Origin of the sequence: Actinomyces timonensis DSM 23838, assembly GCF_000295095.1 — a bacterium.
Classification (GTDB): Bacteria; Actinomycetota; Actinomycetes; order Actinomycetales; family Actinomycetaceae; genus Actinomyces; species Actinomyces timonensis.
This window is the reverse complement of record NZ_JH806633.1, coordinates 809,536-866,489: the sequence shown is the minus strand read 5'-3', so window position 1 is coordinate 866,489 and position 56,954 is coordinate 809,536. Positions and strand designations below refer to the sequence as shown.

General features: G+C 69.8%; 49 protein-coding genes, 3 tRNA genes, 1 other RNA gene and 2 pseudogenes (1 of these 55 running past the window's edge). 20 read left to right on the top strand and 35 right to left on the bottom strand.

All coding sequences use genetic code 11. The annotated features are described in order from the left end of the window. Positions 1-208, top strand: the final stretch of a protein-coding gene (locus tag A1QA_RS0110050) for a peptide deformylase (protein WP_017178779.1). 284 nt of this gene lie to the left of the window's left edge; only the last 208 of its 492 coding nucleotides appear in the window; its start codon lies off the left edge, out of view; its stop codon occupies positions 206-208. A 173-nt stretch (positions 209-381) separates the two neighbouring features. Next, the gene (locus tag A1QA_RS0110045) at positions 382-882 is read left to right on the top strand and encodes a DUF3145 domain-containing protein (protein ID WP_026048854.1); all 501 of its coding nucleotides are present in this window, start codon (positions 382-384) and stop codon (positions 880-882) included. Positions 883-907: 25 nt separating this feature from the next. Here the strand turns inward: A1QA_RS0110045 and A1QA_RS0110040 are convergent, their stop codons facing one another. From A1QA_RS0110040 to A1QA_RS0110030, 3 genes are all read right to left on the bottom strand, one after another. Further along, a complete protein-coding gene (locus A1QA_RS0110040; RefSeq protein WP_026048853.1) occupies positions 908-2,155 on the bottom strand; it encodes a beta-ketoacyl-ACP synthase II in 1,248 nt (415 codons plus the stop codon). A 41-nt stretch (positions 2,156-2,196) separates the two neighbouring features. Then, on the bottom strand, positions 2,197-2,454 hold the full coding sequence (locus A1QA_RS0110035) for an acyl carrier protein (RefSeq protein ID WP_017178776.1): 258 nt from the start codon (positions 2,452-2,454) through the stop codon (positions 2,197-2,199). 106 nt (positions 2,455-2,560) lie between these two features. Next, the gene (locus A1QA_RS0110030; protein WP_017178775.1) at positions 2,561-3,772 is read right to left on the bottom strand and encodes a PucR family transcriptional regulator; all 1,212 of its coding nucleotides are present in this window, start codon (positions 3,770-3,772) and stop codon (positions 2,561-2,563) included. Between the two features lie 120 nt (positions 3,773-3,892). Here A1QA_RS0110030 and aspA point away from each other — a divergent pair, with 120 nt between their 5' ends. Continuing rightward, positions 3,893-5,362: an aspartate ammonia-lyase gene (gene aspA, locus A1QA_RS0110025; RefSeq protein WP_026048852.1), complete on the top strand. Its 1,470-nt coding sequence runs from the start codon at positions 3,893-3,895 to the stop codon at positions 5,360-5,362. 64 nt (positions 5,363-5,426) lie between these two features. Here aspA and A1QA_RS16560 read toward each other — a convergent pair whose 3' ends face one another. From A1QA_RS16560 to A1QA_RS0110015, 3 genes and pseudogenes are all read right to left on the bottom strand, one after another. Next, the gene (locus A1QA_RS16560) at positions 5,427-5,723 is read right to left on the bottom strand and encodes a ferredoxin family protein (protein WP_425265736.1); all 297 of its coding nucleotides are present in this window, start codon (positions 5,721-5,723) and stop codon (positions 5,427-5,429) included. Positions 5,724-5,867: 144 nt separating this feature from the next. After that, positions 5,868-6,335: pseudogene (locus tag A1QA_RS16555) on the bottom strand (FAD-dependent oxidoreductase); the annotation flags it as partial. Beyond that, positions 6,332-7,228, bottom strand: a complete 897-nt coding sequence (locus A1QA_RS0110015; protein ID WP_017178772.1) for an FAD-binding protein — start codon at positions 7,226-7,228, stop codon at positions 6,332-6,334. The pseudogene A1QA_RS16555 and the gene A1QA_RS0110015, both read right to left, overlap by 4 nt. 255 nt (positions 7,229-7,483) lie before the next feature. On the opposite strand from A1QA_RS0110015, the gene A1QA_RS0110010 reads away from it, so the two are divergent. Beyond that, positions 7,484-8,323 (top strand): NAD(P)-binding protein, encoded by an 840-nt coding sequence (locus tag A1QA_RS0110010; RefSeq protein WP_154652350.1) that lies wholly within the window; start codon positions 7,484-7,486, stop codon positions 8,321-8,323. A 63-nt stretch (positions 8,324-8,386) separates the two neighbouring features. After that, a complete protein-coding gene (locus A1QA_RS14325) occupies positions 8,387-9,130 on the top strand; it encodes a TetR/AcrR family transcriptional regulator (protein ID WP_167320655.1) in 744 nt (247 codons plus the stop codon). Here A1QA_RS14325 and A1QA_RS16815 read toward each other — a convergent pair. From A1QA_RS16815 to aceE, 11 genes and pseudogenes are all read right to left on the bottom strand, one after another. Further along, a complete protein-coding gene (locus A1QA_RS16815) occupies positions 9,042-9,362 on the bottom strand; it encodes an AMP-binding enzyme (RefSeq protein WP_082181203.1) in 321 nt (106 codons plus the stop codon). The two genes, A1QA_RS14325 and A1QA_RS16815, sit on opposite strands and share 89 nt — an antisense overlap. Next, entirely contained in the window at positions 9,265-9,804 is a 540-nt protein-coding gene (locus tag A1QA_RS16710; RefSeq protein ID WP_279625149.1) for an AMP-binding protein, read from the bottom strand. Before A1QA_RS16710 ends, A1QA_RS16815 begins: the two co-directional genes overlap by 98 nt. 25 nt (positions 9,805-9,829) lie before the next feature. Beyond that, positions 9,830-10,432: pseudogene (locus tag A1QA_RS16810) on the bottom strand (AMP-binding protein); the annotation flags it as partial. 188 nt (positions 10,433-10,620) lie between these two features. Continuing rightward, on the bottom strand, positions 10,621-11,046 hold the full coding sequence (locus A1QA_RS16325; RefSeq protein WP_244266126.1) for an acyl-CoA dehydrogenase family protein: 426 nt from the start codon (positions 11,044-11,046) through the stop codon (positions 10,621-10,623). Continuing rightward, entirely contained in the window at positions 11,022-11,774 is a 753-nt protein-coding gene (locus tag A1QA_RS14315) for an acyl-CoA dehydrogenase family protein (protein WP_208853911.1), read from the bottom strand. Before A1QA_RS14315 ends, A1QA_RS16325 begins: the two co-directional genes overlap by 25 nt. Next, complete coding sequence (locus A1QA_RS0109985; RefSeq protein ID WP_017178767.1) at positions 11,771-12,472, bottom strand: MFS transporter; 702 nt, start codon at positions 12,470-12,472, stop codon at positions 11,771-11,773. Before A1QA_RS0109985 ends, A1QA_RS14315 begins: the two co-directional genes overlap by 4 nt. Continuing rightward, the gene (locus A1QA_RS14310; RefSeq protein ID WP_051000585.1) at positions 12,354-13,709 is read right to left on the bottom strand and encodes an MFS transporter; all 1,356 of its coding nucleotides are present in this window, start codon (positions 13,707-13,709) and stop codon (positions 12,354-12,356) included. The genes A1QA_RS0109985 and A1QA_RS14310 overlap by 119 nt, the downstream gene beginning before the upstream one ends. 66 nt (positions 13,710-13,775) lie before the next feature. After that, positions 13,776-13,949, bottom strand: coding sequence for a hypothetical protein (locus tag A1QA_RS16320; RefSeq protein WP_017178766.1), 174 nt, complete (start codon positions 13,947-13,949; stop codon positions 13,776-13,778). 66 nt (positions 13,950-14,015) lie between these two features. Further along, positions 14,016-14,999: a CaiB/BaiF CoA transferase family protein gene (locus A1QA_RS14305; protein WP_017178765.1), complete on the bottom strand. Its 984-nt coding sequence runs from the start codon at positions 14,997-14,999 to the stop codon at positions 14,016-14,018. 139 nt (positions 15,000-15,138) lie between these two features. Beyond that, on the bottom strand, positions 15,139-16,320 hold the full coding sequence (locus tag A1QA_RS0109970; RefSeq protein ID WP_017178764.1) for an acyl-CoA dehydrogenase family protein: 1,182 nt from the start codon (positions 16,318-16,320) through the stop codon (positions 15,139-15,141). A 349-nt stretch (positions 16,321-16,669) separates the two neighbouring features. Further along, positions 16,670-19,429: a pyruvate dehydrogenase (acetyl-transferring), homodimeric type gene (gene aceE / locus A1QA_RS0109965; RefSeq protein ID WP_017178763.1), complete on the bottom strand. Its 2,760-nt coding sequence runs from the start codon at positions 19,427-19,429 to the stop codon at positions 16,670-16,672. Positions 19,430-19,780: 351 nt separating this feature from the next. On the opposite strand from aceE, the gene A1QA_RS0109960 reads away from it, so the two are divergent. The 3 genes from A1QA_RS0109960 (at position 19,781) to A1QA_RS15065 (ending at position 21,036) form a co-directional block, all read left to right on the top strand. Beyond that, the gene (locus A1QA_RS0109960; protein ID WP_017178762.1) at positions 19,781-20,185 is read left to right on the top strand and encodes a DUF3052 domain-containing protein; all 405 of its coding nucleotides are present in this window, start codon (positions 19,781-19,783) and stop codon (positions 20,183-20,185) included. Between the two features lie 39 nt (positions 20,186-20,224). Continuing rightward, positions 20,225-20,297: transfer RNA gene (locus A1QA_RS0109955), tRNA-Val, on the top strand. Between the two features lie 172 nt (positions 20,298-20,469). Further along, the gene (locus tag A1QA_RS15065; RefSeq protein ID WP_017178761.1) at positions 20,470-21,036 is read left to right on the top strand and encodes an ElyC/SanA/YdcF family protein; all 567 of its coding nucleotides are present in this window, start codon (positions 20,470-20,472) and stop codon (positions 21,034-21,036) included. A gap of 44 nt (positions 21,037-21,080) precedes the next feature. On the opposite strand, the gene A1QA_RS0109945 is transcribed toward A1QA_RS15065, so the two are convergent. Then, positions 21,081-22,373: an MFS transporter gene (locus A1QA_RS0109945; protein ID WP_017178760.1), complete on the bottom strand. Its 1,293-nt coding sequence runs from the start codon at positions 22,371-22,373 to the stop codon at positions 21,081-21,083. 88 nt (positions 22,374-22,461) lie between these two features. On the opposite strand from A1QA_RS0109945, the gene A1QA_RS15505 reads away from it, so the two are divergent. Further along, entirely contained in the window at positions 22,462-23,202 is a 741-nt protein-coding gene (locus A1QA_RS15505) for a TetR/AcrR family transcriptional regulator (RefSeq protein WP_082181201.1), read from the top strand. Positions 23,203-23,211: 9 nt separating this feature from the next. Continuing rightward, entirely contained in the window at positions 23,212-24,114 is a 903-nt protein-coding gene (locus A1QA_RS0109935) for a Sir2 family NAD-dependent protein deacetylase (RefSeq protein ID WP_017178758.1), read from the top strand. Positions 24,115-24,174: 60 nt separating this feature from the next. Here the strand turns inward: A1QA_RS0109935 and A1QA_RS0109930 are convergent, their stop codons facing one another. Continuing rightward, positions 24,175-25,350, bottom strand: coding sequence for an aminotransferase class I/II-fold pyridoxal phosphate-dependent enzyme (locus tag A1QA_RS0109930; RefSeq protein WP_017178757.1), 1,176 nt, complete (start codon positions 25,348-25,350; stop codon positions 24,175-24,177). 175 nt (positions 25,351-25,525) lie between these two features. On the opposite strand from A1QA_RS0109930, the gene A1QA_RS0109925 reads away from it, so the two are divergent. Both A1QA_RS0109925 and A1QA_RS0109920 read left to right on the top strand, forming a co-directional pair. Further along, positions 25,526-25,616: transfer RNA gene (locus A1QA_RS0109925), tRNA-Ile, on the top strand. A 36-nt stretch (positions 25,617-25,652) separates the two neighbouring features. Next, positions 25,653-25,734: transfer RNA gene (locus A1QA_RS0109920), tRNA-Leu, on the top strand. Between the two features lie 338 nt (positions 25,735-26,072). Here A1QA_RS0109920 and A1QA_RS16010 read toward each other — a convergent pair. The 4 genes from A1QA_RS16010 to A1QA_RS0109890 all read right to left on the bottom strand — a co-directional run bounded on the left by A1QA_RS16010 (position 26,073) and on the right by A1QA_RS0109890 (position 33,885). Further along, on the bottom strand, positions 26,073-29,948 hold the full coding sequence (locus A1QA_RS16010) for a YobI family P-loop NTPase (protein WP_154652348.1): 3,876 nt from the start codon (positions 29,946-29,948) through the stop codon (positions 26,073-26,075). A gap of 240 nt (positions 29,949-30,188) precedes the next feature. Continuing rightward, positions 30,189-30,440 carry a hypothetical protein gene (locus A1QA_RS15055; protein WP_017178753.1) on the bottom strand — a complete coding sequence of 84 codons (252 nt, stop codon included), beginning with the start codon at positions 30,438-30,440 and terminating at the stop codon, positions 30,189-30,191. Between the two features lie 920 nt (positions 30,441-31,360). Next, positions 31,361-31,990: a DM13 domain-containing protein gene (locus A1QA_RS0109895; RefSeq protein WP_017178752.1), complete on the bottom strand. Its 630-nt coding sequence runs from the start codon at positions 31,988-31,990 to the stop codon at positions 31,361-31,363. A 167-nt stretch (positions 31,991-32,157) separates the two neighbouring features. Then, positions 32,158-33,885: a CTP synthase gene (locus A1QA_RS0109890; RefSeq protein WP_017178751.1), complete on the bottom strand. Its 1,728-nt coding sequence runs from the start codon at positions 33,883-33,885 to the stop codon at positions 32,158-32,160. Between the two features lie 121 nt (positions 33,886-34,006). On the opposite strand from A1QA_RS0109890, the gene A1QA_RS0109885 reads away from it, so the two are divergent. Both A1QA_RS0109885 and A1QA_RS0109880 read left to right on the top strand, forming a co-directional pair. Then, the gene (locus tag A1QA_RS0109885) at positions 34,007-34,906 is read left to right on the top strand and encodes a Nif3-like dinuclear metal center hexameric protein (RefSeq protein WP_017178750.1); all 900 of its coding nucleotides are present in this window, start codon (positions 34,007-34,009) and stop codon (positions 34,904-34,906) included. Positions 34,907-34,951: 45 nt separating this feature from the next. After that, on the top strand, positions 34,952-35,686 hold the full coding sequence (locus A1QA_RS0109880; protein WP_017178749.1) for a zinc ribbon domain-containing protein: 735 nt from the start codon (positions 34,952-34,954) through the stop codon (positions 35,684-35,686). 92 nt (positions 35,687-35,778) lie between these two features. On the opposite strand, the gene A1QA_RS0109875 is transcribed toward A1QA_RS0109880, so the two are convergent. Then, positions 35,779-36,570, bottom strand: coding sequence for a peroxide stress protein YaaA (locus tag A1QA_RS0109875; protein WP_017178748.1), 792 nt, complete (start codon positions 36,568-36,570; stop codon positions 35,779-35,781). A gap of 65 nt (positions 36,571-36,635) precedes the next feature. Between A1QA_RS0109875 and rnpB the strand changes: the two genes are divergently transcribed. Continuing rightward, positions 36,636-37,019, top strand: an RNA gene (gene rnpB / locus A1QA_RS15075) — RNase P RNA component class A. A 133-nt stretch (positions 37,020-37,152) separates the two neighbouring features. On the opposite strand, the gene A1QA_RS0109870 is transcribed toward rnpB, so the two are convergent. Further along, a complete protein-coding gene (locus A1QA_RS0109870; protein ID WP_017178747.1) occupies positions 37,153-38,313 on the bottom strand; it encodes a hypothetical protein in 1,161 nt (386 codons plus the stop codon). A gap of 246 nt (positions 38,314-38,559) precedes the next feature. After that, positions 38,560-39,468 carry a type I methionyl aminopeptidase gene (gene map, locus A1QA_RS0109865; protein WP_043508545.1) on the bottom strand — a complete coding sequence of 303 codons (909 nt, stop codon included), beginning with the start codon at positions 39,466-39,468 and terminating at the stop codon, positions 38,560-38,562. Positions 39,469-39,630: 162 nt separating this feature from the next. On the opposite strand from map, the gene A1QA_RS0109860 reads away from it, so the two are divergent. Then, entirely contained in the window at positions 39,631-40,356 is a 726-nt protein-coding gene (locus A1QA_RS0109860) for a histidine phosphatase family protein (protein WP_017178745.1), read from the top strand. Positions 40,357-40,444: 88 nt separating this feature from the next. Here A1QA_RS0109860 and panB read toward each other — a convergent pair whose 3' ends face one another. Beyond that, on the bottom strand, positions 40,445-41,293 hold the full coding sequence (gene panB / locus A1QA_RS0109855) for a 3-methyl-2-oxobutanoate hydroxymethyltransferase (RefSeq protein ID WP_017178744.1): 849 nt from the start codon (positions 41,291-41,293) through the stop codon (positions 40,445-40,447). Between the two features lie 202 nt (positions 41,294-41,495). Between panB and glnA (A1QA_RS0109850) the strand changes: the two genes are divergently transcribed. The 3 genes from glnA (A1QA_RS0109850) to A1QA_RS0109840 are packed head-to-tail and all read left to right on the top strand — an operon-like array spanning position 41,496 to position 47,030. After that, complete coding sequence (gene glnA / locus A1QA_RS0109850) at positions 41,496-42,827, top strand: type I glutamate--ammonia ligase (protein ID WP_017178743.1); 1,332 nt, start codon at positions 41,496-41,498, stop codon at positions 42,825-42,827. Positions 42,828-42,875: 48 nt separating this feature from the next. After that, positions 42,876-46,316, top strand: coding sequence for a bifunctional [glutamine synthetase] adenylyltransferase/[glutamine synthetase]-adenylyl-L-tyrosine phosphorylase (locus tag A1QA_RS0109845; protein WP_017178742.1), 3,441 nt, complete (start codon positions 42,876-42,878; stop codon positions 46,314-46,316). Between the two features lie 30 nt (positions 46,317-46,346). Continuing rightward, entirely contained in the window at positions 46,347-47,030 is a 684-nt protein-coding gene (locus A1QA_RS0109840) for a histidine phosphatase family protein (protein WP_017178741.1), read from the top strand. Between the two features lie 55 nt (positions 47,031-47,085). Here the strand turns inward: A1QA_RS0109840 and A1QA_RS0109835 are convergent, their stop codons facing one another. The 7 genes from A1QA_RS0109835 to lipB all read right to left on the bottom strand — a co-directional run bounded on the left by A1QA_RS0109835 (position 47,086) and on the right by lipB (position 54,167). Then, positions 47,086-47,898 carry an amino acid ABC transporter ATP-binding protein gene (locus A1QA_RS0109835; RefSeq protein ID WP_017178740.1) on the bottom strand — a complete coding sequence of 271 codons (813 nt, stop codon included), beginning with the start codon at positions 47,896-47,898 and terminating at the stop codon, positions 47,086-47,088. Then, entirely contained in the window at positions 47,895-48,878 is a 984-nt protein-coding gene (locus A1QA_RS0109830) for an amino acid ABC transporter permease (protein ID WP_017178739.1), read from the bottom strand. The genes A1QA_RS0109835 and A1QA_RS0109830 overlap by 4 nt, the downstream gene beginning before the upstream one ends. Before the next feature lie 5 nt (positions 48,879-48,883). After that, a complete protein-coding gene (locus A1QA_RS0109825; RefSeq protein WP_017178738.1) occupies positions 48,884-49,813 on the bottom strand; it encodes an ABC transporter substrate-binding protein in 930 nt (309 codons plus the stop codon). A 125-nt stretch (positions 49,814-49,938) separates the two neighbouring features. Continuing rightward, the gene (gene glnA / locus A1QA_RS0109820) at positions 49,939-51,363 is read right to left on the bottom strand and encodes a type I glutamate--ammonia ligase (RefSeq protein WP_017178737.1); all 1,425 of its coding nucleotides are present in this window, start codon (positions 51,361-51,363) and stop codon (positions 49,939-49,941) included. 179 nt (positions 51,364-51,542) lie between these two features. Beyond that, a complete protein-coding gene (locus tag A1QA_RS0109815) occupies positions 51,543-52,265 on the bottom strand; it encodes a DUF4191 domain-containing protein (RefSeq protein ID WP_017178736.1) in 723 nt (240 codons plus the stop codon). Positions 52,266-52,324: 59 nt separating this feature from the next. Then, positions 52,325-53,371 (bottom strand): lipoyl synthase, encoded by a 1,047-nt coding sequence (gene lipA, locus A1QA_RS0109810; protein WP_017178735.1) that lies wholly within the window; start codon positions 53,369-53,371, stop codon positions 52,325-52,327. Between the two features lie 97 nt (positions 53,372-53,468). Further along, a complete protein-coding gene (gene lipB / locus A1QA_RS0109805) occupies positions 53,469-54,167 on the bottom strand; it encodes a lipoyl(octanoyl) transferase LipB (protein WP_017178734.1) in 699 nt (232 codons plus the stop codon). Between the two features lie 178 nt (positions 54,168-54,345). Between lipB and A1QA_RS14285 the strand changes: the two genes are divergently transcribed. Further along, positions 54,346-55,866 (top strand): serine/threonine-protein kinase, encoded by a 1,521-nt coding sequence (locus tag A1QA_RS14285; RefSeq protein WP_017178733.1) that lies wholly within the window; start codon positions 54,346-54,348, stop codon positions 55,864-55,866. 100 nt (positions 55,867-55,966) lie between these two features. Here the strand turns inward: A1QA_RS14285 and sucB are convergent. After that, positions 55,967-56,954: 2-oxoglutarate dehydrogenase, E2 component, dihydrolipoamide succinyltransferase (gene sucB / locus A1QA_RS14280; RefSeq protein WP_244266125.1), on the bottom strand; the 988-nt coding region annotated here is incomplete at its 5' end.

Sequence of the window (56,954 nt, the reverse complement as noted above, 5' to 3'; positions counted from 1 at the left end):
CCTCTGGTTCCCCACCAAGCGCGCGTGGTACGCGCGCGCCACGGGCATCGACCTCGATGGCAAGGAGATCGTCGTCGAGGGGGAGGAGCTCATGGGCCGCTGCCTGCAGCACGAGTGCGACCACCTCGAGGGCCACCTCTACCTGGACCGCCTGGATCGCAAGAACCGCGCCAAGGCGATGAAGGAGCTGCGCGAGCAGGGGCTGTGAGGCCCGCCGCGGCCGCGCCGGCTGCGGCGACCGCGGGCGAGCCGCCTTGAGCGGCGGCCCGCATCCTGGCATGATTCAAGGGCACGCCGCGTGCATCATGATGACCGCCCTGGAGTCACTTGGCGAGATCGTTGGGGAAGACGACCCTCGACCAATCCAGGAGGCTGTTGATCGTGAACGGTGGTTACACCCGCGGTGTACTTTTCGTGCACTCCGCCCCCCGGGCGCTGTGCCCGCATATCGTCTGGGCGGCGCAGAACGCCCTGGGCACCGAGCTCCACCTCGACTGGACCGAGCAGCCTGCCGCTCCCGGCATGATGCGCGCCGAGACCAGTTGGGTGGGGCGGGTCGGCATGGGCGCGGTCCTCGCCTCCGCCCTGCGGGGATGGGCCAACCTGCGCTATGAGGTGACGGAGGAGGCCAGCCCCGGCTGCGATGGCGGGCGCTGGTCGCACACCCCTGACCTTGGGATCTTCCACGCCCAGACCGATGTCCACGGCAACGTCGTCGTCCCCGAGGACCGCATCCGAGCCGCCCTCCAGTACGCCTCCCAGCCCGATGCCATGCGCCGCCACCTCGACCTGGCCCTGGGCCAGGCCTGGGACGACGAGCTCGAGCCCTTCCGCTACGCAGGCTCCGGCGCCCCCGTGCGCTGGCTCCACAGGGTCGGCTGACGGGCCCCGCGGAGCGCGGGCGGGCTCAGGGCCGGCGCAGCACGAGCGCCGCGTTGTGCCCGCCGAATCCGAAGGAGGTCGACGCGGCGCTCGCCAGGCCCGGCGCCTCGCGCCCATCGGGGCCGACGACGTCGAGCCCCAGATCCGCGATCTCCGGGTCGATCCCGCCGGGCAGGAGGGTCGGGGGGAGGAACTCCTCCACGATCGCCATGGCGGCCAGGACCGCCTCCAGGCCACCGGCGCCTCCGAGCAGGTGCCCGGTGGCCGATTTCGTGGCGCTGAGCGCCGCGCCGGGGACAGTCCGCGCGATGGCCCGCGCCTCGACGATGTCGCCGGCGGGCGTGGACGTGGCGTGGGCGTTGATATGGCCGAGCTCGCCCGGGGCGAGGCCGGCCTGGTCGAGGGCCTGGCGCAGGGCGCGCTCCTGCTGGGTCCCCGTGGGATCGGGGCGGGCGACATCCATGGCGTCGGCGGTGATCGCCCAGCCTGCCAGGCGCGCGAGCGGGTGGGCGCCCCGGGCTCGCGCGTGCCCGGCGGACTCCAGGACGACGACGCCGGCCCCCTCGCCCAGGACGAAGCCGTCGCGGTCGGCCGCCAGGGGCCGCGAGGCCCCCGCGGGATCGTCATTGCGCGTGGACAGTGCCCGCATGGCGGCGAAGGCGGCCACGGTCATCGGGTGCAGCGCGGCGTCGGTCCCGCCGGCCAGGACCATGTCCGCGCGCCCCAGGGAGATGAGGTCGGCGCCGTGGGCGATCGCCTCGGCCCCGGAGGCGCAGGCGGCCACGGGGGAGTGGATGCCTGCCCGCGCCCCCAGCTCGATGCCGACGGCGACCGCCGGGGCGTTGGGCATGAGGGCGGGCACCGCAGTGGGCGCCACCCTGCGCGGGCCCCGCTCGCGCAGCGCGTCCCAGGCCTCCATGACGGAGAGCACCGGCCCCATGCCGGGCGCGATGGACACAGCCAGCCTCTCGCCGTCGACCTCCGGGGAGCCGGCCTGGGCCCAGGCCTCGCGTGAGGCGATGAGCGCGAGCTGGCTGGACCTATCGAGCCGCCGCAGCTCCTTGCGGGTGAGGACGTCAGCGGGCTCGACGGCGAGGGGTGCGGCGATGCGCACCGGCAGGCCCATCTCCTCGGCCCACTCCTGGCCGATCGGGCGGACGGCGCACTCGCCGGAGCGCAGCGCCTCCCAGGTGCTCGCCACGTTGCCGCCGAGCGGCGTGGTGGCGCCCAGGCCGGTGATGACGACCTCGCTCTCGGCCTCCTGGTCAGGCAGCTGGCCGGCGCGGCGGCGGGGCTCCTCGCCGGGCACGGGGGTCAGGCCCTGCGGGCCGCGACGAGGTCGGCGAGGGCGCCCACGGTCGGAAGGGTGGGGATGAGGGCGTCCTCGAGGGTGACGCCGAAGCGCTCCTCGACCTGCGTGGCGATGGTGAGCAGCCCGAGGGAGTCGACGTCGAGGTCCTCGGCGAAGCGCGAGTCGGCGGTGATCGACTCGGGCGCCACCCCGGCCTCCTCGGCGGCGAGCTCGATGATGACGTCCAGGACGTCGGTGGTCTCCTCGGCCGTGTCAGCCATGGTGGACTCCTTGGTGGGTCGGGGCGGCGCGCGCCGCCGGATGGGTGTGATTGTCAGGGAGGTCAGGGGGAGGGAGACGGGCCGCGGGCCCGAGCGGGGCCGGGGGCTAGAGGCGCGAGGCCGCGGCGAGCCGGCCGACGAGCACCGCCATGTGGAGCATGAGCCCATCGCGGGGATTCGTCGCGTCCCAGCCCACCTGCTCGCTCACCCGCCCCAGGCGGTAGCGGACGGTGTTCGCGTGGACGAACAGGGCCCTCGCGGTGGCCTCCAGGCTCCCGCCGAGGGCCAGGTAGGTGGCGACGGTCTCCTCGAAGGGGTCGCCCATGGCGTGGAGGGGCTCGTGGACGAGGGCGAGGATCTGCTCATGGGCGAGCTCGTCGCCGGACAGGAGGCGCTCGGGGAGGAGGTCGTCGGCGCGCACGGGGTTGGGGGCCTCGGCCCAGCCCGGCAGTGCCCTCAGGCCCGCCAGCGCCGAGCGCAGGGAGAGTCCCGCGTGATCCACCTCGGCCACCACGGGGCCCACCACGGTGGGGCCGTCGAGGGAGGCGGCGATCTCCAGGGCGATCTCATCGACGCCGCGCTCGGCGCGGCTGTCCCGGCTGGGCTGGCTGTGCTGGCCCGCTGGTCCGCTGGGCGCCTCGGGGGAGGGGCCGCCCAGGATGATGATGACCGAGTCCCCGCGCACCGAGACGAGGCAGTCCTCGGCCTCCGCCCGGCAGGCGTGGCGCAGGCGGGAGGTGGCGATCGCGTCGAGCGCCGTTCGCGAGGCGATGGCGACGACGGGGCCGCGGTGGCTCCAGCCCGCCGAGCCGGCGCGCGTGGCCGCCTCCGTGGGGGTGCCGTGGAGCATGGAGTCGACGGCCACCGACTCCAGGCGCGCGTCCCAGGCGCCGCGGGCCTCGGCGGCGCGGGCGTAGACCTCCGCGGCGGCGAAGCCGACATCGCGGCCGAAGGTGAGCACGAGGATGCGGACGGCGTCGTGGTCCTCGGCGGGAACCGCCTGGGGGGCCTCCTCGACGACGACGTCGAGAACGGTGCGCACGAGGTCGAGGGTCTGGCCCAGGGTGATCGTGCCGGTGAGGGTCGCGGGGGCGACGGAGAAGATCTGGGAGGGCTTCGCCGCGCTCTCGGGCTCCTCGACGGAGTCGACGAACATGGTCACACCCAGGTGGGAGACCTTCTCGATCTGCCTGCGCGAGGCCTCGGGAAGCGTGCGGTACCAGGGGTGGGCGGCGCTGATGCGGTCGAGGGAGTGCTCGATGATCGTGTTCTGCGCCCGCCGGAGGGCCGCGACCGACGCCTCGCTCAACTCGTCCATGGTCAGATGCTACCCAGTGCGCGCGTGCCGGGGATAATGTAGAGCACCCGATTGAGGCGCGATGGGGCGGGGAATGGGGCCCGCTCCGTCGGCCCTGAGATCCTAGCGAAGGAGACAGACATGCGACCGGCGACTCGTACCGAGGTGGATCTCCTGGGATCGCGCGAGGTGCCCCTCGACGCCTACTGGGGCATCCACACGCTGCGGGCCATTGAGAACTTCCAGATCTCGGGCACGACCATCGGCGACGTCCCGGAGCTGGTCCGGGGCATGGTCCAGGTCAAGAAGGCCTCCGCCCTGGCCAACCTCGAGCTGGGGACGCTGGACCCCGAGCTCGCCGACGCTGTGCTGTGGGCATGCGACGAGATCCTCGTCGAGGGGCGGTGCATGGACCAGTTCCCCGTCGACGTCTTCCAGGGCGGGGCGGGCACGAGCCTCAACATGAACACCAACGAGGTCGTCGCCAACCTCGCCCTGGAGCACCTGGGCTACGCCAAGGGCCGCTACGACGTCGTCAACCCCAACGACCACATCAACAAGTCGCAGTCGACGAACGACGCCTACCCCACCGGATTCCGCCTGGGCCTCTACCAGGCGGTGGCCGGGATGGAGGCGGACCTGTGCGACCTCATCGACGCCTTCCTCGACAAGTCCCGCCAGTTCCACGACGTCCTCAAGATGGGGCGCACCCAGCTCCAGGACGCGGTCCCGATGAGCCTGGGCCAGGAGTTCAAGGCCTTCGCCGTCCTGCTCGATGAGGAGATCACGCGCCTCATGCACAACAGCGCGCTCCTGCTGGAGGTCAACCTGGGCGCCACCGCCATCGGCACCGGCCTCAACACGCCCCCCGGCTACCCCGAGACGGCCGTGCGCCACCTCAAGGAGGTCACCGGCCTGCCGGTCTCCGGGGCCCAGAACCTCCTGGAGGCCACGAGCGACACCGGCGCATATGTGTCCATGCACGCCACGATCAAGCGCCTGGCGGTCAAGCTCTCCAAGATCTGCAACGACCTGCGGCTGCTGTCCTCCGGGCCGCGCGCGGGCCTGGCGGAGATCCGCCTGCCCGAGCGCCAGGCGGGCTCCTCGATCATGCCCGCGAAGGTCAACCCCGTCATCCCCGAGGTCGTCAACCAGATCTGCTTCAAGGTCATCGGCAACGACCTCACGGTCACCATGGCGGCCGAGGCCGGCCAGCTCCAGCTCAACGTCATGGAGCCCGTCATCGGGCAGGCGGCCTTCGAGTCGATCCACCTGCTGCGCCGGGCCATGCGCGTCCTGCGCGACCTGTGCGTCTCGGGCATCGAGGCCAACGAGGAGGTCTGCCGGCGCAACGTGCTCGACTCGATCGGCATCGTCACCTATCTCAATGAGGTCATCGGCCACCACAACGGGGACCTCGTGGGCCGCGAGTGCGCGCGCTCCGGGCGCTCGGTGCGCGAGGTCGTCCTGGAGATGGGCCTGCTGGAGGAATCCGTCCTCGACGAGCTCCTCAGCGCGGAGAACCTCCTGCGCCCCCGGTACCGGGACGCCCACCACTACTCGGGCGCCGACCCCTCCGTCACCCCCGTCGAGGTCGCCGAGGGCGAGTAGGCCGGGCCGGCCCGCGGCGACCCGCGGGCCGGGGGGAGCGGGCCCTGCCAGCCTCTCCGGCCCGTCAGCCCTCGCGGAAGGAGACCCCGTAGCCCCCTCGGGGGTAGTGCCATGTCAGCGCCCCGGGCGCGGCCACGGCCAGGCATGTGCCGCACTCGAGGCAGGCGGCGTACTCGACGGAGATGGTCCCGTCCGGCTCCTCGCTGTACACGTGCGCGGGGCAGACCCGGACGAGGAGCCTCCCGGTGCCGGTGGCCCGGGCGATCTCCTGGTTGACGTGGATGTGGCTCTGCTCCTCGTCGGTCGTGAAGGCGAGGAAGTGGTCGTGGACCTCGGAGCTGCGCAGGCCCTTGGCGACCAGGTCGTCGAGCCTGAGCACCACGCCGACGGAGACGGACTCGGTGTTCGTGTAGAGGAACCCACCTCCCGCGCAGCCCTGGGTGGCGTCCCCCACGATGGCGTAGGCGACGCCGTCGTCCTCGGTGAGCCGGAAGCGGTCCTCGATGGTGGCGCGCGGCAGCCGTATGACGGACTTGACCCCGACGGCGAGGTTCTTCATGGGCTCCTTGTCCCGCACCCCCGCCTGGCGGGCCAGGAAGGAGTTGACGCCGTCGGCGCAGACGACCACCCGGGCGCGCAGCACGGAGACCGCGTTGGCCGGCTCGTGCAGGCGCTGGTCCCAGTAGTCGATGTCGACGGACGAGGCCTCGTTGAGGAAGGAGACGATGTTGCGGGTGATCCGCCGCTCCACCGGGGCCTTCTCGACGAAGCCCGGGAAGACCTCCTCCATGACGCGGCAGTAGAACACGCCGCCGGAGAGGTTCTTCGCCCCGGGCTCGTCGCCGCGCTCGATGAGGACCACCTCGTGCCCCTGGGAGGCCAGCTGGTAGGCGCAGACCGTGCCCGCCACGCCGCCGCCGACGACGAAGGCGTCGAAGACCTCGTCGTCCTCCTGCGCGGCGGCGGAGGTCATTGGAGCGCCTTCCCGAGCGCGGGCAGCACGGTGGTCAGGTCGCCGACGACCCCGTAGTCGGCCTGGGCGAAGATGGGCGCCTCGGCGTCGGAGTTGATCACCACGATCGTCTTCGAGTCCCTCGCCCCGGCCATGTGCTGCATCTGGCCGGAGATGCCCACGGCGATGTACAGGTCGGGGTGGACCTTCTGGCCGGAGACCCCGATGCAGCGGGACTTGGGCATCCAGTCGACGGTCTCGGCCAGGGGCCGTGAGCAGGCCGTCTCCGCCCCCAGGGCGGCGGCGACGTCCTCGAGGAGGCCGAGCTCCTCCTTGGCCTTGAAGCCGCGCCCGCCGGCGACGATGGTCTTGGCGGTCGACAGGTCCGCCTGGGCCGCCTCGGCGCCGGACTGGGCGGTGATGGAGGCGGGGTAGGGGCTCTCCTCGGTGCTGGCCGCCTCGGGCGCCACCGGCTCGCCCGCGACGGGTGAGCCGCCGGGGGCGATGATGACGATGGGCCGCGAGGAGCGGACGGTCTCGAGCGTGAGCCCGCCGTACCTCGCGCGCGTGACGGCGCCGTCGCTGATCGAGGTGACCCCGGTGAGGACGGGCGCGTCGAGCCGGGCGGCGACGGCGCCGGCGATGACGCGCTCGGCAGCGCGGTCCGCCGCGAGGATGAGGTCCCCGGGACCGGCGTCGATGAGCTCTTCGGCGTTGGGCAGGATGCTGTTCTTGCGGCTGCGCGGCTCGGGGCGGCTGAGGGAGACGACCTCGAGGGTGGCCGTGGGCGCCTCGGGGCTGACGACGTCGACCTTCTTCTTGCCCGCTGCCAGGATGTCCTTCATGCCGGGGGCCTTGACGACCGCGGCGTCTTGCGGATTTGCTGCCCACTTGTAGGCCACGGCGATAGTCATCGGCGCCTCTCCTTGTATGACGTGTGCGTGTGCTCTCGTGCTTGCGGTGCGGTGGCGCGACGTCGCGTCCCTGGTCAGGTGGTGTTCGCGTGATTCCCACGCCCCACAATTAACTGATGGGTACAATCGTGGCATGGTGAGATCGGGGTTACAAGGTCCAAGGTCCCGTCATGGTGGCAGTGGCGCCGCCTCCGACGGGCTCATGCGGCCCGCGCCCTGTGAGGACCGCTGCCGCTCCGAGGAGCCGGTGCGCCAGTGGCTGAGCGCGCTCCAGTGGGGCGCCGCCCGCCGCGCCTGGGAGCTGATGGTCGGCGCCAACCCCTGCCCGCCTGCATGGGGCGCATCTGCTACGCGCCGTGCGAGTCGGGCTGCGTCCTGGCCACCAGGCGGATGAACGGGGGAGCGGTGGGCATCAAGGGGCTCGAGGCCGCGGTGGGCGAGCTGGCCCTGCACGACGGCTGGGCGCTGGGGGAGCCGGGGGCGCCCACCGGTAAGCGCGTCGCCGTGGTCGGCTCGGGGCCGTGCGGGCTGTCCGCCTCCCACCAGCTCGTGCTCGCCGGTCATGAGGTCGTGCTCCTCGAGGCGCACCACGCGCTGGGCGGGATGCTGCGGCGCGGCATATCCGAGCGCCGGCTGCCCCGGTGGATCCTCGACGGCGAGATCTCGCGCCTGGTCGACGGGCGGATGGAGGTGGCGCTGTCCTCCCCGGTGCGCAGGATCGAGCGCGCGATGGAGGGGCGCGACGGCATGATCTGGGCAGCGGGGGCCTCGAGGTGCATGGCGGTCGTCGAGAGGGCGACGATCTGGCGCCAGCCGATCCATATGGATCGCGCCGATCGGCGCACGGCCACTGTGTCGATCGGCCGTGGCGCCCGGGCGGCGAGGGCCCTGAGCGACTATCTGATCGGGGAATCCCGCGCCGCTGATATCGCGGGCGGCCCTCGCGGATCGGGGCCCGATTCCGTGGGCGCCGGCTCGGTTCTTCCCCCGAATACGCGGATGATGGCCGATGTGGCCGATGTGGCCGATGAGGTCGGAATGGCCGGGCGTTGTATCCTTTGCGGGTCGCGCGGGGCCCTTCAGCGCCCTCGGTGATCTGAGAACGGCTCGGGCTCGCGCGGAAGGACGATGAGGGAATGACGCATGGGAGCCGCAGGATTGAGTGACCAGGACGATGCCAACGGACGGGCGAGGAACTCCCGGAGGGATCCCGAGCTCACCCGGTCGGAGATCCTCGAGGCCGCCGTCCACGAGTTCGCCGCTCATGGCCCCAACGGCGCCCGCACCGAGGACATCGCCCGCCGGACCAATACCTCCAAGCGGATGATCTTCTACTACTTCGAGTCCAAGAGCGGCCTTTACCGAGCCGTCCTGGAGGAGAACTACCTGCGGATCCGCGCTCTTGAGTCCGCGCTCTTCCTCGATGATCTCGAGCCCCCGGCCGCTCTTCGGGAACTCGTCCGGGCCTCCCTCGCGCACTACGAGCGCCATCCGGATCTGGCGCGCATTGTCGCCATGGAGAACCTCATCATGCACGGCGCCGTCGCCGAGGGCATTGAGGAGTTCAAGAGGATCAATGGTTCCGCCGTCGAGACCATCTCCAGGATCCTGGAGCGCGGCCGCCTCAGCGGGGACTTCGCGACAGGACCGGATGCCCCCAGCGCCCTCGATGTGCACCAGGTCCTGTCCGCCCTCATTTTCAACCGGATCGAGCACCGCTCGACATTCCGGCTCGCATTCGGGCGCGACATGCTCGGCGACGACGCGCCCCATGTCCGCTCGCTCATCGAGCGGACGGTGCTCGGCATGGTCCTCACCTGCCCGCATCGGGAGAACTGCCGCTGCCTCGCCGAGGGCTCCGCCGCCGATCCGGAGGAGCCAGCCCGGCGAAGCGGCGCTTGAGGGAGACCCGATCGATCTTGCCCGAGCCGGTCATCGGCAGGCCATCCAGGTGCTCCACGAGCTCGGGCGTCTTGAACTTGGCGACCCCCTTGCCGACGAACCACTGCCTGAGCGCCGGGATGTCGAGCCGCGGCTCACCCGGGCGCGTCACCAGGCACGCCAGGGAGCATTCCCCCATGACGGGGTCTGGAACCGGGACCACTGCGGCCTGCTCGATCGAGGGGTGGTCCATGAGCACGCGCTCGACCTCGCAGGGGCTGGCGCGTGTCCGGGTCGACGATCCTCACCTCTGCGGCAGGGCAGGCGCTCCCGTCGGTGGTCAGCACCCGCTCGTCGGAGTCCTGGAAGGTGGTGAGCGTGTGAGGGGCGTGCTCGGTCGAGCCGTACACCGAGTACAGGCGCACCCCCAGGGCGCGGGCCCGCTCGAGGAGGCGCCTGGGCACCGGTGACCCGCCGCAGCACAGGAACCGGAGCCGATCGAGGCGTGCCCCGTGGCCCTCGCACTGGCACAGGATGATGTCGATGACGGCGGGCACAGACATCCCGCAGGTCGCCCCGTGCTCCTGGAGGAGCCGCGCCATCTCGGCGCCATCGGTCGAGTCGCACAGGACGGAGGCGCCGCGGGTGAGGACCGGCATGATGACGCCGTGGAGGAAGCCCGTGGCATGGCCCAGGGGGCGAGGGCATGAAGATGGCGTCGTCGCATCCCAGGCGCAGGGCGTAGGCGAAGGCCTCCTCGGAGGCGATCATGTTGTTGTGCGAGAGCATCACCCCCTTGGGGGCCGCCTCGGAGCCGGAGGTGAACAGGATCGCGGCGATGTCGTCGCCCGCCGAGCGCCTCCAGTCCTCGCGGGCCAGAGGAGCCGTGTCGCGCACGACATCCTCGAAGCGGCGCGCCCCGGCAGCCAGGGGCTCGTCCTCGGGCGCTCCCACGAGCAGGACGTCGCGCACCGGCCCCGGCGAGGCGAGGAGCTCGCGGGCCATGGCCGCGTAGTCGGCGCGGCGGAACCGGTCGGGCAGGATCGCCACCCTCGGCTCGCACTGCTCGACCACGTCGGCCCACTCGGCAAGGCACGCCATGGGGGACAGGGGGACGATCGTTGCCCCGCTCTTGGCCACCGCGATGAGCACCGGTAGGAACTGCGACCAGTTGGGCAGTTGGACGGGGACGAGGTCGCCGGGCCCGACGCCGCGCTCGACGAGCCACGACGCGAGCCTCGACGACGCTGCGTCCGCCTCGGCATAGGTGTAGGAGCGCCCCGCCCGGTCGACGACCGCCAGCGCCTCGGGGCTGGCGCGCACCGCCAGGTCCCACCAGTCGATGAGGCCGTGGTCCCCCCCCACCAGCCGCTGCGCCGCCAGGCCGATGCCCGGGCGGCTGGCGCGGGCCTACGGCCCCGCCGCTCCCATACCGAGGTGCCCATCATGCTTCCCTCCCGATCAACGATGCCCTGGAGTGCCCGGCCGCCCGCCCTGGGCGGGCCCGGACGTCACAGTCGGGCCGCGTACTCCTTCTTGAGGCGGCGCGCAATGACGATGGACTGGATCTGGTTGGTCCCCTCCATGATCTGGAAGACCTTGGCGTCGCGCATGATCTTCTCCACCGGGTACTCCTTGGTGTACCCGTTGCCCCCCCCCATGACCTGGACGGCGTCGGAGACGACCTCCTGGAGGACGTCGGTGACGAACTGCTTGGTGATCGCCCCGTCCTTCTGCACGTCCTGCTCCTCGTCGACGAGCCGCATCGTGTGCTCCACCAGCGCGCGCGAGGCGACGATCTTGGCCGACATGCGCGCGAGCATGTCCTGGACCATCTGGAACTCGAAGATCGGCTTGCCGAACTGCTCGCGCTGGAGGGCGTAGACGGCGGCCTCGTCGAGGGCGCGCTGCATCATCCCCACCGCGATCGTCGCCATGAAGGGCCGTGAGATGTCGAGCCCGGATATGGCGATGCGGAAGCCCTCGCCCTCGGCGCCCACGAGGTGATCCGCGGGCACCCGGACGTCGTTGAGCGTGAGGTCCAGGTGTTCGAGGTGCGCAGGCCCATCTTGTCCTCGTGGCGGCCGTGGGAGAGGCCCTCGCGGTCGGCCTCGACGAGGAAAGTCGAGATGCCGTGCGCCCCGGCGCTCGGATCGGTCTTGGCGGAGATGAGGTAGATGTCCGCGATCCCGCCATTGGTGATCCAGCACTTCTGCCCGTTGAGGACGTAGTCGTCGCCGTCGCGCACGGCGGTGGTGCGGATCGCCGCGGCGTCGGAGCCGGCGCCCGGCTCGGAGATGGCGAAGCAGCCCAGGCCGCCGTCGGCGATGGTGTCGGCGAAGAGGCGGGCCTGCTCGGGGGTGCCCGCGATGAGGACGTTGCGGAAGGCCACGAACGTCGACACGAGCGTGATGGCGTAGCCCGCGTCCACCTTGCCGAGATCCTCGAAGAGCATAGCGCCGGTGCGGTAGTCGATGCCCGCCCCGCCGTACTCCTCGGGCAGTTCCAGGAGGTGGAGCCCGAGCTCGAAGGCGGGGGCGAAGTCGGAGCGCTCGCACTGGCTGTCTCGATCGCGCTGGGCGACGTGCGGGGCGACCTCGCTCCACACGAACTCCTTGACCGAGTCGAGGAGGAGCTGCTGCTCGTCGGTGAGGGTGGTTGTCATGGCTGCCGGCCTTTCTCTGTGATCGGGTGGGCTGGGGCGCTGGCGCGCCCGGGGCGCGCCGAGGCTCGTGAATGCGCGGCGTCGAGATCCTCGGCGCGTGAGAGATGGGTCTCGGGGCTCGCCCACGCGGCGAGCGCCACCGAGAGTGTGAGGAGGAGAGTGAGGCCCCCGACGATGAGGACGATGGATCCCGCGCCGCTGCCCGGAGGGCACAGCCCGGCGAAGACCATCGCCATGAGGGAGGAGGCCGCGGTGCCGATGTTCTGCCCGATGGCCATGCCCGTCACCCTCGTGGCGGTGGGGAAGAGCTCGGGGAAGAACGACGGGAAGACGGCGTTGTACCCCTGGTAGAGGACGCCCCACATGGCCAGGCCGATCACGAGCGTCAGCCAGAGCCGCCCATGGGTGATGGCCCACAGGTAGGCGAAGGAGAGGGCGCCCATGAGCGCCATCGTCAGGATGAGCGTGCGACGGCGCCCGACGCGGTCGCCCATCGCCTCGAGTGTGAAGGCGCCGACTGGACGGGCCAGGTAGCCCACCCCGAAGGTCCCCAGGGAGGCGATGATCGCAAGACTGGGATCATCGGAGGGGAGGAACACCGATGGGAAGACGAGGGCGGCGGCCTGCGTGTAGATGAAGAAGTCGTAGAACTCCAGCATGGAGCCGACGGCCCCGCTCGTGGGTCGGAGGTGCGGCATCGCGCTGCTCCTCGGCTACGCCGCTGGCACTGAGGCGAGCCGGCGCTTCTCGACGCGGTCGACCATGACGGCGACCCCGACGCCCACCAGCGTGATGATGGCGTTGAGCAGGACGACGTTGCCCGGCGCGCTGGCGACCCATGGCTTGGCGAGTTGCTGGAATCCGAAGGCCCCCACGGCGGAGGCGATCATCACCAGGGAGGTCATGAGCCCGCGGGACTGGGGGGAACAGCGAGTTCGCCAGCGAGGTCACCAGCTGGAGCACCCCGCCCGCGGCGGTCCACCCGATAATGAACCCACCGGCGGGCACGATCCAGGCCGCGTGGATGAAGTACACGGCGAGCAGCGTGATGGCGGAGATGAGCGGGTAGACGACGATGATCTGGGTGACGCGCACCCGCGTCAGCAGAACGGTCGAGACGAGGATCGCCACCATCGCGCCCGCCGCGTACCAGCTCTGGGTGCTCCCGGGATCGGCCATGCCGTAGGCCTTGCCGAGCTCCTGGTTGGAATTGCCCCAGAGGGTGAAGGTGGTGATCGTGGTGGCGCCCAGGACCATGATCATGAGGACCGTCGTGTCGAAGCGGAAGCCCGCGGCGCTCTCGGCGCTGGCGCTCGCCGCGGCGTCGCCATGGGAGGCGTTGGGCGGGAAGGGCGAGAGCGCGAGCCCCACGATGACGACGGCGATGATGACGGCGTAGGCGATGTAGATCGTCCGGAACCCGCCGTCGTGGCCCGACCCGCCCGTGTGGGAGATGAGGAAGGGCAGGAGGAACTGGGCGACGAGGATCGCGAACTTGAGGAAGAGGTTGGCGATATGCGCCTTCGACTCGAAGACCTCCGACAGCGCCGGGTAGACGGCGGGGTCGAGGAAGCCGTTGCCCATGCCGGCAACGACGCACATGACCACGCCCATGGTGGACGAGCCCACCATGATGATGCCGATGAAGGACAGGGCGAGCAGGGCGGCGCCGATGATGGCGCCCAGGCGCCGGGAGACGCGGTCGGCCACCGGCCCGGCGAGGGGATAGGCGATGAGCCGCCCGACCATCATCCAGGCGATGGCCGAGAAGACGCCCTCGACGCTCGTCGACCACTGGATGGCCAGGGCGGGCTTGTACTGGGCCTGGGCGAAGAGGGAGAAGCCCAGCACGAAGTAGGACAGGTAGAGGAACGCGGCGGTGATCCAGTACTTGCGACTGGAGGCGCCTGAGGCGGGAGTCGTAGTCGTGGTCATGGGGGGTCCTTCCCAGGTCGGTCGGGTGCTCTCAGGGGTGTGACCCGGGGATGGATGGAGAGTTCCTCATACGCGCGGCGTGGTGCCGATGACGGCGCCAGAGGCGAGGCGGTCCGCGATCTGCTCGGGGGAGTAGCCGAGCTCGGCCATGACATCCGCGGTGTCCGATCCCTGGGCACGCGTCAGCCGGAGCTCCGGGTCCCCCTGGGAGCTGAAGCGCACAGGGTTGGTCGGGATCATCCGCTGCGCCCCCGAGGCGCAGGTGACGGTGCGCAGGACATCATTGGCCCACGCCTGCTCATCCTCCTAGACATCCGTGGGGAGCTGGCAGGCCTCGATGGGGATGTCATTGCTGAGGAACAGATCGAGCCAGTACTGGCGGTCCCTCGTGGCGAAGGCCGCGTCGAGGATGTCGACCACCTCGCCGTTGAGGCCCTGGTCATTGATCGTGTCGCAGATGTTGTACCGGGTGTCGCCGGTGAGGTCCTCGCGCCCGAGCAGCGTCATGACCTTGTCGAAGTCGTGGTCGTACTCGGGCGCGCACAGCGTCATGATGAGCCCATCGCGGGCGACATAGGTGTTGTTGAAGGGGTTGATGACCTCGCGGCGGTCCTTGGGGTAGGCGCTGCCGTACTGCGCCGCCACCATGGCCGTGTTGAGCATGAACACCCCGGAGTGGAACAGGGAGGTCGTCACGTAGTCCCCCTGCCCGCTGCGCTCGCGGCCCAGGAGGGCGGCGAGGATTCCCGAGGCGAGCACGAAGGAGACCTGGAAGTCCCCGTAGCCGTTGGGCGGGATCATGGGGCTGGAGCCCCGGTTGACCGTGGTGCCCAGGACCCCGCCGCGGGACATGCACGCGGTCATGTCGAATCCGGCGGCGTCCTTGAGGGGGCCCTTGGCGCCGAATCCCAGGACCTGGGCCATGACGAGCCTGGGGAAGCGCTCGTGGAGGGTCTCGAAGTCGTAGCCGAGTTTGACCAGGGACTTCACACGTGTGGAGGTCAGGAAGACGTCGGCGTCGGCGAGAAGTCGGTCCATGACCTCGCGCCCGGCCTCCTGGCGGAGGTCCAGGGTGACGAAGCGCTTGTTCATGTTCGACATGTCGAAGCCGAGGTTCTCGTCGTCGGTGTAGGGCGTGCCGAAGACGGCGCCCTGGGTGCGGCCGGGATCGCCCTTGGGCGCCTCGACCTTGATCACATCGGCGCCCCACTCCCCGAGGATCCGAGCCACGGTGGGAGCTGCCAGGAATGCCGTCATGTCGACGACCTTGATTCCGCTGAGGAAGTTCATGTCTTCCTCGGTTCTCGTGAAGGTTCTGACAGGTGCGCCCGGGGGCGGCGTCGCCGCGCGCCCCCGGGCGGGAGGGCGCCACTGGTGGCCGGGTCGGGCTCGTGCCATCCGGTCGCCGGTGGCGCTCAAGGGGCCTGGTTCAGGAGTTCCAGAGATCGCCGCCGCTGGTGATCAGGCCCCTGGCGGCGGTCGTGCGCTGGACGGAGGGCGGCCCCTCCTCGAGCCACATGGCGCGGCAGTCGCGGTAGAGCCGCTCGGCGGGGCCGTACTCGCACTCCTCGAAGTAGCCGATGCCACCGAGGATCTCGAGTATGTTGTCCGAGACGATCTTGACGGCGTCGATCGAGGCGAGCTTGCACAGCGAGGCCTGGGTCATCGGGTCCTCTCCGGCGTCGTAGCGACGGGCGGCGTCGTGGATGGCGGAGCGCAGCAGGTAGATCCACTTGCCGGACTCGGCGATCATCGTCTGGATGGCCTGCCGCTTGATGAGCGGCTTGCCGAAGGTGATCCGCTCCTTGGCCCGCGCGATCGACATCTCCAGCATGCGCTGGGCCATGCCGAGGTTGGAGTCGGCGATGTGCAGGCGGGACAGGCCCAGGGAGTACATGGCGACGTGGAGGCCCTCGCCGACCTCGCCGAGGCGGTACTTGTCCGGGACCCGGCAGTCGGTGAAGCGCAGGCCGGCGTGCCCGGCGCCACGGCAGCCCATCATGTGGGGCATGTCGACGATCTCGTAGCCGGGGGTGTCGGTGGGCACGAAGAAGGCAGTCAGGCGCTTGTCCTTGTCCGCCTCGGGGTTGGTCAGGGTGATGAGGTAGGTGCCGTCCGAGCAGTCGGTGTGGGAGATGAGGGTCTTCTCCCCGTTGATGACCCACTCGTCGCCGTCGCGCACTGCGGTTGTCTTGATGTCGGCGCCGGAGCCCGCCTCCTTCTCCGTCAGGGCGAAGTTGACGAAGAGGGTCTTGTTCTGGAAGCGGGGCATCGCCCACTCCTTGAGCTCCGGCTGGGCGAAGTCGTCCATGATGCGCCAGTTGAGACCGGCCGCGTGGTGCAGGTGCATGCGCATGCCGCCGGGTCCGCGCGAGAACTCCTCCTGCACCTTCATGATCTCCAGGGTGCTCAGGCCCCAGCCCCCGTACTGCTCGGGCATGTAGAAGCGGTAGAGGTTGTGCTCCTTGGCGAGCTCGTAGAACTCGTCCGGGAACTTGTTGGTCACCTCGATCTCGGTCTGGAGCTCATCGAAGGGGCCCTGGGCGAGCTCCCGGATCTCCATGAGGTATTGCTGGAACTCCTCGTCGTTCTTCGGCTTCGATGTGATCATCGGCGTCTCCTTCGACGGCGTCTGTCTGATCGGTGCGTGCCCGCGGGCCCGGTGAGGGGCGCATGGGCCTCGGCCGCCCGTGATATGAACTAACCGGGTAGTACAAACGCTGGATGTGAATGGTGGCACAGTCGAGGGATCGAAGTCCCCGGCCAGCGATCACGTCCATCGGAGGGGCGAGCGCGCCGCCGGGGAGGCGCGGAACTGGCGCGGGAGCCAGGGCGCCCCCGGCGGGGTGCGGGGGAGTCTCCCACTGGGAGCGGCGCGCGAGGCGGTGAGCGTTGACGCGACGGGGCCCGGCTGGTGATCGACACCAGCCGGGCCCCGTCGCTATGGATGAGCGCCGGGCTCAGGCCTCCCCACCGTCGGAGCCGGAGGTGCCGGCGTTGACGTTGGTCAGGTCGTAGCGGGCGATCGCCTGGGCGACGACGTCGCGCCCGAGCTTGCCCTCATCGGCCAGCGCCTGCAGCGCCTTGACGACCACGGAGGCCGAGTCGATGAGGAAGAAGCGGCGCGCGGCCGGACGCGTCTCGGAGAAGCCGAAGCCATCAGCGCCCAGCGTGTGGTAGCTGCCGGGCACCCACTTGCGGATCTGGTCGGCGACGAGGTGGTCGTAGTCGGACGTCGCGATGAACGGGCCCTGCGTCTCCTGGAGCCGGGAGGTCACGAAGGGCACCCGCTGCTCGCCGGTGGGGTTGAGGAAGTTCTCCCTCTCCGCGGCCAGCGCGTCGCGGCGCAGCTCGTTCCAGGAGGTCACGGACCAGGTGGAGGCGCGCACGCCCCAGTCCTCGGCGAGCACCCGGCGGGCCTCCTCGATCCAGGGCAGGCCCACGCCGGAGGCGAGGAGCTGGACCTCGGGGCCGTCGCCGTCGGCCGGGCCGGACAGGCGGTGGATGCCCTTGATGATCCCCTCGACGTCGACGTCCTCGGGCTCGGCCGGCTGGTGGATCGGCTCGTTGTACACGGTGAGGTAGTACATGACGTCGCGGTTGCGCCCGGACTCCGGCCCGTACCAGCGCTCGAGGGCGTCGCGCACGATATGCCGGATCTCGTAGGCGTAGCCGGGGTCGTAGGTGACGACGGCCTCGTTCGTGGCGGAGATGAGCGGGGAGTGCCCGTCCATGTGCTGGGTGCCCTCGCCCGCCAGCGTCGTCCGGCCGGCGGTGGCGCCCATGATGAATCCGCGCGTGAGCTGGTCGCCGGCGGCCCAGAACTGGTCCGCGGTGCGCTGGAAGCCGAACATCGAGTAGAAGATGTACACGGGGATCATCGGCTCGCCGTGGGTGGCGTAGCTCGTGCCGACCACCTGGAAGAGCGCGGCGGAGCCTGCCTCGTTGATGCCGGTGTGCATGATCTGGCCGTCCGTGGACTCGCGGTAGGACAGCATCATCTCCGCGTCCACGGGCGTGTAGTTCTGGCCCTGGGTGTTGAAGATCTTCTTCGTGGGGAAGAGCGACTCCAGGCCGAAAGTGCGCGACTCGTCGGGGACGATCGGCACGATGCGCCGGCCGATGCCATCCTCCTTGATGAGCTCCTTGAGGAGCTGGACGAAGGCCATGGTGCTGGCCACCTCGCGCTTGCCCGAGCCGCCCTTGAGGGTGTCGTAGGGGCGGTCCCCGGGCAGCTGGACCTGCGTGGGGGCGTCGCGGCGCTCGGGCAGGAATCCGCCGAGCTGGCGGCGGCGGTCCATCATGTAGAGCAGGGCGGGGTCATCCGCGGCCGGCCGGTAGTAGGGGGGCATCTTCGGGTTGGCCTCGAGCTGCTCGTCCGTGATCGGGATGTGCAGCCGGTCGCGCAGGCCCTTGAGGTCCTCCAGGGTCAGCTTCTTCATCTGGTGGGTGGCGTTGCGCCCGGCGAAGTGGGAGCCGAGCAGGTAGCCCTTGACCGTGTGGGCCAGGATGACCGTGGGCTGGCCCTTGTGCTCGGTGGCGGCCTTGTAGGCGGCGTACATCTTGCGGTAGTCGTTGCCGCCGCGCTGGAGGGCCCAGATCTCCTCGTCCGTCCAGTCCTTGACCAGGGCGGCGGTGCGGGGGTCGCGGCCGAAGAAGTGCTCGCGGACGTAGGCGCCGTCGTTGGCCTTGAAGGTCTGGTAGTCGCCGTCGAGCGTCTCCATCATGACGTGCTCCAGGGCGTGGTCCTTGTCCGCGGCCAGGAGCTGGTCCCAGCCGCGGCCCCACAGGACCTTGATGACGTTCCAGCCGGCGCCCTTGAAGGAGGCCTCGAGCTCCTGGACGATCTTGCCGTTGCCTCGCACGGGGCCATCGAGCCGCTGGAGGTTGCAGTTGATGACGAAGGTGAGGTTGTCGAGCTGCTGGCTGGCCGCGAGCTGGAGCATGCCGCGCGACTCGGGCTCGTCCATCTCGCCGTCGCCCAGGAAGGCCCAGGTGTGCTGCTGGCTCGTGTCCTTGATGCCGGCTCCGGCGAGGTAGCGGTCGAACCACGCCTGGTAGATCGCCTCGGCCGGGCCCAGGCCCATGGAGACCGTGGGGTACTCCCAGAAGTCGTCCATGCGGCGCGGGTGCGGGTAGGAGGGCAGGCCGCGGCCCTTGCCGCGCGCGGGGTGGGAGACCTCCTGGCGGAAGCCGTCCAGGTCGTCCTCGCTCAGGCGGCCCTCGATGTAGGCGCGGGCGTAGTTGCCGGGGGAGGCGTGGCCCTGGAAGAAGACGTGGTCCCCGCCGCCGGGGTGGTCCTTGCCGCGGAAGAAGTGGTTGAAGCCGACCTCGTAGAGGGTGGCGGTGGAGGCGTAGGAGGAGATGTGCCCGCCGACGCCGACGCCCGGGCGCTGGGCGCGCGTCACCATGACGGCGGCGTTCCAGCGCAGCCAGCGGCGGTAGGCGCGCTCCATCGTCTCGTCGCCGGGGAAGTAGGGCTCGTCCTCCACCGGGATGGTGTTGATGTAGGGCGTGGTGGTCTGCCCGGGCACCGTGACGTTCTTCTTACGGGCCTCGGCGAGCATCGACAGCAGGATGAAGCGCGCGCGGGGGCCGCCCTTCTCCGCGATGAGGGCGTCGAGGGACTCGCGCCACTCCTGGGTCTCCTCGGGATCGTTGTCGGCGACCTTCGTCAGGAGGCCATCGATGAGGGGTGTGGCATCGCTGGTGGGGCTCACGGAATCCTCTTCCTTGCGTCGTTCCGATGGATTGGAGGGCGCTGGCGGGCTGGTCGGCCGGGCTTCGCTGCCGCGAGTCCGGTGGTCCGGTCCACCGCGAGCCCAGGGTCGGCCCGCGTCCTGTTGGGACCTAATCTACGGTGTCTGAGGGCTGTTCAGGACGGTCGAGGGGGAAAGAAGTCCTAAGCGGCTTGTGAGGTCGGGCACGTGGTGGCGCGCCGTCCGGAGGCTCCGCGGCGCGCCGAGGATCGGACAGGCGCTTGCGCGGGAGGCCCTCATGCGGTGGGCTATGCACAGGTCCCACAGGGGGCCAAGCGGGGGCGCTGAGCCCGGAAGGACGGTAGCGGGATAGTGGCGAGCGCAGCGGGCGGGGCTTTCGGCTTCGCCTCCGGTCTCATCATCCAGGAGTTCGGGTACGACGACGATGCCGACCCAGCCCTGAGGCAGGCCGCCGAGGCCCAGACCGGCACGGAGCTGGTGGATGAGGACTACGAGGATGTGGTCGACTCCGCCATCGTGTGGTGGCGCGCCGACGACGGCGATATCGACGATCTGACGGACCTGCTCGTGGACGCGCAGGCCAACCTCGACGGCGATGGGATCATCTGGGTCCTCACCCCCAAGGCGCGCACGGCTGGTGCTGTGGCGTCGGCGGATGTCGAGGAGGCGGCGACGACGGCGGGCATGCACGCCACGTCGACGGCCTCGATGGGCGATTCCTGGAGCGGCACCCGCGTCTCCAGCCGGCGCCGCTGAGGCGCCGGGGCTGGACGCCCATTCGAGGGGCGCCCTGAGGGACCTGTAGCTCAGCTGGTAGAGCAACGCGTTTACACCGCGTCGGTCGTCGGTTCGAGTCCGGCCGGGTCCACTGCGTCGTCCGCGCGCACGATGGTTGTGGACGCGCGTGAGGGTTGCGGACGTGCCCCGGGGGAGCGTCCACAACCCCAAGGCACGTCCGCGAACCTGCGGGACGGCGTCAATCGCTTCCAGTGATGGCTCCGCGCCGCTGACGATCTCCGGGCAGCGCGTTCAACAAGGGGGTGGAGGAGCTGAGCAGGAGGATCGTCGTCGTCCTCGGGTACGCCGATGCCGGGCCGAGCGCGGGACCCGTCAACCGGCGCCGCGCCAGGGCCGCCGTCGCCGCCCTGCGAACGGGCGACCTGCTCATCTGCTCCGGTGGCGCCGTCGTCGGCGCGCGGCCCGAGGCGGAGATGCTGGCCGAGTGCGCCCGCGGCCTTGGCTGGCGGGGCACCACCTGGACCGAGACCGTCTCCCGCTCCACCTGGGAGAATATCGGAGCCCTGGGGCCCCTCATCGAGGCCGAGGGCGGCGGGGGCCCCATCATCCTCGTCTCCGATCCCCTCCACGCCGCCAAGGCGCGCCTCATCGCCAAACGCCGCTTCCCGTCCCTCGCGCGCCGTCTGGCCCCCATGCCCCCGCGCGCAGTCGACATCGCGAGGCCGGGCCCCGCGCGAACGGCACTGGCGGCGGCCGATCTCGCGCTGACCGCCGTGCTGCCCGCCTGGGCGCCCCGGTCGGCCACGGGGACGGCTGGAATACGCGCCCTCGCCGGCGCTGTGGCGGGACAATGGCGGCGTCGGCGGTGAGGGTCAGCGCGCGGGGGAGGGGCGGGCCCCGCCCGATGAAGGGCTCAGCGCTGCTGCAATGGGGGCGCCGTCGTCTGCTCGCTCGGGCGACGGGCCGCCCGAAGCCTGGGGTGCGATAGCGCCAGGGCGCAGGTGGCCGCGATGAGGCCGACGGCGAGGATGATCGGAGCCCCCTGGCTGAGGCCGTACAGGGAGGTGGAGGCGACCGGGGCGAGGGCGTAGGCCGCCCCGTTGGTCGCATTGATGAGGCCGGCAAGACTGCCCTGCTCATCCGCCGACAGCTCCAGGGTCGGGCCGGCGTTGTATCCAGGCGCGACCAGCCCCATCCCGAGTCCGAGCAGGGCGCACGCCACGGCGAGGACCGCGTAGGAGCTCGGCCACAGGCATGCCGTGCCGATGAGCACGAGGAGCAGGCCACGGCGCACGAGGGAGGTCGCGGTCCATCCCAGGCGCGGGACGATGACCGCCTGGCCGAGGATCATCATGACCGCGACACCGACCATGTAGGCGGCGGTGACACTTGCCGTGGTGGCGGCCTCCAGGTGGAAGCGGTCCTGGATGAGGAAGCCGAACAGCGTTTGAATGGAGGAGAAGACGAGGTAGGTGAGGAAGCCGATAACCAGGAAGGGGACGATCCTCGGGTCCAACGGGGACACGCGCTGGGGGCTGGCGATGAGCTCGTCGCTGCCCTGGGGGCGGAATCGGGCCACCAGGACCACCAGGCCCGCTCCCATGAGGATCGGCATGGCGATGAGCGGAAGGACCATGCCACCGAGGCCGGCGAGCGCCCCGCCCAGGACCGCACCGGCGACGGCCGACAGCCCCTGCGCGGCGCCGATGGCGCCCACCACCTTGATCCGCTGGGGCTCGGTGGAGGTGTGGTTGACCAGGTAGGCCTGGGCGGTGGGCGTGACGGCCGCGATGGACGAGCCGTAGATGAGGCCTCGGGTGGCGATCACGCCGATGACGAGCGCGGTGCCGGTGAGCGCTCCGCGCATCCCGAGCACGGCGATGAGCGCGAAGACGGTGAGCGTCGTCGTGGCCACGAGCAAGGAGACGACGAGCACCCGTTTGACTCCCAGGCGCTGGGAGGCCTTGCCCCACAGGGGGCTGCAGACCATGAGGGCCACCGCGGCCAGGGAGATGGTCGCGCCGATCTGCCACTCCTGCATTCCCATGGCGCGCGACAGCGGCGCGATGGCGGGGTTGAGGAGCATCTGGCCGGTGAAGGCGAGGAGGACCGTCGACAGCAGGAGGCCCATCTGGGGTGGCGCGGAGACGGTCGTGGGCTCGGCCTCGAGGGCGGTGGGGGAGGGCGATGAGGCGGTCGAGGGCACGGATTCGGCTTTCTAGGACGGAGGGATGGGAGCGCCACGGACATTAGAACGCCGTTCGAGTGTTGTCAACGCGAACTAGCATGAGTCCATGGCGACGAGTAAGGGACCAACAGCGAGGCGCGCCGGTCTGAGCCGGGCCACAGTGCTCGACCAGGCCCTGGAACTGTCTCGGGCCCAGGGCGTGGAGGGATGGAGCATGCGCGAGCTCGCGCGGGCGCTCGGGGTCGTGCCCTCGGTCGTCTACCACTACTTCCCCCAGAAGGAGGACCTGTGCGACGCGGTGGTGGACGCCGTGTGCGCCGAGGTTCCGCTGCCCGATCCGTCCCTGGCGTGGAAGGAGTGGTTCACCGCCCTGCTGGGGGCCTGCCGGCCGGTGCTCCTGCGCTATCCCGGCGTCGCCGACAGACTCGTGGTCGGCAGGGTCACCCGCAGCCTCCTGCCTGTTGTCGACACAGCGGTCGGCAAGCTGAGGGACGCCGGATTCGGGCGGCTGACCCCGCTCGCCTACTCCATGGTCCTCAGCGTGGCCCTGTCCGCGATCTCGGCGCGGAACCTGCGCACGCACACGATGCACGGCGTCCACCACGACCTGCCCGCCATGGTGGCTCGTCTGACGACGATGCGGGGGGCATCCCCGGGTCTCGACTTCTTGCTGACCGAGCTCTTCGAGCCGGTGTCCCGCCCGGAGGAATCGGAGAGGATCGGGCAGGACTACTTCGATCTCGTCGTGGCCTCGATGCTCGACGGCATCGAGCATGTCCTGCTGCCCAAGGCCGCGGGGGAGCCCGGGCCGGGCCCCGCGCCCGCCGGCGAGCCGCCCTCCCGGTAGCCTGAGGCCATGAGCGCGAGCACCACCAACGGGCCTGGCCGGAACGGATCGCAGGACGAAGCCACCGGGCAGGGAGCCCAGGAGGCGCAGGCCGCGCGGGCGGCTGAGGCGATCGCCGAGATCGTCGAGGGGCGGCGCACTCTCATCGTCTCCGGCGCGGGCATGTCCACCGATTCCGGGCTCCCCGACTACCGGGGCGTGGGCACGACCCCCATCGAGCCCGTCGACCTCCCCGCCTTCGCCACCGACCCCGTGTGGTACCGCTGGCTCTGGTTCCGCAATGAGGCCACGTGGCGCTCCCTGGAAGCGCTTGAGCCCAACGCCGGGCACCTGGCCCTCGCCCGCCTCGAGGCGGCCGGAGCCATCATGGGCGTGGCCACCCAGAACGTCGACCGCCTCGATGCCCGCGCGGGTGTGCGCCAGCTCTGGGAGCTCCACGGCTCCTACGACACCGTCGTCTGCCTGCGCTGCGGGGCGCGGAGCACGCGGGCAGAGGTCTCCGAGCGCCTGCGCGCCCTCAACCCGGACCTGGTCGAGGACCTCGACCCCATGCGCCTGGAGATCACCCCTGAGGCCCGCCGCGCCGAGGCCGAGGCCTGCGATTTCCGCACCGTCGACTGCGAGGAGTGCGGCGGCCTGCTCAAACCCGGCATCGTCATGTTCGGCGAGGGCCTGCCCGAGGAGGCGATGGATGGAGCACTGGCCGCGGCGCGCGAGAGCGAGGCGGTCATCGTGGCCGGCACGAGTCTGGCGGTCTCGACCGGCATGTGGGTCGTCCAGTCGGCTCTGGCCAGCGGCGCGAGCCTCGTCGTCATCAACCGCGGGCCCACGCAGGCCGATCCTTTCGCCGAGATCATCGTCGACGGCGGATGCTCACCCGTGCTGGCTGCCCTCGCCGACCGGCTCGCCTGAGGGGGATGCCGGGAGCCGTCCGCTGACAGGCGCCTGCTGGCGGGCGCCTGCTGGCAGCCCTCAGCCGAGGCCGCGGAGGAAGGCTCCGAGCCTCTCCAGTCCCGTGGCCAGCTCCTCGCGCGAGGCGGCGTAGGACAGGCGCACATGCGTGCTGCCCGTGGCGGTCGCGAAGTCGAGCCCGGGGGTGAGGGCCACGTGGGCCTCCTCCAGCGCCCTCATGCAGAAGTCCCAGGAGGACAGGCCCGTGCCCGAGACATCGAAGTAGACGTAGAAGGCGCCGTCGGGCGCCACGGGAACCGGCAGGCCCAGGCGCTCCAGGCCCTCGGTGACGATCCGCCGGCGCGCCAGCAGCTCGGCGCGCCGCTCCTCGCACACGGCCAGCGACTCGGGGGTGAAGGCGGCGAGCGCGGCGATCTGGATGGGCGTGGAGGCGCACAGGAAGAAGTTGACGGCGAGGTTCTCGGCGGCCTGGGCGAGTCCTTCCGGCAGGACCGCCCAGCCGAGGCGCCAGCCGGTCATCCCGAAGTACTTCGAGAAGCTGGAGACGACGATCGCCTCGGGGTCGTGCTCGAGGACGGTGCGGGCGGGGAGGCCGTCGGCCTCGTCGTCGGCCAGGCCCAGGTAGATCTCGTCGACGATCCGCCAGGCGCCGCGCGCGGCGGCGAGGTCGCAGATCGCGGCGAGCTCGCTGAAGGGGATGGAGGTGCCCGTGGGGTTCGACGGCGTGGCGATCATGACGGCGCTCGTCGCCGGGGTCCAGGCGGCCTCCACCCCGGCCGGGTCGAGTTGGAAACGGCTGGACGGCGTCGTCGGCACGAGGACGCAGCGGCCCCCGGCGGCGTCGACGAGCTCCCGGTTGCAGGGGTAGGACGGGTCGGCGATGAGGACGTCATCCCCGTGATCGACGGTGGCCAGGGTGGTGAGGAGGAGCGCGGAGGAGGCGCCGTTGGTGATGATGATGCGCGCGGGGTCGACGTCGACGCCGTGGCGGTCCTTGTAGAAGCCGGCGATGGCCTCGCGCAGGGCGGGCAGTCCCATGGCGGGGGTGTAGGGGAGCGGCCGACCGTCCATGGTCCCGCGCATCGCCTCGCGGACGGGTGGGGGAGCGCCGAAGGAGGGCTCGCCCAGGCTGAGCTTGGCGATCCGGTGCCCGGCGGCCTCGAGCTCCTGGGCGCGGGCGCCGATCGACATGGCGTGGAAGGGCGGGGCGTCGACGGCGCGCCGGGCGAGCTTCATCGTTCTCTCCAACGATCGGGATGGGAATCGGGGCGCGATGGCGCCGGTGAGGGGCGCGCTGCCGCGCCTCCGCCCAGGGTAGGCCGAGATCCCTGGGCAACTGGCCCGGTCATCCGCATGTGGACAAGGCGTCATGACTGGTAGCCTCGCTCAGGCGCGGGTCCCGCCCGCACCAGCCCCCATAGCTCAGCGGTTAGAGCAGCGAGCTTATACCTCGTCCGTGCCTGATAAGCACAAGGTCCCGGGTTCGAATCCCGGTGGGGGTACCGCGCCCGGGCCCCGCTGGCCCGGGGCAGTGGCTCGCCCCCGTGGTGGAATCGGTAGACACAGCGGCCTTAAAAGCCGATGCCGCGAGGCGTGCGGGTTCGAGTCCCGCCGGGGGCACTCCGGCGTGCTCGCGGGGCAGCCCGCCATAAGGAGGCGGGGTTGCGGCCTCCTCAAACGGACCACGTCCGCCAGCCAAGGCGGGTGTGGTCCGTAGTGAAAGGACAGAGTCTTGAGGAAGCCGTGGTGGCGGGAGTCTGCGGAATGCGGGCGGTCAGGCGCATGCGTTCAGAGGCACTGCCTTCGCTAACATGTTGAGCCTTGGGCTCTCCATCCATGCTTCTGTGCGAGTTTTGACAATTGTCTGCCCGAACTCATCGCCAACGACCGTTCGAAATCGGGCGGAATCGAAGTTCGTTGACCAGGAAACTAAGGAGATCTATGCAAAATTTCGGCTTTCACTTCCGCCTCAAGTTCACTCGGTATTGATTCTTCTTGTCATCGTGCTGCCAAGACGACACGCCGCCGCACCTCTTCAATCGGTCAAGAACCCTGTCGAATCGCAGCGATGCCGGCAGGTCCACACGCTGCCGTCCGCCGGGCTGACTCAGCCGCAAATACGGCTCTCCTAAGTTGTCGATAAGATTCAAAACGTCATTGTCGTCGAGCGCGTCTAGCGTGACCGCAATACATCTAAGGATAATGTCTGCCTCAACTTCTGCTGACACAAGCCATCTCAGACTTACAAGATCTACCGCGACGTCAGCGTCGACCGCATACTCGGCAACGCGGCTCAAGTCCTCAGAGCTGAGATTCGAACAGTAGTTCTGTATATTGCCGGCGATCGTTCTCTTGATCTCATCGGAAATAATTTTGCTGCCAACGATCCGCGCGGCGTCAGCGTCAACGACTGACGCATTCATGTACTCGCTAAACGCAGTGGACTTCGCAATCGCGAACTCGCGATGCTTCCATCTAGCATTCTGAGTAAGCTCAAACGTCGCTGCCGTATCTTCAATAAGCCCAGCATCGAGTAGGAGCCCCACCAGCAGGCTATCCTCAGTTTCAACCTGCTCCGCCGTCAATGGGAACCTGAAGTGGCTAGAACCGAACTGCTCCTCTTCTGTGCGCAAATGTTGCACTAGCGCCACGCGTCGCTCGGCGGTAAGAACATCCCTGGCCTCCAATAGGCTCTTCGCGATTGGCGTGTAGTCCGATTGTGGATCATTTGCAGTTATGTGCGGCTCCCGTTCCTTGAGGAGAGAGGCTAAGGATCTATCCACGCCATAGCGTTCGATGTACTGTTGAATGTTTTCCATCGACAAGTCCAGATTACCTTGGTCGGCGACGATCGGCCACAGGGCCGGAGGGACAAACTCAAGCGTGAACTCCGTTCTCGTATTATCGAGGATTCGTTTGATGGCGGGGACCTGCGAGTCGCTGACCTTTTCCGAATCCAGGCTCACTGTGCTCGTATCGAGACTGATCCCATCTAGTCCGGCCAGATCATGAAATACCTTGTTTATCCGCGGTGTGTTATGTAATGCCGAAAGATAGTTAACCGGATAGTGCAACGCATCGAGATAGTCATCGAGGTTGTCTAGCATGTACGCATACATCGCAGGTTGCCTGGTTGCAAGATCGTCCAGATTTAACCGTTTGTCCCCTGCAAGAAGCTCAAGGTTCTGACGAGTGATTGTGTAGCTAGAACTCTGGTTGACGTAATCGTATAGATCACCCCGCAGTGGGCTGACATCCTGAAGCTTGGCTCCAGACAGTGCGAGAACACGCGCAACAGACGCAGAAGAATCGGATTCTTCTCCCGTAAATCCTTCGAATTCTCGATAATGCTGCTCGATCATATCGCGCACGTCTTCGGCCCGGTATTCAGCATTGGGAGCACAGTTCATCATCGCGACATCGACGAGTTGACGCTGAATCCGATCGTTGACTCCAGTAAGATTCGCGAGGACTTCAAACAGGCCGAAATGTTTCGGAGCAAGAAGAGTGACAAGCCGAATGCTCTTCCCGTCAGCGACTTCCGTCTCAGTATTCGCCGCATGTTCAAAGTAGGCCTGCAATAATGACCGCTCGTCGTCGCCATCATTCACGATTGCAGCGAGCAATTGGTTGAGGTAGCCCTCATTGGACGGATCGGGAGTCAGCAGGTATGCGAGAATGTTTGCGTTATAGCAGCCTGACTGAGCGACTCCGTTTGCCGGGAGATCACGAAGCAGTTGTTCGATATCCTTCTCATCCAGCGGGTAGCCGACATTTGGGCTATTTGGCTCGACATGACGAAGTAAGAATGTCATAGCATTTGCGCTAAGAGCAGTCTCATCATACGTCGAGCAGTACAGCGCAAAGTTGCGATCAATGTAGCCATGCTGCACGAGCGCTGCGGCCATGTCTGAGCCAAGACGCGCACGAACATAGCCGGAAAACGAGACCTTTGCCTCCTCAAGTGTGACATGAACGTCCCCATCCTCCATGAGGTCCTTCATATCATAGTGTCGCAACCGCTGTCGACGTTCGGACAACGATCTGGAGCACTCGGAGAGTTGCTCGCGCCGTTCCTTTTCCCAGACCAATGTGTCGAGATCCATCTTCATGAGTTCAGACAACTGCTGGCGGTTCAATGAATGAGACGCCAGAAATGAACGGGTGATGCAGTGCGGGTCCCGTACATTTACATTATAACTAAACGTAACTGTACTGCCGTCAGTCTCTGCGAGCAATCTCCAGGGTTCGACGTTGCTCATTTCCTTCTGATCATAATGAGTCCCATTGATATCCACAGAGCAGTCAGGATTGCCGCTGTATCCAGAGGTCGAGGATAGAATCTGGGTGAGTTCAATGAATACCTTACCCAGTTCTTGGGCGCGCTCACTGAGTAAGACCCCTCCGCCCAACTTTCGTTCAATCTCGTCGAGCTCGCCATTAATCTTGACAATTTCATGCTCGATGAGTTCTCGACTCTTCAGATAGACTGCGTCCAGATTGCTTTGACCGAGACGAATGTCTTCAAAGTCTTTGAGATGCACTGCTTTGTAGAGCATCATGGCGAACAGGGAGTCGGGACGAAGGTCAGGCGAACCGGTACAAAGGATCTTGTTAGCGTAGATCTCGTACTCGCCGCGTACGCTGACCAGCGTGCGATAGTCGGGAATGTGGCGCGCAGCAAGATCGATGAGTTCGCTACTTATAGCATGGGATACGGTTCGCATTTGTTTGCGGAGCGCATCCCGCGCATTACGATGCGTGATGAACGGGACAACCGGGATGACGAGATCAAAGAACTTGGTGCGATTCGACCGTTCTATCTCATGCACGGCCTTGTCGTCCGTCGGCGCAGAAGATTGGAGTTCATCGTCCTTGGCGTTCTGGAAGCTGGTTGCGGCAGATTCCGGTTGCTCAAAAATGCTGTCTCGCGTTGCGTATATGAATACGATGGGCGCGCGGTGACGACGTCCCCATCGAGGGCGTCGAAGCTGCTGCGCGTTATTGAGCACGGTATTGAGCGCGCGAAGTTGTTCGAAAATCTCTGGATTGTCGAATCGGTCTAGGTCCTCGAAAATGACGATCCGGTGCTTTGTCTCTTCGAAATAGTAGATGATCTCGTCTAGATACTTGTCGAAATAGGTTTCTGGTCGGTCATCGAACGCGATCGACGCAGGACCCGCCGTTAGCTTATCAAATCGGACCCTGCCGGAGACAAGGTAAACGGGGCGCCACAAGACGATGGTTCCGATAAGCCAAACGAGAATTGACTTGCCGACGAAATTGATCCAATTCTTGATGAGATTGTCTGCATTCCAACCGTCGAGAGGGAAATCGGGAACCTGTCGGAGTGTGTTCGTCGTTAAGAGTAGGACCACGAGAATTAGGCTGATGAATGATGGAGTTCTTAGCGATCGCCGGAGTCCGGCCTTGTGCAGTCGGTTGAATCGAGAGCGTGGCAGTTCCCGGGGGTCTGCCATGTACAGGAGCTGCTTGATGATCTCCTTCTGTATACTGCTTGCTTCTTCCGACAGTTCCCTCGACGAGGGCGTTCGCGATGATCGCTGATTCCCGAGCGTTGATAGCGATATAGAGACCGCCTCACTGCCGTGCATTTCGACTACCTTTGAGAGAATCGAGCTCTTGCCTGACCCATACGGTCCGCTCAATGCGAGGTTGCGGCAGGATTCGCTGCGCAGTGCCTTTTCTATTTCGTCAACGTAGACTTTATGCTCCTGCTCGATATACTTTGGCGAGAGTAATTCGATCGTTGTGTCGCAATGACTACTGCTTCGAGATTTGCGCTTGAGGTGTGCGGCCATGGTGTCGAGCAATTTTCTGACCTATTCTTCTTAATTCTTGTCGGTTTGAATTGTTCTCTTGTTCGACGAGATTTCGATCGATGGCAGGCGTTCGACTCTGCTGCAATTGTTTGTCTTGGCTCTTGTTGGCGCGCCCGGGTGTGCGGCCAGTAGTTGGCTACGTGTTCGAGCAACTGGGCTGGTTGTGGGTGCCAACATTGCAATGCAATGACATATAGCTCGGACTACTCCTACGACTGGTGCGTCGTAGCCTTAGTGACGCTCGTCGTGACCTTCCCTTTCAACCAGAGTCAGCTCCTCCCGACTTATCAAACTGGCGAGGTTCGCCAGGCTCTCATCCTGGAGGAGTGCAGGGTTGCAGACGAAGTGTTCGAGGATGGCGGTGAACTGTTCGTGCGGGACGGCGGCTAGCTTTTGGCGGATGTCGTTCACGCCGCCTGTGTCGACGATGCGAGTCTGCTCGACGAGACGAAGCTGCTCCTGGCTGTAATTGTGGGCGGCCATGGCGGCAAGGAATCGAGCCCGGGCTTCGGCATTGGGTATGGCCCGGGCAGTGGTTGGTAGCCGGGAGCTCCAGGTTGGGCCAGGCTAGGTTATCGCTGGTCTTGTGCGACCGGTCTTCGGTGTCCGTGTGGCGGCGGAAGAGGCCGGCGACGTTCTCTGCCTGGGCCACGAAGAACGGTTGAGCTGACTGATCCGACCAGCACCTGACATGCGGTACGGCGTAGCTGGCACCTTTGTCGATGAGATAGGCAGTTACCAGTCCGGCTATGAAGGCGGTGAGGTCAAACGCCTCGTCTGACTCTGAGCGCTGGTCGGTTTGGATGTAAGAAGTTGGCGGCACATCGTCGTCGAGATCAGGACGTTCATCGGTGGGAACGAAACGACCGTGACCCTGGAGGGCACCGTCGGCATCGTAGAGGTTCTGGTGCCAGCCGCCTTCCCGCTTCTGTCCAGGCGTAAGTTCGGCGTTGTCCCATTCGAAGTACCCTGCTTGGCGCGGCATGACGCGAGTCTAGAGCGACTGGTGAGAAGCCAAATGCTGGCGGAACGGCGCCGTCGGTCACGGTTCGGCCACGAGCGTCAGGGCGACAGTGCTCTCCTACCTCTGCGCTCTCACCAGCCTGTCCGTTTCAACGCCGATGGTCTCGGCGATGCGTTCGGGGCTCTGCGGGGGCTCGGGATGAGGAGCGGTCAGGAAGGGCCTACCTGCGTTACCCGGTCCGGACGGGCCATCGGGTGTTCGGGTCGAGTTCTCCGGAGCGGTGGGGCAGGACCGTCAATTCTGCGGCCGTCGAGACGCCTGATGCCAGCGGGCTACGGCGGGATCGGCGGAATACCAACGATCGCCGTCGGCCGTTCATCGCCGGCCGTGCTCGACGGCAGCAGAATTGACGCCCGGTGGGCGGCGTCTGTCCCTGGCTCTACGCCGCGGTGAGCTCGGCGGCGCCGAAGGAGACGCCGAAGTCCTCGCACCACAGGACCACGCTCGTCCACGCGGCGGGGTCCGTGCCAGCGGGTAGGTCGTAGACCTGGTTGCCCAGGTTGCCCTTGATCGGCGCGACCTCCAGGTGGGCGTGGTCAGCAGCCGTGAACCAGCCGTCCTTGCCCTCGATCACCGGACCGGCGCTCAGCCACACCCGCACATCCGGGCCGTTCGACGTCGCCAGGTCCTCCAGCACCAACTGGTGCGAGCCATCCGGGTTGCGCAGGACCCGCGCGGTCCCAGTCGTGGTGTGCTCATGCGAGATGAAGGAGCCGCTGGCCACCTGGACCGGGCCCAGCGGCTGCGCGGCCTCGGCGGGCTGCTCCGCGCCAGCAGGCTCTGTCCCTCCCGTGCTGCTACTCGCCTCGGCGCCCGCCGTGGAGGAGGCATCCGCAGACGGCGCCATTGACGCCGTCGCCACCGAGAAGGCGGGGATCTCATCGTCCACCGTCTCATCGATGAACAGCAGCCACGGCTTGAAGACGGCAAGTCCGACTCCAGCCGTGGCCAGGACGATCACGGCGAGCGAGGTCACCAGGCGCTTGTGGCGGGAAACGAATCGGGTCATGTCAGGGCTCATTGGAATGACTCGGGGGAGGCGCGGCACGGGTCATCGCGCGCCAGCAAGGTTCGCCTTATAAACGCACCTGTTCTCTAAATCATTGCCACTGAACCTATGGCACTCCTCACTCCCCGTCGCGCTCCTCCGCGCGCCTGGGCACGCCCCTCCCCGGCTCAGTCCTCCCCGCTGAGCGCGCCCTCCTCACCCAGGCGGTGGGAGGCGTAGACGCTGCGCTGGCGGTCCAGCCCGGCGGCCACGAGCCCCACGAACAGCGGGTGGGCGCGCGTCGGCCTCGACTTGAACTCGGGATGCGCCTGCGTGGCCACGTAGTAGGGGTGGAGCTCGCGATCCAGCTCGACGAACTCTGTCAGGTGCCCGTCCGGCGAGGTGCCCGAGATATGAAGCCCCGCGGCCTCCAGGCGATGCCGGTAGGCGTTGTTCACCTCGAAGCGGTGGCGGTGGCGCTCCGAGACCTCGCGGGTGCCGTAGACCTGCGCCACGAGCGACCCCTCGGCCAGCACGGCTGGGTAGGCGCCGAGCCTCATCGTCCCGCCCAGGTCGCCGCCCCCGGTGACGAACTCGCGCTGCGCGTCCATCGTCGTGACCACCGGGTCCGGCGTCTCCGGCTCCATCTCCGTCGACGAGGCCCCCTCCAGGCCCAGCAGGTCGCGCGCGGCCTCGATGACCATGCACTGCAGCCCCAGGCACAGCCCGAGCGTGGGGACCCGGTGCTCCCGGGCCCAGCGCAGCGCCCCGAGCTTGCCCTCGATCCCGCGCACGCCGAAGCCGCCCGGCACCACGACGGCGTCGACCCCGGCCAGCGCCCGCTGCGCCCCCTCCGCCGTCTCGCAGGTATCGGAGGCGATCCAGCGGATATCCACCCGCGCGTCACAGGCGAAGCCCCCGTGGCGGATCGCCTCGGAGACGGACAGGTAGGCGTCATGGAGGTCGACGTACTTGCCGACCAGCGCCACCTCCAGGCGTCGGGAGGGGTTGTGGACCCGCTCGAGCAGCCCGTTCCACTCCGTCCAGTCGACGTCGCGGAAGGTCAGGCCCAGGCGCTGGACGAGGAAGGCGTCCAGGCCCTCGCGGTGCAGTGTGGGCGGGACCTCGTAGATGCTGGAGGCGTCCGCGCACTCGACGACCGCCTCGCGGTCCACGTCGCACATGAGCGCCACCTTGCCCTTGATGCCCTCGGGCAGCGGGCGGTCCGTGCGCAGGACGAGCGCGTCGGGCGCGATGCCGATCGAGCGCAGGGCCGCCACCGAGTGCTGCGTCGGCTTGGTCTTGAGCTCGCCGGCCGCCGGCAGGAAGGGGATGAGCGCCACATGCACGAAGGCGACGTTATCCCGGCCCAGGTCGGCGCGCACCTGCCGCGCCGCCTCGAGGAAGGGCTGGGACTCGATGTCGCCCACGGTCCCGCCGATCTCCGTGATGATGACATCAGGCGTGTTCCCCTCCGCGTCCGGCTGCGCCTGGGCGCGCATGACCCGCTTGATCTCATCGGTGAGATGGGGGATGACCTGGACGGTGTCGCCCAGGTACTCTCCGCGGCGCTCCTTGGCGATGACGCGGGAGTAGACCTGGCCCGTGGTCGCGTTCGCGGCGCCGGTCAGACTGACGTCGAGGAAGCGCTCGTAGTGGCCGATGTCGAGATCCGTCTCAGCCCCATCCTCAGTGACGAAGACCTCGCCGTGCTGGAAGGGGTTCATCGTCCCGGGATCGACGTTGATATACGGGTCGAGCTTCTGCATCGCCACGCTGATGCCCCGCGCCCGCAGGAGCCGGCCGAGGCTCGACGCCGTCAGGCCCTTCCCGAGCGAGGAGACGACTCCGCCCGTGACGAAGATGTGGGCCGGACTGGAGGGCTGATTCGCGCCAGAGCGCGTGCTGCTGCTCATCACGGGGCTCCAGCATACGACGGCGCCGTCCCACCCCCCAGGCGCGGCCGCAGGCCAGGACACTCCAGGCGCTGGGGCCTGTGAGGCCGGAAGCCGGGCTCGGTGCCGTTAGCCTTGCTGCATGAACAAATCCCCGCTCAGCCAGCCAGCCACTGCCGAGGAAGGGTCCTCGGCCGCCGAGGCGCTGACCGTCGCCGACGTCGTCGCCCTCGTCGAGGCCGCCGCACCGACCAGGCTCGCCGAGTCCTGGGACTCCAATGGGCTCATCTGCGGGGACCCCGAGGCCCCCGTGGCCTCGATCCTGCTGGCCGTCGACCCCGTCGCGGCCGTCGTCGACGAGGCCATCGAGCGCGGCGCCGACATGATCATCACCCACCACCCCCTCTACCTGCGCGGAACCGACCACGTGGCCGCCACCGATCCCAAGGGCCGCGTCATCCACCGCCTCATCCGCTCCGGCATCGCCCTGCTCAACGCCCACACCAGCCTCGACGCCGCCCACGGGGGAGTGGCCGCGGCCCTGGCCGCCTCCATCGGGCTGCTCGGCGCCGTGCCCCTGGAGCCCAGCCCCGCCGACCCCGCCCAGGGCATCGGGCGCATCGGCTCCCTGCCGGCGCCCACCCGCCTGCGCGACCTCGCCGACGCCGTCGCCGCCGCCCTGCCCGACTCGCCCCCAGGCATCCTCGTGGGAGGGGACCTGGACGCCACCGTCGAGACCATCGCCGTCTCGGGAGGGGCGGGAGACTCCCTGCTGGCCCGCGCCCGCGAGGCCGGCGCGGACGTCTTCCTCACCGCGGACCTGCGCCACCACCCGGCCAGCGAGCACCTGGAGGCCGGGCGCCCCTACCTCATCTGCGGAACCCACTGGGCCACCGAGTGGGTAGGCCTGCCCCCGCTCGCCCAGCGGCTGGCCAGCGCCGCCGAGCGCGGCGGACGTAGACTCTCCACGCATGTCTCCACGATCTGCACCGACCCCTGGGCCCTGCGCCTGAGCACAGCGGCCTCGCCAGCGAAGCAGTAGCGCCCAGCCGCCCATCCCCACCCTCGACGACCGGAAGGACCTCCCGTGACCAGCGCCCCCATCGCCGAGCAGCGACTCCTCATCGACCTGCAGGACATCGACGCCGCACTCGCCAGGCTCGCGCACGAGCGCCGCGCCCTGCCCGTTTTGGCCCGCATCGAGACGACCATCACCCGCCTCAAGGACAACAAGCGCGCCGCCCTGCTCGCCACCGCCGCCCTGTCCGAGGCCAAGCAGGGCGCCACCCACGCCGAGGACGAGGTCGGGCAGGTCGTCCGCCGAGCCGCCGCCCTGCGCGAGCGCCTGGCCGCCGGGGGCGACGCCGCCCGGGACCTCACCGCCATCCAGGGGGAGATCGACCAGCTCGGACGGCGCCAGGCCGTCCTCGAGGACGCCCAGATCGCCGCCATGGAGGTTCTGGAGGCGGCCCAGGCCGAATCCGACCGGCTCGCCGCCGAGGAGCAGACCATCCGAGCCGCGGGCAGGGAGCTGACCGCCGAGCGCGATGCCGAGTTCACGCGGATCGACGAGGAGACCGAGCGCCTGCGGGCCCGGCGCGACGAGCTCGCCGGCACCATCTCCGCCGCCCTGCTCGCCGACTACGACGCCGTGCGCGCCGCCACCGGGGGACTCGGCGTCCTCGCCCTCCGCGGGCACCGCCTCGAGGGCGGCTCGGTCGAGCTCAGTCCCGCCGAGCTCGCCCGCATTGACGCTGCTCCCGCTGACGCCATCATCCACGCCGAGGAGAACGACGTCATCCTCGTGCGCATGGACATCTGAGCGTTCCGGCTCCCGCCGGCCCCCCCTCGCGGCCCGGGCGCGAGCGGCGGACCGAGGCGCCAGGGGGCGCTTCGAGCGGCCCGGGTAGGATCTCAGCCCAGGACGAGGGTGAGATCGCGGCGCCCTGAGCGGTCCGGGACGGACAGCTCGGCGTCGGCCACGCCCTCCACTCCAGCGCCCGCCTCAGCGATGCCTTCCGCCGTCGACGGCGCGCTGCCCGCGGCGGCGAGTGAGACGAGCTTCCCGGCCAGCAGGCCCCGCGTGTGCTTGGCGTGGTGGGAGACCACCGCGCGCTTCCCGCCACGGACCTGCACCGCGCGCACCCGCAGCAGCTCGCCGCCCCAGGCGCGATCCGGCTGCCAGGCCGCCGCGTAGGCCGAGGAACGGGCGTCGACGACGAGCCCAGCGTCCTCGGCGATCGGCCCGAGGACCGCGGCGAGCTCCCGCTTCCACAACGCGCTGAGCCGCCCGCAGCCGGGCAGGACGGCTCCCATCGCCAGGCGGTGGTCCGGCAGCGGGTCCGTGGCCCGCACAGCGCCCCACAGGCCCGAGAGGATGACGACATGGCGCGACAGCGCCTCCGCCATTCCCGCCGCAGCCCCGCCGAAGCCCGCGGCCTCGTAGAGGACGCCCGTGTACAGCTCATGGGCCGGCGCGCACGGCGCCTCGGCCAGAACGAGGTTGAGAGCGGCGTCGGCAGCGGAGCGCGGGCCCAGGCCGAGGATCGCGGCGGCCTCCGGGGCGGCGCTCACCTGGGCGAGCTCGTCCATCACCTCCCGGCGGGCGGCCGTGAGGCGCTCCGCCGCGAGCAGTGCGGTGAGATCGAGGCGGGGCCCGGAGGGGGGAGGGGTCTTCCCCTCGCTGGGAGGCAGGAGGATGAGCACAGGCACATGCTAGACAACCGGGGTGCTCTGGAGGCTTCCTCCGGCGGCTATGCTGGGCGGGCGGACGAGCCGACCGGGCGGCCGCGGTACCCCGTGGGAGACCATGTGGGATCGAGGAACGTCCGGGCTCCACAGAGCAGGGCGGTTGCCAACAGCAACCCGGGGCGACCCGCGGGACAGTGCCACAGAGAGAAGACCGCCGCCAGGCGACTGGAGGTCAGGGTGAAAGGGTGGGGTAAGAGCCCACCAGCGCGCCGGGTGACCGGCGCGGCTCGGCAAACCCCGCCCGGAGCAAGACCGCGCAGCAGGCGCCCGAGGGCTGCTCGCCCGAGCCTGCGGGTAGGTCGCGTGAGGCCGTCGGCGACGGCGGTCCAAGATGGATGGTCGCCACCGCCCAGTCCGGCAACGGCGGGCGGCAACAGAACCCGGCGTACAGGTCGGCTCGTCCGCCCTTCATCGTTCCCGCCCGGCGGAAGCCGATGATGGGAGAGACGTGGTGGGCCCCTCCGAATCAGGAGGGGCCCACCACGCCTCATCGTGCTCATGTGGCCGTCAGGTGATCCTTCGGCCGCAGGGGCGGGGTCACTTCGCCTTGATGTAGCCCTCGTCGACGCTGGTGAACGCGGTGATCGCGAAGACACCCTGGTTGACGGCGCTCTGGTCGATGAGGAAGGTGACGTAGCCGGTGGCCTTGCCGCCATCGCGGGGCATGGCCTGCTGCGTCAGCTCTCCCTTGTCGCTGTAGCTCTCCACGGCGGAGGTGGTCGTCCCGTTGTTGACGAAGTCCATCTTGAAGGTGTACTTCTCGTATTGGCCCTTGCCGTGGTATGTGATCTCGACCGGGACCCGGATGTATACCTGGTTGGCGCCGGGCTCCTTGTAGCTGTAGCTGCTCATCGTGCTCTTGACGTCGTCATTCGCGTTCCACTTGACGTCGCCGACACTCACATCGAGGCTCGCGTTCGGGTCGTTGTAGTCGTTCTTGGAGGCGTGGAAGGTCAACTGGCCCTCGGCCGGATTGGTCATAGAGGATCCGGCGCCGCCAGAGGAGGTGCTCGCCGAGCTCGAAGGCGTGGAAGGAGAGGTCGTCTTGGGCGAGTCGGTCCCGCCGCCCCCGCCCCCGCCCTGGGTGGGCTCCTCCGTGGGGCCGGGAGCCGCGGAGGTCTCCGTGCCGCCGCCGCCAGCCTTCTTCTCATCATCTCCACCGGAGAAGGCCAGTACGAGGCCCACGACGAGCGCGACGACCAGCACGGCGATGATGGTGTAGAACCACCACTGCTTGTAGACGGGCTTGGCCGCGCTAGCGTCGGCGCCACCGGGCACGTCCACCGGCTGCCAGCCGCCTGGAGCGGCGGGGCCAGGCTGCCCCTGGCTGTGGAAGGGCGTGGGGGCCTGGGCATAGTTCATCTCCGCCGCGTACGGGCTGCCCGGTGCCGAGGAGCCCGACGGGGCGGGCAGCCCGGTGGAGGCGTAGTCGGCCGACGGCGCCGAGGCCGACTGGCCGGTCGGGTCCGCCACCGGACCGGTCTGCGCGGTCTGGACGGCCTGGGTCGGGGCCCAGGCGGGGTCAGAGGTCCCGGGGGCGGAGGCCGAGACGGGGGAGGCGCCGGACGCGTCCTCGACCCAGAGCTGCCAGCCCTCGGGGGCGGGGCCCCACGCGGGGTCCGGCTGCCACCCGGCGGGCGGGACGAAGCCCTCGGGCGGGGCGGGCCAGTTCGGCGGCGGGTTGAAGCGAAGAGCCATTGGGACCTCCGGGAGAAGTGGGAATGCTTGCTGAAGGACTCGTCGTGGGGCGCATGTCTGGCGGCGAGCGCTCGCCCTGTCCGCGCCTCAACTGATAGATCGAATCTACACCGAACAGCCGTCGCAGCGGGGATCGGATCAGCACTGGGCGCCGGGCACCCGTCCCCGGGCACTGCTCCCCATGCGCGATCCAGGGCGCGCGGACCCCGCCAAGGCGCTGTTCAGAGCGGTTCGGGCGGGGCGCGCTCAGGGCAGTGTGAGGATGTCCGCGCCGTCCTCTGTGACCACGAGCGTGTGCTCGAACTGGGCGGTGCGCGAGCGGTCCCGGGTGACCACGGTCCAGCCATCATCCCACTGGTCCCACTCGATACCGCCCAGGGTGAGCATCGGCTCGATGGTGAACACCATGCCCGGCTCCATGACGGTGTCGTAGCGGGGAGCGGAGTCGTAGTGCGGGATGATGAGGCCCGAGTGGAAGGCCTCTCCGACGCCGTGGCCCGTGTAGTCGCGCACAACGCCGTAGTCGAAGCGCTTGGCGTAGGCCTCGATGACCCGCCCGATGACGTTGACCTCGCGGCCCGGCCGCACCGCCTTGATGCCCCGCTCCATGGAGGTCCGGGTGCGCTCGATGAGCAGGCGCGTCTCCTCATCGACCTCGCCCACGGCGTAGGTGGCGTTCGTGTCGCCATGGACGCCGTCGACGTACGCGGTGACGTCCAGGTTGATGAGGTCGCCCTCGGCCAGGACGGTGGAATCGGGGATGCCGTGGCAGATGACCTCGTTGATCGAGGTGCAGATGGACTTCGGGAAGCCCATGTAGCCCAGGCAGGACGGGTAGGCGCCGTGGTCGCACAGGTACTCGTGGGCGATGCGGTCCAGCTCATCGGTGGTGACTCCTGGCGCGATCGCCGCGGCGGCGGCCTCCATGGCGCGCGCCGCGATCCTGCCCGCCGCCCGGATGCGCTCAACGGTCTCAGGGGACTTGATATCCGAGGCCGTCACCCTCTCCGGCCCATCGTGGAACAAGTACTCGGGGCGGGCGATGGACTCGGGCACATCGCGCCGGGGCCCGACGATTCCGGGTACGAGGGTCCCGCGCGGCGCCCGATCGGCGCCAAGGCGATGAGGGGATCCAGGAGACGTCAGAGCAGTCATGCCCCCCAGCATAGGAGCCGGTGCACTGGTGCACAGCCGCCATACCTCAACGTCTTGTCCCCGTCCTGCCCCGCCTGGGCCAGGACCGGGCGCGTGTCCCCTGCCCACCCCGTGCCCCGCAAGCGGCCCTCCTGGGGAGGCGGTGTGACCTACGATGCGCATATGGCAAAAATCCACTTCGTGCGCCACGGCCGCACGGTCCTCAACGAGCAGCACCGCACCCAGGGCTCAGCGGACTCGCCCCTGACGCCCTCGGGGCGCGAGGGCGCCGCGCTGGCCCGAGACTTCCTGGCCGACTACCCCCTCACCCGGGTCTACCTCAGCCCCCTGGGACGGGTGATCGAGACCACCGACATCCTCACCGAGGGCCGCGAGCTCCCGCGCACGATCCTCACCGGTCTGCGCGAGTACGACTACGGGATCTACGACGGCGGCCCCGACCCCGAGATGCTCGCCGCCCTGCCCACCGAGAAGCTCCTGCCCGGTGTCCTGTCCGGCCGCTTCGAGGGCGCCCCCGAGGGCATCAGCGCCACCGACTACCTGCGCGACATCGACGGCGCCCTCGCGCGCATCCTGGCCGACCTGCGCGACGACGCCGAGGCCGGCAAGACCGACGCCGAGGCCCTGGCCGTCTCCCACGGCATGACGATCATGACGATCATGGCGCGCTGGATCGGCCTGGAGGTCTACTCCAAGGCGCCCATGGCCAACTGCGCCATCACCACCGTCGAGATCGACCCGACCGCCCCCGGGGGCGCCCCCCGCCTCATCGACTGGGCGCTCGACCCCGGCAACCAGGGCGTCACCTTCCCGGCGACTGACATGAGCGGCGTCTTCGACGGCGTCGACATCATCCCCATCGACTTCACCCGCCCCGAAGGGCTGTAGACGCGCGATCGGGCCCGGCCGGCGCACTGGCGCGCCAGCCGGGCCCGATCCGAGTCGTCGGGCGAGCGGCCCAGGGGCGTCGGGACCCTCAGGAGGCGAAGCTCTCCTCGGCGGAGGGGAAGGAGCCGTCGCGCACGGCGGCGTTGAAGTCCTCGGCGGCCTGCCGAAGGGCAACGCCCACCTGGCCGAACTGGCGGGCGAAGCGCGGCTTCCACTCCGTCATGCCCGCCATATCGGTCCACACGAGCACCTGCGCGTCGCAGCCCGCGCCCGCGCCGATCCCAATCGTCGGCACGGCGAGCGCCTGGGTGACCGAGGCGGCGAGGTCCTGGGGGACCATCTCCAGGACGAGCGCGATGACGCCCGCCTCGGCCAAGGCTGTCGCGTCGGCCAGCAGGCCCGCGGCGGCCTCCTCGCTCCGGCCCTGGACCCGGAAGCCCCCGAGCATGTTGACCGACTGCGGGGTGAAGCCCAGGTGGCCGACGACGGGGATCCCCGCCTCGCTGAGCGCGCGGACCGTGGTCACACGGGGCGCCCCGCCCTCGAGCTTGATGGCGTTGGCCCCGGCCTTGACCAGGCGGACCGAGGAGGCCAGCGCCTGGGCGGGCCCGGACTCGTAGGCGCCGAAGGGCAGATCGGCGACGACGAGCGCGCGCGTGGTCGCCGAGGCCACGGCCCGCGTCGCCACAACCATCTCGTCGAGGCTCACCGGCAGCGTGGAGCCGTGCCCCAGCATGACATTGCCGATGGAGTCGCCGATGAGGAGCATGTCAGTGCCCGCCGCGTCGAGGATCGAGGCCGTCACGGCGTCGTAAGCGGTGAGCATGGTGAGGCGCTCGCCCCGCGCCTTCGCTGCGGCGAGGTGGTGGACGCGCACTGGCTTGCCCGCTGGCGGCAGGGCGCTCGGGGGACCGTAGGGGGAGTCCGTGGTTGCCATGGCGCCAGCGTAGCCGGTGCGGCGCGGCCGCCCGCCCCGTTGGCCCAGCTACCGGCAGGCAAGCCGCCCACCTACCCCGCCCAGCCCACCCCCGCCGTCCACGACACGCGCGGCGAAACCCGGCCGACTCCCGGTCCCGATAGAGTCGGGCCATCCCGGCACCGCCGTCGGGTTCCGAGCTGATCAGAGATGGGGAGCAGGCATGGACAAGCAGCAGGAGTACGTGCTCCGCGCGATCGAGGAGCGCGACGTCCGCTTCGTGCGGCTGTGGTTCACCGACGTGCTCGGCCAGCTCAAGTCCGTGGCCATCGCCCCGGCCGAGGTCGAGGCCGCCTTCGAGGAGGGCATCGGCTTCGACGGCTCCACCATCGAGGGCCTCACCCGCGTCTACGAGTCCGACATGCTCCTGAGCCCGGACCCCTCCACCTTCCAGATGCTCCCCTGGCGCAACGACCGCGACCGCGTCGCGCGCATGTTCTGCTCCGTGCTCACCCCCGACGGCGAGCCCGCCCGCACCGACCCGCGCGCCGTCCTGGAGCGCCAGCTCGCGCGCGTGGCCGATGCCGGATTCACCTGCTACATCCACCCCGAGATCGAGTTCTACCTCGTCAACCGCGACGAGCAGGGCCGCATCACCCCCACCGACGACGCCGGCTACTTCGACCACGTCCCCGGCGGCACCGCCCACGACTTCCGCCGCCGCGCCATCCTCATGCTCGAGCAGATGGGCATCTCCGTGGAGTTCTCCCACCATGAGGGCGGCCTGGGCCAGAACGAGATCGACCTGCGCTTCGCCGACGCCCTGTCCATGGCGGACAACATCATGACCTTCCGCGCCGTCATCGAGGAGGTCGCCATCCAGGAGGGCTGCATCGCGACCTTCATGCCCAAGCCCTTCGTCGGCCAGCCCGGCAGCGGGATGCACACGCACTTCTCCCTGTTCGAGGGGGACCACAACGCCTTCTACGACCCCGCGGGCCAGTACCAGCTCTCCGCCACGGGGCGCGCCTTCATCGCCGGCATCCTGCGCCACGCCAAGGAGATCACCGCGATCACCAACCAGTACGTCAACTCTTTCAAGCGCCTGTGGGGCGGCGACGAGGCCCCGAGCTACGTGTGCTGGGGCCACAACAACCGCTCGGCCCTCGTGCGCGTCCCCATGCACAAGCCCGGCAAGGCGCAGGCCGTGCGCGTCGAGTACCGCTCCCTCGATCCGGCCGCCAACCCCTACCTCGCCTTCGCCACCATCCTCGCCGCGGGCATGAAGGGCATCGAGGAGGGCTACGACCTTCCCGCCGAGACCGAGGACGACGTGTGGGCCCTGACCGACGGCGAGCGCGAGGCCCTGGGCATCGAGGCGCTGCCCACCTCCCTCAAGCGGGCGGTGGCCGCCATGAGCGGCTCCGACCTCGTGGCCGACACCCTGGGGGAGGACACCTTTGAGTACTTCCGGCGCAACAAGAAGCACGAGTACCAGGCCTACGACGCCCAGGTCACCGACTTCGAGATCGGCCAGTTCTTCCGCCGCGCCTGAGGCGCGCCGCCACTCGGGAACCGCTGACGGCCAAGGAGGGACGAGCCGATGGCCAGTGAGAGCCAGCGCGCCAGCGCCATGACCCCGCTTATGGGCGTGCCCTCGCCCAGCCCGCGCCGAAGGCTCCTGGCCGCCGGCTTCGCCGAGCCCGACCGGGCCCTGCGCGCTCTGGAGGACCGCGCCCTCGCGGACCTTCTCGCCCACGCGGGTGGGGGATCCGATGAGGCGGGGGACCTCCTCGTCACCGCCCTGGGCGCCACCGCCGACCCCGACCTGGCCCTCCTCTCCCTCCTGCGCCTCGCGGGGGCCTGCGCCCAGGAGGATGACCCGACGGCGGCCAACGGCCTCGTCGAGGTGCTGCGCGCCGTCGTCGGCGAGCCCGGGCCCGGCGGGGCTGGCACCAGCAGACGGGCCCACGCCGAGCGGCTGCTCGCGGTCCTCGGATCGTCCCAGGCGCTCGGGGACTTCCTTGTCTCCCACCCCGACCACCTCGACGCCCTCAGCCTTGAGCGCGCCTGGAACGCGCCCGGCCAGCCCGACGCCTCGCTCCTCCTCGTCGACGCCGCGAGGGAGGCGCTCGCCGCGCGCGCGGCGGCCGAGCCCCAGGCTCCGGCGGGCCCCGCCGATCCAGCGGCCCTGGAGGAGGCGACGGCCGCCATGCGCCGCGCCTACTACGACCGCCTCCTGGCGATCGCCGCCGATGACCTCGTCTCCACCGCCCCGGCCGCCCATGTGGGCGTCGTCGGGGCGGCCATGGCGGACCTGGCCGACGCCGCCCTCGAGGCGGCCCTCCTCATCGCCCGCGCTGGTGTGGGGCCCCAGGCCCGCAGGCTCGCTTTCGCCGTCATCGCCATGGGCAAGGCCGGCGCGCGCGAGCTCAACTACATCTCCGACGTCGACGTCATCCACGTCGTCGGGCCCGCGGCCGCGGTGGCCGGGACCCCCGAGGAGCCCAGCGAGGCCGAGCTCGTCCGCCTGGGCACCGAGATCGCCGGCCACCTCCACCGCGCCACCTCCGCCTCCGGCTCGGAGCCCGCCCTGTGGCCGCTGGACACAGGGCTGCGACCGGAGGGCAAGGACGGCGCGCTCGTGCGCACCCTCGCCTCGCATGTGGCCTACTACGAGCGCTGGGCCTCCTCCTGGGAGTTCCAGGCCCTGCTCAAGGCACGGGCCGCCGCGGGCGATCCGGTGCTCGGCCGCGCCTACGAGGAGGCGATCACCCCCTTCGTCTGGTCGGCGAGCTCGCGGCCCCATTTCGTCGACGACGCGCGCGCCATGCGCCGCCGGGTGGAGCGCGAGTCCCAGCGCGTGGGGGAGGACCAGCGCATCAAGCTCGGCCCCGGGGGCCTGCGGGACGTGGAGTTCACTGTCCAGCTCCTCCAGCTCGTCCACGGGAGGGCCGACGCCGAGCTGAGGGTGCGCTCCACCCTCGACGCCCTGGCGGCCCTGTCCGTGGGCGGCTACGTGGGCCGCGACGACGCCCTCGCCCTTGACGAGGGCTATCGGGCGTTGCGCCTCCTGGAGCACCGCGCGCAGCTCCACCGCCTGCGCCGCACCCACGACCTGCCCGATCGCGACGCTGACCTGCGCCGGATCGGGCGGGGGATCGGCATCCCCGAGCCCGCCGACCTGCGCGCCGCCTTCCGCGCCCGGCGCCGGCAGGTGCGCGCCCTCCACGAGGAGATCTACTACCGGCCCCTTCTGGGCGCGGCCGCCGCCCTGTCCGCCGACGAGATGCGGCTGAGCCCGCAGGCCGCCCGGGACCGATTGGCCGCCGTCGGCTACCTCGATCCCGACGGCGCCCTGCGGCACATCCAGGTCCTCACCGAGGGCATCAGCCGCCGCGCCGCCATCCAGCGCCAGCTCCTGCCCGTCATCATCGGCTGGATCGGCGAGGGCCCGGACCCGGACAACGGGCTGCTCGGCTTCCGGCGCCTGTCCGACGACATCGGCACCTCCCACTGGTACCTGGGGCTGCTGCGCGACTCTCCCGTGGCCGCCCAGCGCCTGTGCCAGGTGGTGTCCGGGGCCCGGTGGACGACGGACCGCCTCGCCGAGCGCCCGGAGGCCGTCGCCTGGCTCGACGACGACGATGAGCTCGCCCCGCGCAGCGGCGAGCAGGTGCGCGAGGAGGTGGCGAGCATCCTGGCCCGTCGCAGCCTCGAGAGCGCCACCCCTGCCCAGGCGGAGGCGCGCAGCGCCGAGGCCGTGCGCAGGATCCTGGGCGTGCGCACCCGCGAGCTGCTGCGGGCGGCCCTGGCCGATTCCCTCGACGGCATCAACCCCGCGCGCACCGCCCGCATCCTCACCGACACAACGGACGCCGTCATCGACGGTGCCCTGCGCGCCGCGATCAGGCTCGTCGTCGCCCAGCGGGGGTCACAGGAGGGCGATGACGGGCCGAGCGGGACCGCCGAGAGCGGCGGGATCGGCGGGAGCACGGGCCCGCTTGCCCGGCACGCCGTCATCGCCATGGGGAGGCTCGGCGGAGGGGAGACCACCTACGCCTCGGACGCCGACGTCATCTTCATCCACACCCCGCGCCCCGGGGCGGATGAGCGCGCTGCCGCCCGCGAGGCGGACGAGGTCGCCCGCGCCACGATGCGCCTGCTCGGCTCCGGCCCGCACCCGCTCGCTATCGACGCGGACCTGAGGCCCGAGGGGCGCCAGGGGGCGCTCAGCCGGTCGCTCGCCTCGGCCGCCGAGTACTACGGGTTATGGTCGGCGGTGTGGGAGCGCCAGGCGCTGCTGCGGGCGCGGGCCTGCGCCGGGGACACCGCGCTGGGGGAGGAGTTCCTGGCCCTCATCGCGCCGCTGCGATGGTCCGCCGGTGGCCTGGGGGAGGACGAGCTGCGCCAGATCCGCAGGCTCAAGGCCCGCATGGAGGCCGAGCGCCTGCCGCGGGGCGCCGATCCCGCTCGGCACCTCAAGCTCGGGCCCGGGGGACTATCCGATGTGGAGTGGGTGGCGCAGGTCCTGCAGCTCGCCCATGCCCATGAGGTGAGCGGGCTGCGCACCACCTCGACTCTTGAGGCGCTCATGGCGGCCGCCGAGGCCGGGCTGCTGAGCGTCGACGACGCCGGCGTGCTCATGAGCGCCTGGATCCTGGCCACCCGCATCCGCGCGGCCACGGTGCTCGGCGTGGGTCGGGACTCGGGCGCGAGGGTGGATATCCTGCCCTCCGACGAGCGGGGGATCCGGCTGGTCGGCAGGCTCCTGGGACTGGCCAGTGGGAGCGAGCGGGACCTGGAGGACCTCTACAGGCGCAGCGCCCGGCACGCGCGCGCCGTGGTCGAGCGGGTGCTGCGCTCGGCCGGTGGGGGACTGGGGCAGGTGGAGCCTGGGAGCCCCGCGCGGGAGACGAGGCCGGTGCCGCCTGCTGCGCCCGCGACGACGGCGAAGCTGTCCGCGAAGCCCACCCCGGCCCGCCCGTCGTCGCCGCAGCGCCGGACGGGGCGCCGAGGCGCGGGTCCGTACCCCTGGTCCTGAGAGGGGCGCGGGCGCTGGCAGGATAGGGGCGTGAAGCTCATCCTCGTGCGCCACGGGCGCACTATCGCCAATGTCATGAGCGCCCTCGACACGGCGTTCCCCGGCCAGCCCCTCGACGAGATCGGGCGCGAGCAGGCCGCCACCATTCCGGGACGGCTGGAGGACGCGGGGCACCTGGCGGGTATTTCCTCGCTGTGGGTCTCGCCGATCCTGCGGGCCCGCCAGACCATGGAGCCGGTCGAGCAGGCCACGGGGCTGCGGGCGACGATCCTTCCGGGGCTGCGCGAGGTGCTCGCGGGGGACCTGGAGATGGCGACGGATGAGCGGTCGGTCGCCTGCTACGTGGACACCACCCGGGCGTGGATGGCGGGGCGGCCCGCCGCGCGCATCCCCGGCTCCCTGGAGGACGGCCACGACTCGCTCGATCGCTTCGACGCCGCCGTGCGCGCCATCGCTGAGCACGCGGCCGACGAGGCGCCGGAGGGCGCGTCGGGCACGGGCGGGGGAGCGGCGCTCCTCGTCTCCCATGGCACGGTGCTGCGCCTGTGGACGTCGCTGCGCGCCGCCGCGGGCGCGGGCGTCGATCCGCTGTGGGTAGCGGAGCACCCCCTGCGCAATACCGGCATCGCGGTGGTCGAGGGCGACCCCGACGCCGGCTGGCGCCTCCTCGACTGGAATGACGGGGCGTGGCGGGCCAGCACCGCTTCCGCGTGACGCGGGGGAGCGCCAGCGCGAGACGACCGAGACCGCCGTCGCCGTCGTCGATCCTTTACAGGACCGAGGACAGGAAGGCGCGGGTGCGCTCGTTGGCGGGGCGGTCGAGGACCTCGGAGGGGACGCCCCGCTCCACGACGACGCCGCCGTCCATGAAGAGGAGCTGGTCGCCCACCTCGCGGGCGAAGCCCATCTCGTGGGTGACGACCACCATCGTCATGCCGTCCCGGGCCAGGTCCTTCATGACGGACAGGACCTCGCCGACGAGCTCGGGGTCGAGGGCGGAGGTCGGCTCGTCGAAGAGCATGAGCTCGGGGTCCATCGCCAGCGCCCGGGCGATCGCCACGCGCTGCTGCTGGCCGCCGGAGAGCTGGGAGGGGTAGTGGTCCATCCGATCGGCGAGGCCCACGCGCTCCAGCAGCTCGGCGGCGCGCTTGCGGGCCTGCTCCTTCGGCATCCTCTTCACGTGGACGGGCGCCTCCATGACGTTCTGGAGCGCCGTCATATGCGGGAAGAGGTTGAAGCGCTGGAAGACCATGCCGATCTTCGCGCGCTGCGCGGCCCGGTCCTTGTCCGACAGGGCGTGCAGCACCGGTGTGCCATCGCGGCCGGGGACCTCCCGCATGCCGATGAGCTCGCCGTCCACCCACACGCGCCCGGCGTCGATGGACTCCAGCTCGTTGATGCAGCGCAGCAGCGTGGACTTGCCCGAGCCCGAGGGGCCTACGAGCACCGTGACGGTGCCCGCCGGGACAGTGAGGTCGACGCCGCGCAGAACGTGGAGCTCGTCGAAGAACTTGTGGAGGCCGGCGATCCGGACCTTGGGCTCCGCCGCCTGGGCGGCCTGCTGAGGGGATGACTGGCTCACGGGGTGACCTCCATGAAGGGATCGGCCTTGATCGTATGGGCGTCGAGGATGGCCTGCTGGCGCGCCGACAGGCGCCGCCGCTTGCCCCCGGCGCTCGGGCGCGAGGAGTCGAATCCGCGCCCGTAGTAGCGCTCCAGGTAGTGCTGGCCCACCATGAGGATCGAGGTGATGATGATGTACCACAGCGCCGCCACGATGAGCAGCGGGATCGTCTGGTAGGTGCGCGAGGCGTAGGAGTTCGTCACGAAGGTCAGGTCCAGGGTGAAGGGCACCGCGAGGACGAGGGACGTCGTCTTGAGCATGGAGATCGTCTCATTGCCCGTCGGCGGGACGATCACGCGCATGGCCTGCGGCAGGACGATCCGGCGCAGGATCTGCCCCTTGCTCATCCCCAGGGCGCCCGCCGCCTCGGCCTGGCCCGGGTCCACGCTGCCCAGGCCCGAGCGGACGATCTCGGACAGGTACGCGCCCTCGTTGATGCCCAGTCCCAGGACCGCGGCCACGAAGGGCGTGAACACGGAGTTCGTCTGGAAGGTGAGCAGTTCGGGGCCGAAGGGCACGCCGAGGCTCAGGTGCTGGTAGAGGGCGGACAGCGCGCCCCAGAAGACCAGCTGGGTGTAGATCGGCGTCCCGCGGAAGAACCACAGGTAGGCCACGGCGACGCCGCGCAGCACCGGGTTGGTGGACTGGCGCATGATCGCCGTCGTCACCGCGAGGAGGATGCCGATGAGCATGGCGAGGAAGGTGAGGAGGATCGTCCACCCGACGGCACGGACGACGTGCACCTCCCGGAAGAAGAACCACACGCGGTCCCAGTGGAAGGCCTCATTGGTGACCAGCGAGTGCGCGAGCATCGCGCCGAGCACGACGACGATGGCGGCGCTGATCCACGTCCCGGGCCTGGGCACGGGGCGCGGGTGGTTGAGGACGACGGCGTCGCTCTCGGAACTGGTCAGGGCGCTGTTCTCTGCGGCCGTCATATGGCTCACTCCGATACGGCAGGGTTGATGGTGGCTTCCTTGAGGGCCGCGCCCTCGACGCCCCAGCTCTGAAGGATCTCGTCGAGGATCCCCTTGTCCATGAGGTACTGGAGCGCTGCCTTGATAGCGGCAGCCGTCTCGGCGTTCTTCTTGAGGACCACGCCCTGGGGCGCGGCGTCCTCCACCTCGCCGAGGGTCTCGACGGCGCCGTCCGTGGTCTCCACGGCGTAGCCGGCGACGGTGGAGTCCGAGTAGGTGGCGTCCACGGTGCTGCCGACGAGCGCGGAGGTGGCCTCGGCCTGCTTGTCGTAGGAGCGCACGTCGATGGGGGCCTGGCCGGCGGCGGCGCAGGCCTGGGAATCGGCGTCCATGGCGTCGGCCTGGGCAGTGCCCGTCTGGACGCCCACGACCTTGCCGCACAGGTTGAGGTGGTCGGAGGAGTCGATGCCCTTGGGGTTGCCCTTGGCCACGTTGAACTGGCTTCCGACCTCGACGTACTGGACCATATCGACGTTCTGCATGCGCTCATTGGTGATGGAGAACGAGGAGATGCCCGCGTCGTACTCGGTGCCGACCTTGGCGATGATCGAGTCGAAGGAGGCGGTGTGCATCTGGGCGTCCACACCGAGGACCTTGCCGAGGGCCTGGGTGAGGTCGGCGTCGTATCCGATCGGCTTGCCGTTGGCGTCGAGGAACTCGGCGGGGGCGTAGTCGGTGGAGGCGCCGATGTCGAGCACGCCGTCAGAGCCGAGCGCGCCCTCGGGCAGGAGGGCGGCGATGTCGTCCTGCTTGGTGATGCTCGAGACGTCGTAGCCCTGGCTCTTGGCCTTGGCCGATCCGGTGGTGAGGTCGTTGGCGTTCGTGCAGGCCGACAGGCCGGCGGCCAGGCCGACCACGGCGATGACCGCGAAGGCCCGGGTGGGGGTGGTGCGCATGGGACGGCTCCTCGGGGTAGATGACCGTGACCCACTCTATCCACTCCAATGCATATCTATTGCATGAGTGGAGTATTGCGCGCGTCACGGCGAGGGGCGGGCGCCCACGCGCCCGCCCCTTGATCTCACATGTTGTAGTACAGCTCGAACTCGTAGGGGTTCGGGCGGGCGCGCAGCGGATCGATCTCGTTGGCGCGCTTGTAGTCGATCCAGGTCTCGATGAGATCCGGCGTGAAGACGTCGCCCTCGGTGAGGTAGTCGTGGTCCGCCTCCAGGGCCTCCAGCGCGGCGTCGAGGGTGCAGGGCAGCTTCTCGATGTCGAAGTACTCCTCGGGCGCGAGCTCGTAGAGGTCCTTGTCGATGGGCTCGCGCGGCTCGATCCGGTTGCGGATGCCGTCGATGCCCGCCATGAGGACGGCGGAGAAGCACAGGTAGGGGTTCGCCGACGGGTCCGGCACCCGGTACTCCACGCGCTTGGCCTTCGGCGAGGAGCCGGTGACGGGGATGCGGATGCACGCCGAGCGGTTGCGCGCCGAGTAGACGAGGTTGACCGGGGCCTCGAAGCCGGGGACGAGCCGGTGGTAGGAGTTGACCGACGGGTTGGTGAAGGCGAGCAGGCTCGGGGCGTGGGCGAGGATGCCGCCGATGTACCAGCGGGCGACGTCGGAGAGCTGGCCGTAGCCCCGCTCGTCGAAGAACAGGGGCTTGCCGTCCTTCCACAGGGAGTGGTGGCAGTGCATGCCCGAGCCCGCGGCGCCGAAGAGCGGCTTGGGCATGAAGGTGGCGGACTTGCCCGCCTCCCAGGCGACGTTCTTGATGACGTACTTGAACTTCATCATGTCGTCGCCCGCGGCGAGCAGGGAGGCGAAGCGGTAGTTGATCTCCTGCTGGCCGCCGGTGCCCACCTCGTGGTGGGCCCGCTCGATGGCCAGCCCGGTCTCCTGGCAGACCCGCACCATCTCGTCGCGCAGGTCCGCCATCTGGTCGGTGGGGGAGACCGGGAAGTAGCCGCCCTGGAAGGCGACCTTGTAGCCCTGGTTGCCGCCGGGCTCCTCGCGCCCGGAGTTCCACGAGGCCTCGTCGGAGTCGACGGCGTAGAACGCGCCCTGGGGGGTGGAGTCGAAGCGCACGGAGTCGAAGAGGTAGAACTCGGCCTCCGCGCCGATGTAGCAGGTGTCGGCGATGCCGGTGGAGCGCAGGTAGTCCTCCGCCTTGGTGGCGATGGAGCGGGGGTCGCGCGAGAAGACCTCATCGGTGAACGGGTCGACGATCGAGAAGTTGATGATGAGCGTCTTGCGCGCGCGGAAAGGATCGAGGAACGCCGTCGTGACATCCGGGATGAGCTTCATATCCGACTCGTGGATGGCGGTGAAGCCGCGGATCGAGGAGCCGTCGAACATGAGGCCGTCGGTGAGGGCGTCGGACTTGAACGCCCCCGCCGGGATCGTGAAGTGCTGCATGACGCCTGGAAGATCGCAGAAGCGCACATCGACGAGCTCGACCCCCTCCCGCTCGATGTACTCCAGTGCCTCGGTGGCGTCCTTGAACATGCGATTGCTCCTCGACGGTTGGTGGTTCCGCTGCGGGTGCGGCCGGTATTAAGCCTAGTCGGGCGACGATGACGCGGTGGTGCCGCGCGTGTGTCCCCGGTGTTTCGGGCGGGCCGCCGTCGACGGTCCCGCCGCGATGATCGGCCGCCTCGCCTGGACGCGCGGCGGCCGGGCGAGTCTCAGCGGCCGCGCAGGGCCCGGCGGTCCGGGCGGACCTTGGAGGGGTCGATCCCCTTGGGGATCGGCAGGCCCTTGGCCCCAAGGGAGGATAGGCGCTTGGAGACCTGGGAGATCTCGGAGTCCGTCAGGCGGGTCGGCTTGGTGGGCAGCTTGCGCAGCGCGCCCGACAGCTCGCCGAGGCGCACCTGGCCCTCATCCGTGCCGACGTTGATGACGTGGAGCGGGACGGTGGACAGGATGCGGTTGATCTTCTTCCGCTCATCGGCGACGAGGCGCTGCGTGCGGCCCTTGGGGCCCTCGACGACGAGCACGATGCCGGGACGGCCCACCAGGCGCCAGATGACGTCCTGGGTCTTGGGGTTGATGGCGGCCGGCTGCTCCTCCAGGTACCAGCCCTTGCCGATCTGGTCCAGGACGGCCTTGGCGGCCCCGGGCACGCCCTCGATCTGGGAGTAGGAGGCCCGCCGCACCGTCCACGACAGCAGGACCATGTCGAGGAGGAAGGCGAGCATGAGCCCCAGGATCACCCAGTACCAGATCGCCATGCCGGTGGCCAGCGCGAGGGCGATGGCCAGGAGGATCGAGGCGGCGGTCGTGCCGATGAGCACCCACCCGATCCACGGGTAGGTGCGCCGCGAGATCGTGTACGCGTCCTTGAGGTTCTGGGCGTAGGTGGCCAGGCGGCGCTTCTTCTTGGGCTGAGGGCTTCGGGCTGTGCTCACGGTGGACAGGATAGACGACGACGCAGGCGCGGGCCGGTGCCCGCGCGCCAGGTGAGGCGTTAGGAGGCGGCGACGAGCGCGCTGGCCTCCTGGCGCGCCGTCGTCGGCTCGGTGAGGGAGCGCAGGCGCTCGGGCACCTCCCAGCCGCGCTTGATGACGGCCCGGCCCCACAGCATCCCGGCGCGGTAGGAGGAGCGGACCATCGGCCCGCTCATGACGGCGGCGAAGCCCATCTCCTCGGCAAGGGCGGACAGCTCGATGAACTCCTGCGGCTTGACCCAGCGGTCGATGGGGTGGTGGAGCTTGGAGGGGCGCAGGTACTGCGTGATCGTGAGGATGTCGCAGCGCGCCTCGACGAGCGCCGCCATCGACTCCTCGATCTCCTCGCGGGTCTCGCCCATGCCCAGGATGAGGTTGGACTTGGTGACCAGCCCCGCCTCGGAGGCGGAGCGGATGACCTCCAGGCTGCGCTCGTAGGAGAAGGCGGGCCGGATGCGCTTGTGGATGCGCGGCACGGTCTCCACGTTGTGGCCCAAGACCTCCGGGCGCGAGGAGTAGACCTTGGCGAGGGCCTCGGGATCGCCCTTGAAATCGGGGATGAGCAGCTCGACCCCGGTGCCCGGCGAGAGCTCATGGATCTGGCGGCAGGTCTCCGCGTAGAGCCAGGCCCCGCCGTCGGGGCGGTCATCGCGGGCCACCCCGGTGACCGTGGCGTAGCGCAGTTCCATCTCCTTGATGGAGGCCGCCACGCGCCGGGGCTCGTCGACGTCGTACTCCGTGGGGCGGCCCGTGGCGATATCGCAGAAATCGCAGCGCCGGGTGCAGATCTCCCCGCCCACGAGGAATGTGGCCTCGCGGTCGTTCCAGCACTCGTAGATATTCGGGCAGTTCGCCTCCGCGCACACGGTGTGCAGGTTCTTCTCGCGCACGAGGCCGCGCACGTCCTGGTAGGTCTCGGAGACGACCGCCTTGGTGCGCAGCCACGAGGGCTTGGACTCGATGGGCGTCTCGGCGTTGCGCGCCTCGACGCGCAGCAGCCTGCGGCCCTCGGGCTCGACAGCCGTGTCCGTCCTGGGAGCGGCCTTGGGGGCGATCGTGTCAGCCACGTGCTCTCCTTCTGAGTGCGTTCGCGCGGGCCTCCACAGTTTATGGCGCCGCGAGGCTCCATGGGACTGAAGGCCTATGTGATTCTCCAGCCAGCGCTCAATCCGCCCGCAGAGGGGTGAGATGCTCATCGAGGGCGCGGGCGACGTCGTCTGCCAGAGCGGCCGCCTCCAGCGCGCCCGGCGGCATCCCGAGCTCGGCGGCGATGGAGGTGACCCCGGCGTCATCGATCCCGCAGGGGATGATCCGATCCAGGGCGAAGGCCTCGAGATTCGGGCTGACGTTGAGCCCGATCCCGTGCTTCGTGGTGCCCCGCGCCACCCGGACCCCAAGGGCGCAGATCTTCCGCTCAGCCTGGAAGAAGGGACCGCGGGTGTCGTCCGGGCGGCCCGGCACCCACACGCCCGAGCGCCCCTCGACGCGCGCGGTGAGGATGCCCAGGCCCGCGCAGACCTCCATGACCGCGGCCTCCAGCGCCCGCACGTACTTGATGACGTCGATGGGCTCGGCCAGCCGCACGATCGGGTAGACGGTCAGCTGGCCGGGCCCGTGCCAGGTGACCTTGCCCCCGCGATCGACGTCCACCACGGGCACTCGCTCCGGGCCCGCGGCGTCCCCCTCGGGGCGCTCCCAGGAGTGCGTGCGGCGCCCCACCGTGTAGACGGGCTCGTGCTCCAGCGCGACGATCGTCGAGCGCCGGGCCCCAGAGGCGACGGCGGAGTGGATCTCGTTCTGGAGGCGCGCCCCCTCCTCATAGGGCACGAGGCGCTCACCCAGGCCGAGGTCGAGGCGGTCCATGTGATCCGACGGACCGGCGGGTGTCATGCGCTGCACGGGCCCACAGTAGGCCACGGGCTCGCGGGCCAGCGCGCGGAAGCGCCCGTCGCGCGCGGCGATCCCCGCGGACGTCCGATGAGTTATCCACAGATTCTCCAGGGTACTTCCGCGCCGCTCCGTGGCCGCTGACCATGGGGCCATGAGGACGCCATCACCCACCACCGCGCCGACGGGCCGATTCGCCGCGCGCCTCGCGCCACGGCGACGGGCCCAGCGAACCGGCAGCCGCCCCGCGGGCCGAGGGCCGGGAGGCATCACCGAGGCTGAGAGGAGCGCGCTGGCCAAGCGCGGGATCGCCCTCGGTGAGGCCCTGGGCAGGTCCGGCGACGCCGACGGCTGCCCCCTCCGGGGCGTCGACGGCGAGGACCGCGACGTCGTCGTGCGGGTCATCGACCTCCCGGAGAGGGGATCGCGCGCGATGCGGCGCCTGGCCGCCCTCAGGGAGCTGCGCCACCGCGGCATCGTCCGCGTCCGCGCGCTCCTGCCGCTGGGTGGCGGGCGCCTGGCGGTGGTCACCGATCTCATCGACGGAGCGGATCTCGCCGTCGTGCTGGGGGCCCGGGGGAGCCTGGAGAGCGGCGAGAGCGCCGCGCTCCTCGATGGCGTCGGCTCCGCCCTGGCCGCCCTCCACGACGAGGGGCTGGTCCACGGCGACGTGTCCGCGGCGAACGTCATGATCACCTCCTCCGGGGCGCCCGTGCTCATCGACCTGCTCGGCGGCATCATGGAGATGGGAACCCAGGGCACCGCCGCCCCGGAGAGACTCGCGGGGGCGGCGGCGACGCCGGCCTCCGACGTGTACTCGCTGGCCGCCCTCGTCATGGAGTGCCAGGGCCCCGATCCCGAGTCGCGCGAGGAGACAGCCTTCCTGCTCGCCGACGCCCTCCAGGAGGACGCGAGGATGCGCCCGGCCGCCCGGGACCTGGCCGCCCGCGCGCCCCAGCTTGGCCGGCCGGAGGATATCGAGCTGCCCGAGGGCGCCCGCCTGGCCTCGGGGGCCCTGCGCTCGGCCGCGCGCACGCCCACGCGGGTCGTCCCCTCGCGGCGGTCCTCGGGCCCAGGAGGGCGTGGGAGGCTCCCACGGGCTCGGCTCGGCGCCGCCCTCCTGGCCAGCGGTGCTCTCCTCGCGCTGGGCGCCGCCGGGGTGATGGCATGGGCTATCACCGGGGAGCGGCCCCTCGGCGCGGCCGCCCCTGAGTCCTCCGAGGCCTCCGCCGCCCCAGGCGCCCCTGCCGCCGTGGGGGAGGTGGCCCCTGCGGGCGCGGGGGAGGAGACCCTGGAAGGGATCGTCACGGGGCTGGTGAGGCAGCGGGATGCCGCGCTTGTCTCCGGCGACCCCGCGGCGCTGGCCCTGACCTCCGTGGAGGGCTCGCCCGCCGCCCGCGCGGACGCCGCCCTGCTGTCCGCCCTCAAGGACAGCGGCGAGCAGGTGGCGGGTTTGACGACCTCAGTCGTCGGCGTGAGCGAGGTAACGGGCGAGGCCTGCCCGGCCGAGCAATGGGCGGGCGCCCGTTGCGCCCGGGTGTCGCTGCGCCAAGGACCCACCACGTGGACGGGCGGCGACGGCGCGCATGAGGCGCCCGCCCCACAGGCGCGCGGGGTGGTTCTCGTCCTCGTGCCGGGACCATGGCGCGTCGCCGAGGTCCTTGAGGCCGGGTGACCGGGCGGCGCAGGTCCAGCAATGCGACGGGGGCGGGCCCGCATCACTCGTGCGGACCCGCCCCCGTCGCCGATGAGGCGATCGAAGCGCTCTCAGCGGCTCACAGGCCGAGCTCGCCGGCGAAGTCGCCGTCCTCGAGGCGCTTCTTGACGGTCATGAGGTAGCGCGCGGCGTCGGCCCCGTCCACCAGGCGGTGGTCGTAGGACAGCGCCAGGTAGCACATCGAGCGGATCGCGATGACCTCGTTGCCGTCGGCGTCCTTGATGACGCGGGGCTTCTTGACGATCGTGCCCAGGCCGAGGATCGCGACCTCGGGCTGGTTGATGATCGGGGTGTCGAACAGAGCGCCGCCGGAGCCCGTGTTCGTGATCGTGAACGTGGAGCCGGAGAGCTCATCGGGGTTGACCTTGTTGTCCCGGGTACGGGCGGCCAGGTCGTTGATGCGCTTGGCCAGGCCCGGGATGTTGAGGTCGCCCGCGTTCTTGACCACGGGGACGAGCAGGCCGCGCGGGGTGTCCACGGCGATGCCGACGTGCTCGACGTCGTGGTAGGTGACCTCCTTGCCGTTGATGGAGGCGTTCACCTTCGGGTGGGCCTTGAGGGCCTCGGTGGCGGCCTGCACGAAGAAGGGCAGGAAGGTGAGCTTCGTGCCATTTGCGGCGAGGAACGCGTCCTTCGCCTTGGCGCGCAACGCGGCAACGCGGGTGACGTCCACCTCGACGACGGTGGTCAGCTGGGCGGAGGTCTGCAGCGAGTCGATCATGCGCTCGGAGATGACCTGGCGCAGGCGGCTCATCTTCTCGGTCTTGCCGCGCAGCGTCGTGTCAACGGCGGGCTTGGCCGACGGCGCCGCGGCCGGGGCGGCGACCGCGGGCGCGGCGGCGGGCTGCGCCTGGGCGGCAGCAGCGGCAGCGGCCTCCTCGGCGGCCTTGGCGGCGGCGAGGACGTCCTCCTTGCGGATGCGGCCACCCACACCGGTGCCGGTGACCTGGGCGAGGTCGATGCCCTTGTCGCGCGCGAGCTTGCGCACGATCGGGGTGACGTAGCCAGCGGCGGCCACGGCGGCGGTCGACGGGGCCGGTGCCGCG

Bases quoted from the DNA above. Each gene is read 5' to 3' on its own strand.
- A1QA_RS0110035 (WP_017178776.1), bottom strand. From the start codon at position 2,454: ATGGCTGACACGGCCGAGGAGACCACCGACGTCCTGGACGTCATCATC.
- A1QA_RS0110030 (WP_017178775.1), bottom strand. From the start codon at position 3,772: ATGGACGAGTTGAGCGAGGCGTCGGTCGCGGCCCTCCGGCGGGCGCAG.
- aspA (WP_026048852.1), top strand. From the start codon at position 3,893: ATGCGACCGGCGACTCGTACCGAGGTGGATCTCCTGGGATCGCGCGAG.
- A1QA_RS0110015 (WP_017178772.1), bottom strand. From the start codon at position 7,228: ATGACTATCGCCGTGGCCTACAAGTGGGCAGCAAATCCGCAAGACGCC.
- A1QA_RS16815 (WP_082181203.1), bottom strand. From the start codon at position 9,362: ATGGACCACCCCTCGATCGAGCAGGCCGCAGTGGTCCCGGTTCCAGAC.
- A1QA_RS16325 (WP_244266126.1), bottom strand. From the start codon at position 11,046: ATGGCGACGATCGCGGTGGGGATGATGCAGCGCGCCCTCGACGAGGCC.
- A1QA_RS14315 (WP_208853911.1), bottom strand. From the start codon at position 11,774: ATGACAACCACCCTCACCGACGAGCAGCAGCTCCTCCTCGACTCGGTC.
- A1QA_RS0109985 (WP_017178767.1), bottom strand. From the start codon at position 12,472: ATGCCGCACCTCCGACCCACGAGCGGGGCCGTCGGCTCCATGCTGGAG.
- A1QA_RS14310 (WP_051000585.1), bottom strand. From the start codon at position 13,709: ATGACCACGACTACGACTCCCGCCTCAGGCGCCTCCAGTCGCAAGTAC.
- A1QA_RS16320 (WP_017178766.1), bottom strand. From the start codon at position 13,949: ATGATCCCGACCAACCCTGTGCGCTTCAGCTCCCAGGGGGACCCGGAG.
- A1QA_RS14305 (WP_017178765.1), bottom strand. From the start codon at position 14,999: ATGAACTTCCTCAGCGGAATCAAGGTCGTCGACATGACGGCATTCCTG.
- A1QA_RS0109970 (WP_017178764.1), bottom strand. From the start codon at position 16,320: ATGATCACATCGAAGCCGAAGAACGACGAGGAGTTCCAGCAATACCTC.
- A1QA_RS15505 (WP_082181201.1), top strand. From the start codon at position 22,462: ATGGCGACGAGTAAGGGACCAACAGCGAGGCGCGCCGGTCTGAGCCGG.
- A1QA_RS0109935 (WP_017178758.1), top strand. From the start codon at position 23,212: ATGAGCGCGAGCACCACCAACGGGCCTGGCCGGAACGGATCGCAGGAC.
- A1QA_RS0109930 (WP_017178757.1), bottom strand. From the start codon at position 25,350: ATGAAGCTCGCCCGGCGCGCCGTCGACGCCCCGCCCTTCCACGCCATG.
- A1QA_RS15055 (WP_017178753.1), bottom strand. From the start codon at position 30,440: ATGGCCGCCCACAATTACAGCCAGGAGCAGCTTCGTCTCGTCGAGCAG.
- A1QA_RS0109895 (WP_017178752.1), bottom strand. From the start codon at position 31,990: ATGACCCGATTCGTTTCCCGCCACAAGCGCCTGGTGACCTCGCTCGCC.
- A1QA_RS0109890 (WP_017178751.1), bottom strand. From the start codon at position 33,885: ATGAGCAGCAGCACGCGCTCTGGCGCGAATCAGCCCTCCAGTCCGGCC.
- A1QA_RS0109885 (WP_017178750.1), top strand. From the start codon at position 34,007: ATGAACAAATCCCCGCTCAGCCAGCCAGCCACTGCCGAGGAAGGGTCC.
- A1QA_RS0109870 (WP_017178747.1), bottom strand. From the start codon at position 38,313: ATGGCTCTTCGCTTCAACCCGCCGCCGAACTGGCCCGCCCCGCCCGAG.
- map (WP_043508545.1), bottom strand. From the start codon at position 39,468: ATGACTGCTCTGACGTCTCCTGGATCCCCTCATCGCCTTGGCGCCGAT.
- A1QA_RS0109860 (WP_017178745.1), top strand. From the start codon at position 39,631: ATGGCAAAAATCCACTTCGTGCGCCACGGCCGCACGGTCCTCAACGAG.
- panB (WP_017178744.1), bottom strand. From the start codon at position 41,293: ATGGCAACCACGGACTCCCCCTACGGTCCCCCGAGCGCCCTGCCGCCA.
- glnA (WP_017178743.1), top strand. From the start codon at position 41,496: ATGGACAAGCAGCAGGAGTACGTGCTCCGCGCGATCGAGGAGCGCGAC.
- A1QA_RS0109845 (WP_017178742.1), top strand. From the start codon at position 42,876: ATGGCCAGTGAGAGCCAGCGCGCCAGCGCCATGACCCCGCTTATGGGC.
- A1QA_RS0109830 (WP_017178739.1), bottom strand. From the start codon at position 48,878: ATGACGGCCGCAGAGAACAGCGCCCTGACCAGTTCCGAGAGCGACGCC.
- A1QA_RS0109825 (WP_017178738.1), bottom strand. From the start codon at position 49,813: ATGCGCACCACCCCCACCCGGGCCTTCGCGGTCATCGCCGTGGTCGGC.
- glnA (WP_017178737.1), bottom strand. From the start codon at position 51,363: ATGTTCAAGGACGCCACCGAGGCACTGGAGTACATCGAGCGGGAGGGG.
- lipB (WP_017178734.1), bottom strand. From the start codon at position 54,167: ATGGACCGCCTCGACCTCGGCCTGGGTGAGCGCCTCGTGCCCTATGAG.
- A1QA_RS14285 (WP_017178733.1), top strand. From the start codon at position 54,346: ATGAGGACGCCATCACCCACCACCGCGCCGACGGGCCGATTCGCCGCG.